Raw genomic sequence first — 57,237 nt, 5'->3', positions numbered from 1 at the left:
GCGAGCAGACCGTGGCAGAGGGAACCGCCGAAGGCGTCACCGGCCCCGAGGCCGTTCAGAACGCTCACCGGCAGCGGCGGTACCTCGGCGGTCTCGCCCTTGCTGTTGACGGCGAGGACGCCCTTGGGGCCCTGTTTGACCACCGCGAGTTCGACGCCGGCGTCCAGCAGCGCCTGCGCCGCCGCCTGGGGTTCGCGCACTCCGGTGGCGACCTCCACCTCGTCGAGGTTGCCCACGGCGACGGTGGCGTGCTTGAGGGCCTCGACATAGAACGGGCGGGCGGTGTCGGGGTTGCTCCAGAACATCGGGCGCCAGTCGAGGTCGAAGACCGTGGTGCCGGCCTTGTCCCGGTGGGCCAGGGCGGCGAGGGTCGCCGTACGGCTGGGCTCCTCGCTCAGACCGGTGCCGGTGACCCAGAAGACGCGGGTCTCGCGGATGGCGTCGAGGTCGAGTTCGTGGGCGTCGATCTCCAGGTCCGGCGCCTTGGGCTGCCGGTAGAAGTACAGCGGGAAGTCGTCCGGCGGGAAGACCTCGCAGAAGGTGACGGGCGTCGGCAACCCGGGCACGGCGGTGACCCAGCGGTCGTCGACGCCGAAACCGCGCAGGGCCTCGTGCAGATAGGTGCCGAAGGGGTCGTCACCGGTGCGGGAGATCACCGCCGTCTCGCGGCCGAGGCGGGCGGCGGCGACCGCGACATTGGTCGCCGATCCCCCCAGGAACTTCCCGAAGGACGTGACCTGCGGGAGTGGGACGCCCGTCTGTAGCGGATAGAGGTCCACCCCTATCCGCCCCATGGTGATCAGGTCGTACGCCATCGAGTTCCCTTCGTATCGGCTCGTCCCCGTGAGACCGCTCGTGGCACGTCCCCGTATCGGCTCTCACGGCTTTGTAGCCCCGGACGGCGGGCCCTGTCAATGTTTTGTCCAGACATTCGGACCAGCCCTTGACACCCCCTTCGGTGAGACAGCACGCTGACGCCCATGACGTCGTTGTCACCTCAGTCACCAGTTTCCGGTGTATCCCGCATCCGTGTCGGTTCAGCCCCCGACAGCTGGGGCGTCTGGTTCCCGGACGATCCCGCCCAGGTCCCCTGGCAGCGCTTCCTCGACGAGGTCGCGCAGTCCGGCTACGAGTGGATCGAGCTCGGCCCCTACGGGTACCTGCCGACCGATCCCGCAGTCCTCACCGAGGAGACGGCCAAGCGTGGCCTGAAGGTGTCGGCGGGCACGGTCTTCACCGGCCTGCACCACGGCGAGGCCGTCTGGGAGAAGACCTGGGCGCACGTCGCGGACAACGCGGTGCTCGCCCAGGCGATGGGCGCGAAGCATCTGGTCGTCATCCCCTCCTTCTGGCGGGACGACAAGACCGGCGACGTGCTGGAGCCGGACACCCTCACCCCCGAGCAGTGGCGCAACCTCACCTCGCTGACCGAACGGCTCGGCAAGGAGGTGCGGGAACGGTACGGCCTCGACATCGTCGTCCACCCGCACGCCGACACCCACATCGACAGCGAGGAGAACGTCGTCCGCTTCCTGGACGGCACCGACTCCGACCTGGTGTCGCTGTGCCTGGACACCGGGCACTACGCCTACTGCGGCGGCGACAGCGTGAAACTGATCGAGACCTACGGCGAGCGGATCGGGTACCTGCACCTCAAGCAGGTCGACCCCGAGATCCTCGCGGACGTGCGGGCCAAACAGGTGCCGTTCGGGCCGGCGGTCGCGCGGGGCGTGATGTGCGAGCCGCCGACCGGCGTGCCCGCGCTGGGGCCTGTGCTGGAAGCGGCGCGGAAGCTGGATGTCGATCTCTTCGCGATCGTCGAGCAGGACATGTATCCGTGCGCGCCCGACGCTCCGCTGCCCATCGCGCAGCGTACGCGGGCGTTCCTCCGGTCGTGCGGGGCGTAGCCCTCCGGCGGGTGGCGGGACGCCTGTCGGGGTGCCGGGTTCTGTTCGTCGGCGAGCACAGGTGATCCGTGCCGGGTCGCGCAGTTCCCCGCGCCCCTAGGTAACCGCGGTGACCGCTCGTAGCATGGGGGCCCATGACTGCGAGCGCGATACGCACCCGGTCTGGACAAGGCCCCGCAGGGTCCTGGGAGTTCGCCCTCGGTGGGCCCCATCCCCGTTTACGGCCCGGCGTGTTGAGCTATCGCGGGATCCGGCTCGCCCTGACGCGGCCCCGGCGACGGCTGGAGGCGCCCATCGGGGCCTCGACCCTGTTGCTGGGGTTCGAGCAGCCCGTGCGGATCTCGCGGGCGGGGCGGGTGCCGGACACGCTGGTGTCCGTGTACTGCGGGCCCACGACCACGCCCGCCGTCGGGGAGCACGGCGGGCGCTTTTCGGGCATCGAGGTGCTCATGGCGCCCTGGGCCGCGTTCCCCCTTTTCGGTACGCCCCAGCACGAGCTCGTCAACCGCACCGTCGACCCCGACGAGCTGCCGCACTCCCTGGGCTCGCCCCTTCGTGAACTCGCCGGCGCGTTGGCCGCGTTGCCCGGCTGGGCGGACCGGTTCGGGCTGCTCGACGAGGTCCTCATCCGGTGGCGGGAGGCGGGGACGCCGAGTTCGGAGCGGGTGGCACGGGCCTGGTCGCTGCTGGTGCGGGCGAGCGGCGCGATACCGGTGCCCCGGCTGGCCGAGGAGGTCGGCTGGAGCGTACGGCACCTGGAGAACCGGTTCCGTGAGCAGATCGGGCTCGGCCCCAAGGCGGCGGCCCGGGTGCTGCGGCTGCAACGGGCCCGTCGTCTGCTGGCGGAGGGACGGAGCGCCGCAGAGACCGCCGCCCTCTGCGGTTTCTACGACCAGGCGCATCTCAGCGGCGAGTTCAAGGCGATGACGGGGTGCACGCCGAGGGAGTTCACGCAGGCCAGGCGTCTTCCGGCACAGGTGTCGCCGGCCGCGGACCGGCTGAGCGGGGAGGCGACGAGCCTGGTTCTGCCGAGCCGCCCGGAGGGTTGGTCCGGACCGGGTGCGCATTTTTCCAAGACCCGCCGCATTGGCTGAATACAGGCTGGGGGTCTGCCAGTTGATCCGGCGATTTCCGGCCGTTCCGGGTGCTTGGAGCGCTCCGGGCACGTGGGCCGTTCGGTCGTTCCGGGGGGATGGCGGGGAGCGGGAACGGGTTCGGGCCCGTCGCAGCGGGCCCGGCCCGGCTCCTGTCGGCGGTCGCGGGATGGCGGCGGTCGCGGGCGGCGTCGCAGGATGGCGGCGGTCGCGGGGCCGTTGTCAACGCGCCCCTCCCGTGGGCCCCATGGATCTCTTTGCTTCACCTCTGTCACAAACTCCCCTTTTCTGTCACGCATGTCGCGTATACGCGGGTCTTGCGTCACACGCCGTCAACAGCCGCTTCCGCACGGTCACCTGGTGTCGTTCACGGGGCACAGGCTTGGTGATCGCCAGCGCAGCGCCGGGCTCCCCCGGGCGGCCTCCCGGCCGCCGACCCCCGCGCGCGCAGGGAGGTGCAACTCATGACCGACCGAAGGCTCTGGTCGTACAAGGAGATCGCGGCGCACATCAAGGTGCAGCCGGACACCGTACGGTCCTACCGCAAGCACGGGCTGCTGCCTCCGCCGGACCACGTCGAGGGCGGCAAGCCCTTCTGGTACGCCGCCACCGTGCACGCCTGGGTCGCCTCCCGCCCGGGCAACCGGGGACGCGCTCTGGACTGACCCGGCGTCGAGGAAAAACGGGCTGTGCCCCATGGCCGCGTGGGGCACAGTGCTGCGGGTGAACTTCTCCGTCAAGCCCTTGCTCCATGGGTCGAAGACCGTCCTGCGGCCCTTCACCGAGGCCGACGCCGACACCATGTGGGAGATCATCGGCGACCCCGAGGTCATCCGCTTCACCTTCCCGCCGAACAGCGACCTCACCCGGGAGCGGGTGCGTTCCTGGTACGGCTCCCGCGCCGAGCAGCCCGACCGGCTGGACCTCGCCGTCACAGACGCCGCGACCGGCGAACTCGTGGGCGAGGTCGTCCTGCACGAGTTCGATCCGGACGCCCGCAGCTGCACCTTCCGCACCCTGATCGGACCCCGGGGCCGGGGCCGCGGGCTCGGCAGCGAGGCGACCCGGCTCATCGTCGGCCACGGCTTCGAGCGACTGGGTCTGCACCGCGTCCAGCTGGAGCTGTACGGCGACAACGAGCGAGCCCGCCGCGTCTACGAGAAGGCCGGGTTCGTGGTCGAGGGGGTGCGGCGGGAGGCCGCGCTGCGCAACGGGGTGTGGGTGGACGAGGTGCTCATGGCGATCCTGGACCGGGAGTGGGCCGCGCTCAGGCCCATGGACGGATGACCGTCACCCCCGCGCCGGGTGCGGTGCCCAGCGCGGACAGGGCGGCCGGGGTCTGGTCCAGGGTGATGGTCGACGTCACCAGGAGGTCGGGACGCACCGCCCCGGTGCGGACCAGCTCCAGCATCTGCGGGTAGGTGTGCGCGGCCATCCCGTGACTGCCCAGGATCTCCAGTTCCAGGGCGATGGCGCGGGCCAGCGGGACGGGGGTCGTGCCGTCCGCCGAGGGGAGCAGGCCGACCTGGACGTGCCGGCCACGGCGGCGCAGCCCGTTCACCGACGCGGCGCTGGTGACGGGGGAACCGAGCGCGTCGAGGGAGAGGTGGGCGCCTCCCCCGGTCAGCTCCAGGACCGCCGCCGCCGTGTCCGGCACTCCTCGCGCGTCCACGCACTCCACCGCGCCGAACTCCCGGGCCAGGTCCAGGGCCTTCGGGGAGACGTCCACCGCCACCACCCGGGCGCCGCTCGCCGCCGCGATCATCACCGCCGAGAGGCCCACGCCTCCGCAGCCGTGCACCGCCACCCACTCCCCCGCCGCGACCCGGCCCTGCTGCACCACCGCCCGGAACGCCGTGGCGAACCGGCAGCCGAGGGAGGCCGCGGTGGCGTACGACAGGTCGTCGGGGATCGCGACCAGGTTCACGTCGGCGTGGTCCAAGGCCACGTACTGGGCGAAGGAGCCCCGGTGCGTGAAGCCGGGCTGGGTCTGCCGCTCGCACACCTGGTGGTCGCCGGCCGCGCAGGACGGGCAGCTGCCGCAGCCGCACACGAAGGGGACGGTGACCCGGTCACCCGCCCGCCACCTGGTGACCCGGTCGCCGGCCTCGTGTACGACACCGGCGAGTTCGTGACCGGGCACGTGCGGCAGGGTGATGTCCGGGTCGTGGCCCATCCAGCCGTGCCAGTCGCTGCGGCACAGGCCGGTGGCCTCGACGCGCACGGTCACTCCGTGCGGGGCCGGCCGGGGATCGGCCACCTCGCGCACCTCGGCCGGCTCCCCGAACCGCTCGAACACCACAGCCCGCATACCCACTCCGTCCGTCGTCCGGGGCGCCCCGGAGATCTCCGCGAAGGTTAGACGGCGGGGGTCAGCCGGGCGTGCCCACCTTGTCCCGTTCCTCCTCCTCTTCCGCCGCCGGTAGCGGTGCGGCGTCGCCCTCGCTCAGTCCGAAGCGACGGTGGAATCCGCGCAGCGGTGCCGGCGCCCACCAGGTGGCCGTGCCGGTGAGGCGCATGATGGCCGGGACCAGGAGGCTGCGCACCACCATCGCGTCCATCAGGACCGCCAGGGCGATGCCCAGGCCGAGCATCTTGGTGTTGGTGACGCGCGAGGTGCCGATCGCGACCATCACCACCGCCAGGATGACCGCCGCCGCCGTGATCAGGCCGCCGGTACGCCGCAGGCCCAGGGCGACCGCCCCCTCGTGGTCGCCGGTGCGGTCGTACTCCTCCTTGATGCGGGAGAGCAGGAACACGCCGTAGTCCATCGAGAGGCCGAAGGCCACGCAGAACATCAGGACCGGGAGGGTGGTCTCTATGGATCCGGGGCTGGTGAAGCCGAGCAGGCCGGAGAGGTGGCCGTCCTGGAAGACCCAGACCACCGCGCCGAACATCGCCGTCAGGCTGAGCGCGTTGAGCAGCACCGCCTGGAGCGGGATCAGCACGCTGCCGGTCAGCAGGAAGACCAGGAGCAGGGTGACGATCGCTATGAAGGCGGCCGCCCAGGGGAGTCGGGCGCCGATCGCGTGCTGGGAGTCGACCAGGACGGCGGCCGTGCCGGTCACCCTGGTCTCGAAGGGGGCGGCTGTGGCGCGCAGGTCGCCCACCAGGTTCTGCGCGTCGTCGCCGACGGCCTCGCCCTTGGGCAGCACCGTGAAGTACGCCGAGTCGCCGTTCACCAACGGGCCCTCGACCCGGGCCACTTCCGGCAGCGCCGCCACGCGCTCCTTGTAGGCGGCGTACTCGGCCTGGGTCGCGCTGCCCTCGGCGAGCACTTCGAGGCCACCGCCGGGGCTGCCCGGGAAGCCGTCCCTGATGTGCTGCTGCACGACGTGGGACTCGGCCGAGGAGGGCAGCTGACGGTCGTCCGCCGTGCCGAACCGCACGCCCAGGAAGGGCAGTCCGAGGAGGACGAGGGCGGCCGTGGTGGCGAGGGCGAAGAAGGGGGCCCGGCGCATGACCAGGTTCGCCATCCGGCCCCAGGCCCTGCCGTCCTCGGCGCCGCTTCGCTCGCCGTGCTCCCCGCCGGACGCCGCCGCGGACCGGCCCCGGCGGAACGGACGGCGCAGGTCGAGGGAGTTGACCCGGTCGCCCAGCAGGACCAGCGCCGCCGGGAGCAGGATCAGGGCGGCCGCGGCGGCCAGCACGACGACGGCCATGCCGGCGTAGGCGAAGGAGCGCAGGAAGTACTGGGGGAAGAGGAGCATCGCCGCCAGGGACACCGCGACGGTGAGCGCGGAGAACAGCACCGTACGACCGGCCGTGCGCAGGGTAGTGCCGATGGCCGTCGTCGGATCCGCGCCGGAGGCGAGTTCCTCACGGAAACGGCGGACGATGAACAGGGCGTAGTCGATGGCGAGGCCCAGGCCCAGGGCCGTGGTGAGGTTCATCGCGAAGATGGAGACGTCGGTGAACCGGGTGAGGCCGCTGAGGACGGCGTTGGTGCCGAGGATCGCGACGATGCCGATGCCGAGCGGCAGCAGGGCGGCGACCGCGCTGCCGAAGACCATCACCAGCAGCACCAGCGTGATCGGCAGCGCGATCACCTCGGCGCGGGTCAGGTCCTCCTGGATGATGGTCTGCATCTCGTGCCGTACGGCGACACCGCCGCCGATCTTGACCCGGACGGGCCCGTGCGTGCCGCGCAGAGCGGGGGCGATGCGGTCGAGGGTCTCTCCCATCGCCTTCTCGTCGCCCGTGATGCGGGCGGCTATCAGCGCCTCGTGGCCGTCCTGCGCGCGCAGGGCGGAGCCCGCCCCCGACGCTTCGGGGCGCCAGTAGGAGCCGACGCCGACGACGCCCTTCTCGGCGGCCAGGCTCGCGGTGAGCCGGTTCGCCTCGGCGACGACCGCCGGGTCGTCCACGGAGGCCTTGCCCGCGTCGACCAGCAGCAGGAGATTGGGCTGGGAGCCGGGGAACTCACGCTCCAGGGCCTTGGTGGCGTACGTGGACTGCGCGGCCGGATCCTCCCAGCCACCGCTGCCCAGCCGCTCGGCGACCCCGCTGCCGGCCAGCACCGCGAGCACGGTGAGGACCAGGGCCGCGAGCAGCGAGAGCCCGGGCCGGGCGGTCACGAAGCGGGTCCAGCCTCCGGGACGGGGTGGGCTGTTGACTTCGGTCATCGTGCGGTGTCCCCTTCACCCTGCAAGCAGTCGCGAAAACCGTAAAATGGCAAACACGAGAGATCGCTCGCGTTCCTGGGCCCAGAATGCGAGCGACCACTCGCGTTTGTCAATGAAGTTCGGGAAAGCTGGGGAAAACGCGTGGCCGAGAGCCAGGAGAAGGAACAGCCGCGCCGCCGTCAGGCGCGTGGCGAGCGGCGCATCGCGCAGCTGCTCGAGGCCGCTGCCAACGTCTTCTGCACGACCGGCTACACCGCCGCGAGCACCAACGCCATCGCCCGCGAGGCGGGCGTCTCACCGGGCACGCTCTACCAGTTCTTCCCCAACAAGGAAGCGATCGCGATCGAGCTGGGCGACCGTCTCATGCACGAGATGCGCGACACCTACGGCGAGGCACTCGCCCCGGTCGACCCCGCGACCCGGCTCGAGGAGGCCGTCGGCGCGGCCGTGGACCGGTTCATCGCCTTCAACTGCGACCATCCGGTGTTCTTCGCCCTGATGCACGGGCCCGACATCCCCGGCCGCATCGCCGAGGAGCACGACGCGCTGCACGCCACCCTGCTCGCCCGCATCGAGGGTCTGCTCTCCTCCCTGCTCCCCGACTCGCCCCCCGCGGACCTCGCCCGCACCGCGCACATGTGCCTGGGCCTGTACAAGGCGGGCCTGGAACTGGTCCTGGGCCACGAGGGCGCCGAGCGCGACGCGTACGTGCGGGAGCTGAAGCACGTACTGATCCGCTATCTGGAGCCGCTGGTGGGCGACCGGCTGGGTCGCGCCGAGCGCGGCGGCGCCGGGACCACTGCGACCCCGTAGCCGGGGTACCCGCCCCCTCCGCAGGAAGCACCCGCACCACCGCCGCGCGGCGGGTCCCCATCTTTGATTCATACCCCCTAGGGGTATAGTCTCGGACAACGGGAGACCTCTCGCGGCCCCGCCCGCCCCACCTGCCTCCACGAGGAGAACGACATGACCGCTCACACCGACACCCCGGGCTCCGTCACCACCGTCTACAAGGTGAGCGGCATGAGCTGCGGCCACTGCGAGGGTGCCGTCTCCGGGGAGCTCTCCGAACTCGCCGGGGTCACCTCGGTGAAGGCCGTCGCCTCCACCGGTGAGGTCACGGTCGTCTCCGCCGCCGCGCTCGACGAGGAGGCCGTACGGGCCGCCGTCGACGAGGCCGGCTTCGAGCTGGCCGGCCAGGCCTGAGGCACCCGCGCGTCATCACCCCTCCTCGACACCTCTCCTCCACTTACCGGGCCGTGCCGACCAGCTGATACTGGTGCCGTACGGCCTGGTCCGCTTCCTGGAGCACGGACATGACCAGCACCACGACGGAAACCCCGATAGCCGAACCGCCCGCGCCGACCGCCGAGACCGAGCTGCTCATCGGCGGGATGACCTGTGCCTCGTGCGCGGCCCGCGTCGAGAAGAAGCTCAACCGCATGGACGGCGTCGTCGCGTCGGTCAACTACGCGACGGAGCGGGCGAAGATCAGCCATCCGGCCGGGACCGAGGTCTCCGAACTGATCGCGACCGTGGTGAAGACCGGGTACACGGCCGAGGAACCCGCGCCCGCGGCGCCGGAGCCGGTTCAGGAGGACGCCGCCCGGGACCCCGAACTCGCGGACCTGCGTCACCGGCTCGCGGTCAGCGTCCTGCTGGCCGCGCCCGTCGTCCTGCTCGCGATGGTCCCCTCGCTCCAGTTCGACAACTGGCAGTGGCTCTCGCTGACGCTCGCCGCGCCCGTGGTCGTCTGGGGCGGCGGCCCGCTGCACAAGGCCGCCTGGACGAACCTGCGGCACGGCGCGGCCACCATGGACACGCTGGTCTCGGTCGGCACGCTGGCCGCGCTCGGCTGGTCGCTGTGGGCGCTGTTCTTCGGTGACGCGGGCATGCCCGGCATGCGGCACCCGTTCGAGCTCACCGTCTCCCGCGCGGACGGCGCCTCCACGATCTACCTGGAGGTCGCCGCCGGCGTCACCGCCTTCATCCTGCTGGGCCGGTACCTGGAGGCCCGCTCCAAGCGGCGGGCGGGGGCGGCGCTGCGGGCGCTGATGGAGCTGGGGGCGAAGGACGTGGCCGTGCTGCGGGACGGCGGGGAGGTGCGGATCCCGGTCGACCTGCTGGCCGTCGGGGACCGGTTCGTCGTACGGCCCGGGGAGAAGGTCGCCACCGACGGGACGGTCGTGCGGGGCACGTCGGCCGTGGACGCCTCGATGCTGACCGGAGAGTCGGTGCCGGTGGACGTGGGACCCGGTGACACCGTCACGGGCGCGACCGTGAACGCCGGCGGCCGGCTGGTCGTGGAGGCCACCCGGATCGGCGCGGACACCCGGCTCGCGCGGATGGCGCAGCTGGTCGAGGCCGCGCAGACCGGCAAGGCCGAGGTGCAGCGGCTGGCCGACCGGATCTCCGGGATCTTCGTGCCGGCCGTACTGCTGATCGCCGTGGCCACCTTCGGCGGCTGGCTCGCCGCGACGGGTGACACCGTCGCCGCGTTCACGGCCGCCGTCGCGGTCCTGATCATCGCCTGCCCGTGCGCGCTCGGGCTCGCCACGCCGACCGCGCTCATGGTCGGCACCGGGCGCGGCGCCCAGCTGGGCATCCTCATCAAGGGCCCCGAGGTCCTGGAGTCCACGCGCCGCGTCGACACCGTCGTCCTCGACAAGACCGGGACCGTCACCACCGGCCGGATGACCCTTCAGGGCGTGTACGTGGCCGACGGGACCGACGAGCGGCAGCTGCTGCGGCTCGCGGGCGCCCTGGAGCACGCCTCCGAGCACCCGGTCGCCAGGGCGGTGGCCGCGGGTGCCGAGGAGCGGGTCGGGGAACTGCCCGCGGCCGAGCGGTTCGAGAACGTGCCCGGCCGTGGAGTGCGCGGGCTGGTGGAGGGCCGTGAGGTGGCCGTGGGGCGGCTCTTCGAGGCGGTTCCCGACGAGGTGGCCCGGGCGAAGGAGGAGGCCGAGCGAGGCGGCCGTACGGCCGTCGTCGTGGGGTGGGACGGCGTGGCGCGCGGGGTGCTCGCCGTGGCGGACGCGGTGAAGGAGACCAGCGCCGAGGCGGTGCGCGAGCTGCGCGCGCTGGGGCTCACGCCGGTGCTGCTGACCGGGGACAACCGGGCCGTCGCGGAGGCGGTCGCGGAATCGGTCGGGATCGACCGGGTGATCGCCGAGGTGCTGCCCGAGGACAAGGTCGACGTCGTACGGCGCCTCCAGGAGGAGGGGCGGGTCGTCGCGATGGTCGGGGACGGTGTCAACGACGCGGCCGCGCTCGCCACCGCCGATCTGGGACTGGCCATGGGGACGGGCACGGACGCGGCGATCGAGGCGAGCGACCTGACGCTGGTGCGCGGGGATCTGCGGGTGGCCGCGGACGCCATCCGGCTGTCCCGGCGGACCCTGACGACGATCAAGGGCAATCTGGTGTGGGCCTTCGGCTACAACGTGGCCGCGCTGCCGCTGGCCGCCGCCGGGCTGCTGAACCCGATGATCGCGGGGGCCGCGATGGCGTTCTCGTCGGTGTTCGTCGTGACGAACAGCCTGCGGCTGCGCGCCTTCAAGTAATACCGCCGAGTAGCACGTTGCCGATCAGCAACACCCCTGGAGTCCTGCGCGAGCCTCACATAAGCTCTTCACAAGGCTCGCGCATCATCCTTACGCTTGGGCCCCGATCGCCGTATCCGGTCTCTTGCGCATCTAACGGACATATGCAAGAGACACAGATCACAGTGATGTGAACGTAACCATCGAAGGGGTTCGAAGGTCTAAGTTGACGATGTCGGGAAACGTCTTGGGGGGCGTGACCCGACATCTGGGGATGTCTTGGGGGACTTCCTCAGAGATGCGTTGCCGGGGCACGTACACCGGGAAGCTTTGAGCGGCCCTCCCAGCGTGCGCTGTCCCGGCAGATCGCACATGACGGCGGTGGGGCGAGTTCTGCTCGTTCTGCTCAACCGCCGTTCGAACAACCGAAGATGGTTACCAACAGCGAATTCAGGCGCTGTTCTCACAACGCCCGGCCGGATCCCGTGGGGGGAATCCGCACCGGGACATGGGAAGGCGCCCTGGTCGTCGGCCCGTGGGGGGACTGGCGCCGGGGCGCCTTCCGTATGCCCGCCCGGCGTCTACGCCCGTCCGCCCCCGTCTACGCCGCCTGCCGCCCGCGCGTATGCCTGCCGGGGCCCGCACACACCACTGCCCGGGACATCGGCCCCGGGCAGTCAGGAAATCCACCAGTGGCGGGACGCCGGTCGCGGCGCCCCCACCGGCAGGTGTCAGCGCTCCTCGACGGGAACGAAGTCGCGCTCGACGACGCCCGTGTAGATCTGGCGCGGGCGGCCGATGCGGGAGCCGGGCTCCTTGATCATCTCGTGCCACTGGGCGATCCAGCCCGGGAGGCGTCCCAGGGCGAACAGGACCGTGAACATCTCGGTCGGGAAGCCCATGGCCCGGTAGATCAGGCCGGTGTAGAAGTCGACGTTCGGGTAGAGGTTGCGCGAGACGAAGTAGTCGTCGGAGAGCGCGTGCTCCTCCAGCTTCAGCGCGATGTCCAGCAGCTCGTCGGACTTGCCGAGGGCCGAGAGGACGTCGTGCGCCGCCGCCTTGATGATCTTCGCGCGCGGGTCGAAGGACTTGTACACCCGGTGGCCGAAGCCCATCAGGCGGACGCCGTCCTCCTTGTTCTTCACCTTGCGGATGAAGGAGTCGACGTCGCCGCCGTTGGCCTGGATGCCCTCGAGCATCTCCAACACGGACTGGTTGGCGCCGCCGTGCAGCGGGCCCCACAGGGCGGAGATGCCGGCCGAGATCGACGCGAACATGTTCGCCTGCGAGGAGCCGACGAGGCGGACCGTGGACGTCGAGCAGTTCTGCTCGTGGTCCGCGTGCAGGATCAGCAGCTTGTCGAGGGCGGAGACGACGACCGGGTCGAGCTCGTACTCCTGCGCCGGCACCGAGAACGTCATGCGCAGGAAGTTCTCGACGTAGCCGAGGTCGTTGCGCGGGTAGACGAACGGGTGACCGATCGACTTCTTGTAGGCGTACGCCGCGATCGTCGGAAGCTTGGCGAGCAGCCGGATCGTGGAGAGGTTGCGCTGCTTCTCGTCGAACGGGTTGTGGCTGTCCTGGTAGAACGTGGACAGCGCGGAGACCACCGACGACAGCATGGCCATCGGGTGGGCGTCGCGCGGGAAGCCGCGGTAGAAGTTCTTGACGTCCTCGTGCAGCAGCGTGTGCTGGGTGATGTCGCTCTTGAAGACGGACAGCTCGTCGACGGTCGGCAGTTCGCCGTTGATGAGCAGGTAGGCGACCTCCAGGAAGGTCGACCGCTCGGCCAGCTGCTCGATCGGGTAGCCCCGGTACCGGAGGATGCCCTGCTCGCCGTCAAGGTAGGTGATGGCGGATTTATAGGCGGCGGTATTGCCGTAGCCGCTGTCCAGGGTCACCAGACCGGTCTGGGCGCGAAGCTTCCCGATGTCGAAGCCCTTGTCGCCGACGGTGCTGTCGATCACCGGGTAGGTGTACTCGCCATCGCCGAACCGCAGTACTACAGCGTTGTTGGTGTGCTCGCTCACGTCATCCCTCACCGACGTTGTGCCTCTTCTTCGAGGTTGCCCTGACTGTCTCTACCATCCCCCATTTGGCGCACGAAAGTGCACTCGGGGTCGACCATTGGGCTTATCGGCGGCACTCAGTGCCGCCAACCAGCTCATCCTGCCGCCTACGTCACGCCGGGGGAAGTGCTCTGTGACCTTCACGACTCATTTGATCGATCATTTTTTGTGATGATCCGGCGATCCGGTGGGAACCGGACGTCAGCGGCCGGCCAACCGGTGGTCCAGGGCCGTGCAACGGCGGCCCGCCGACACCGTGCGCACCGCCTGACCGATCGCCTTGCGGGAACCGACGAGGACGACCAGCCGCTTGGCGCGGGTCACGGCCGTATACAAGAGGTTCCGTTGCAGCATCATCCATGCTCCCGTGGTGACGGGGATCACCACGGCGGGATATTCACTTCCCTGTGAACGGTGGATGGTGACCGCGTACGCGTGGGCCAGTTCGTCCAGTTCGTCGAAGTCGTACGGAACCTCCTCGTCCTCGTCGGTCAGCACCGTGAGGCGCTGGTCGACCGGATCGAGCGAGGTCACGACGCCCACGGTGCCGTTGAAGACACCGTTCTCGCCCTTGTCGTAATTGTTGCGGATCTGGGTGACCTTGTCGCCGACACGGAAGACCCGCCCGCCGAACCGCTTCTCGGGCACGTCGGGGCGGCCCGGGGTGACGGCCTGCTGGAGCAGGCCGTTGAGGGCGCCGGCGCCGGCCGGACCGCGGTGCATGGGCGCCAGCACCTGCACGTCCCGGCGCGGATCCAGGCCGAACTTCGCCGGGATGCGCCGGGCGGCCACGTCCACCGTGAGGCGACCGGCCTCCTCCGTGTCGTCCTCGACGAAGAGGAAGAAGTCCTTCATGCCGTCGGTGAGCGGGTGCTGTCCGGCGTTGATCCGGTGCGCGTTGGTCACCACACCGGACTGCTGGGCCTGACGGAACACGCGCGTGAGGCGGACCGCGGGCACCGGGCTGCCGTCGGCCAGCAGATCGCGCAGCACCTCGCCCGCGCCGACGCTGGGCAACTGGTCGACATCCCCCACGAAGAGCAGGTGCGCGCCCGGGGGCACGGCCTTGACCAGCTTGTTGGCGAGGAGCAGGTCCAGCATCGACGCCTCGTCGACCACCACCAGGTCGGCGTCCAGCGGGCGGTCCCGGTCGTAGGCCGCGTCGCCGCCGGGCTTGAGCTCCAGCAGGCGGTGGACGGTGGAGGCCTCGGCGCCGGTCAGCTCGGCCAGGCGCTTGGCGGCGCGGCCGGTGGGGGCGGCGAGCACCACCTTGGCCTTCCTGGCGCGGGCCAGCTCCACGATGGAGCGGACGGTGAAGGACTTGCCGCAGCCGGGGCCGCCGGTGAGGACGGCGACCTTCTCGGTCAGCGCGAGTCTGACGGCCGCCTCCTGCTCGGGCGCGAGTTCGGCGTCGGTACGGGTCCTCAACCAGGCCAGCGCCTTGTCCCAGGCCACGTCCCGGAAGGCCGGCATCCGGTCCTCGCCGGTGCGCAGCAGGCGCAACAGCTGGGCGGAGAGGGAGAGTTCGGCGCGGTGGAAGGGGACCAGGAAGACGGCCGTGACAGGCTGCCCGGCGCCGTCCGGGCCCGGCACCTTCTCCCGTACGACCCCGGGGTCCTCGCCCTCCTCCGGCGGCTCCGCGAGTTCGGCGAGGCACTCGATGACCAGGCCGGTGTCGACCTGGAGCAGCTTCACCGCGTCGGCGATCAGCCGCTCCTCGGGGAGGTAGCAGTGGCCCTGGTCGGTGGCCTGGGAGAGCGCGTACTGCAGGCCCGCCTTGACCCGCTCAGGGCTGTCGTGCGGGATGCCGACGGACTGGGCGATCTTGTCGGCGGTGAGGAAGCCGATGCCCCAGACGTCCGTGGCGAGCCGGTAGGGCTGGTTCTTCACGACGGAGATGGAGGCGTCGCCGTACTTCTTGTAGATGCGGACCGCGATGGAGGTGGACACCTCCACGGTCTGGAGGAAGAGCATGACCTCCTTGATCGCCTTCTGCTCCTCCCAGGCGTCCGCGATCTTCTTCGTGCGTTTGGGGCCGAGTCCGGGGACCTCGACGAGCCGCTTGGGCTCCTCCTCGATGATCTTCAGGGTGTCCATGCCGAAGTGCCGGGTGATGCGGTCGGCGAAGACCGGCCCGATGCCCTTGACCAGCCCCGAGCCGAGGTAGCGGCGGATGCCCTGGACGGTGGCGGGCAGGACGGTCGTGTAGTTCTCGACGGTGAACTGCTTGCCGTACTGCGGGTGGGAGCCCCAGCGTCCCTCCATCCGCAGGGACTCGCCGACCTGGGCGCCGAGCAGCGCGCCGACGACCGTGAGGAGGTCGCCGCCGCCTCGGCCGGTGTCGACGCGGGCGACCGTGTAGCCGTTCTCCTCGTTCGCGTACGTGATGCGCTCGAGCACGCCTTCCAGCGTGGCCGTACGCCGCTCTCCCGCCTGGGCGGCCCCCGCCTGATCGCTCATGGTCCGACGTTACCGCCCGCCACCGACACTCTCCCGGGTGTCCGCCGGCCACCGACAGTCCCCCGGTGGCGACCGTCGGTCGCCTCCCGGGCGGCGTTCATCACGATCCGGTTTCGGGATGCGGTGGAGGGCTTGATCAACGCCCGTGTAATCGATTCCAATCCTTCCTACACGCCGATGTAATCGATTCCACGACCTCGGCGTCCAGGAACCGAGTCCACAAGGAGGTGGGGCGGCGATGGCGAGCATCAAGGACGTCGCGGCCGAGGCGGGGGTCTCCGTCGCCACGGTGTCGCGCGTCCTGAACGACCATCCGTCGGTCAGCGAGGACGCACGCACACGTGTGCTGGCCGCCGTCGAGACGCTGGGCTACCGCCCGAACGCCGTCGCCCGGTCGCTGCGCACCGACCAGACCCGCACCCTCGGCCTGGTCATCAGCGACGTGCTCAACCCGTACTTCACCGAACTGGCCCGCTCCGTCGAGGAGGAGGCCCGCGCGCTCGGCTACAGCGTCATCATCGGCAACGCCGACGAACGGCCCGACCTCCAGGACCACCACGTACGGACCCTGCTGGACCGCCGGATCGACGGCCTCCTCGTCTCCCCCACCGACGGCGGCTCGCCGCTGATCCTCGACGCCTCGCGCGCGGGGACGCCGATGGTGTTCGTCGACCGGTGGATCCCGGGCGTCGACGTGCCGGTGGTGCGGTCGGACGGACGCGCGGCCGTGCGGGACCTCGTCGCGCATCTGCACGGGCTGGGGCACCGCAGGCTCGCCATCATCGCGGGCCCCGCCGCCACCACCACCGGCAGCGAGCGCGTCGAGGCCTTCCGGGCCGCCATGGCCGAGTACGGGCTTCCCCTCCCGGACGCCTACATCGGCCAGGGCGACTTCCAGGCCGAGAGCGGCCGGCGGGTCACCGAGGGCTTCCTCGACCTGCCCGAACCGCCCGAGGTCGTGTTCGCCGCCGACAACCTGATGGCACTGGGTGCCCTGGACGCCGTACGCGCGCGTGGGCTGCGGGTTCCGCGGGACATCGCGCTGGCCGCGTTCGACGACATCCGGTGGTTCGTGCACACCGATCCGCCGATCACCGCGATCGCCCAGCCGACGGGCGAACTGGGACGGGCCGCCGTGCGGGCGCTGGTCGACCGCATCGAGGGACGCCCCCCGCAGTCCGTCACCCTCCCGGCCCGGCTCGTCGTCCGCCGTTCGTGCGGCGAGCCCGCCCCCCAAGAGCCGCCCGCTCCCGAGGAGTTCCCCGCCCCCGTGGAGCCGTCCCCCGTAACGAACAGGAGCCAGACGTGAGCAACGCGGACGAGTTGCTGCGCATCGAAGGCATACGCAAGACGTTCCCCGGTGTGGTCGCGCTCGACAGCGTCGACTTCGACCTGCGCCGGGGCGAGGTGCATGTGCTGCTCGGTGAGAACGGCGCGGGCAAGAGCACCCTCATCAAGATGCTCTCCGGTGCCTACCGGCCCGACGCCGGGCGGATCCTGGCCGGCGGCGAGGAGGTGCGCATCCATGGCGCGCAGGACTCCGAGCGCCTCGGGATCGCCACCATCTACCAGGAGTTCAACCTCGTTCCCGACCTCACGGTCGCCGAGAACATCTTCCTGGGGCGGCAGCCGCGCCGCTTCGGGATGATCGACCGGAAACGGATGGAGAGCGACGCGGCCGCCCTGCTGAAGCGGGTGGGCGTGAACGTCTCACCCCGCACGCGCGTGCGGGAACTCGGCATCGCGCGCCTTCAGATGGTCGAGATCGCCAAGGCGCTCAGCCTGGACGCGCGCGTGCTGATCATGGACGAGCCGACCGCCGTGCTGACCTCCGAGGAGGTCGAGAAGCTCTTCGCCATCGTGCGCACACTGCGCGAGGACGGCGTCGGCATCGTGTTCATCACGCACCACCTCGACGAGATCGCCGCCCTCGGCGACCGGGTCACCGTCATCCGGGACGGCAGGAGCGTCGGGCAGGTCCCGGCCACCACACCCGAGGACGAACTGGTGCGGCTCATGGTGGGCCGCTCCATCGAGCAGCAGTACCCCAGGGAGCGGCCCGAGAAGGGCGGCGCGCTGCTGTCCGTCGAGGGACTCACCCGGGACGGCGTCTTCCAGGACGTCAGCTTCGAGGTGCACGCCGGTGAGGTCGTCGGTGTCGCCGGGCTCGTCGGCGCCGGTCGTACCGAGGTCGTACGGGCCGTCTTCGGGGCGGACCCCTACGACCGAGGAGCCGTCCGGGTGGCCGGCGCGCATCTCCCCCGCCACGACGTGAACGCCGCGATGGCGGCCGGGATCGGGCTCGTGCCCGAGGACCGCAAGGGCCAGGGGCTGGTGCTCGACCAGTCGGTCGAGGAGAACCTCGGGCTCGTCACCATGCGTTCCGCGACCCGGGGCGGGCTGGTGGACCTCAAAGGCCAGCGCGAGGCGGCGGCACGGATCGCGGGGCAGCTGGGCGTGCGGATGGCGGGCCTCGGCCAGCAGGTGCGCACGCTCTCCGGCGGCAACCAGCAGAAGGTCGTCATCGGCAAATGGCTGCTGGCCGACACCAAGGTGCTGATCCTCGACGAGCCGACGCGCGGGATCGACGTCGGCGCGAAGGTCGAGATCTACCAGCTCGTCAACGAGCTGACGGCCGCCGGTGCCGCCGTCCTGATGATCTCCAGCGATCTGCCCGAGGTGCTCGGCATGAGCGACCGGGTGCTGGTGATGGCCCAGGGCCGGATCGCCGGCGAGCTGTCGGCGGACGAGGCGACCCAGGACTCCGTCATGGCGCTCGCCGTCGGCACCACCACCCCTCATGACGCGAACGACTCACCCGAAGAAACCGAAGAACTGGAGGCCGGCCGTGGCCGCTGAGACGCTCAAGAGCGGAACGGGCGCCGGTGGCGCCGCGGCGGTCCGCCGTCTGCTCCTCGACAACGGCGCGCTGACCGCGCTGATCGTCCTCGTCATCGCCATGTCGGCGCTGTCGGGTGACTTCCTGACCACGGACAACCTGCTCAACGTGGGCGTCCAGGCGGCCGTGACCGCCATTCTCGCCTTCGGCGTGACCTTCGTGATCGTCTCCGCGGGCATCGACCTGTCGGTCGGCTCGGTGGCGGCGCTGTCGGCCACCGTGCTGGCCTGGAGCGCCACGCAGCACGGTGTGCCGGTGGTCCTCGCGGTGGTCCTGGCCGTCGCCACCGGCATCGCGGCCGGTCTGGTGAACGGTTTCCTCATCGCCTACGGCAAGCTGCCGCCGTTCATCGCGACGCTCGCGATGCTGTCCGTGGCGCGCGGTCTGTCGCTGGTGATCTCCGAGGGCTCGCCGATCGCCTTCCCCGACTCGGTCTCGCACCTCGGCGACACGCTCGGCGGCTGGCTGCCGGTGCCGGTGCTCGTGATGGTCGTCATGGGGCTGATCGCCGCGTTCGTGCTCGGCCGGACCTACATCGGCCGTTCCATGTACGCGATCGGCGGCAACGAGGAGGCGGCGCGCCTCTCCGGCCTGCGGGTGAAGAAGCAGAAGCTCGCGATCTACGCGCTGTCCGGTGTGTTCGCGGCCGCGGCGGGCGTCGTGCTCGCCTCCCGGCTGTCCTCCGCGCAGCCGCAGGCCGCCGACGGTTACGAGCTGGACGCGATCGCCGCCGTCGTCATCGGCGGTGCCTCGCTGGCCGGCGGGACGGGCAAGGCCTCGGGCACCCTGATCGGCGCGCTGATCCTGGCGGTGCTGCGCAACGGCCTCAACCTGCTGTCCGTGTCCGCCTTCTGGCAGCAGGTGGTCATCGGTGTCGTCATCGCGCTGGCGGTGCTCCTGGACACCGTGCGCCGCAAGGCGGGGGCGACCCCGGTGGCGGCGGGGACGGGCAGCGGCGGCGGCAAGGGCCGGCAGGCGGCCACGTACGGTCTCGCGGCCGTGGTCACCGTGGCGATCGTCGGCGCGACCTCCTTCCTGCACGGCGGCAACCCGTCGAGCGCGAATCCGAAGGTCGGCCTGGCGCTGTCCACGCTCAACAACCCGTTCTTCGTGCAGATCCAGTCGGGCGCGAAGGCCGAGGCGAAGAAGCTCGGCGTGGACCTGACGGTCACCGACGCGCAGAACGACGCTTCGCAGCAGGCCAACCAGCTCCAGAACTTCACCAGTTCCGGCCTCGACTCGATCATCGTCAACCCGGTGGACTCGGACGCGGCGAGCAACTCGGTGAAGGCCGCCGACAAGGCGAAGATCCCGGTGATCGCCGTGGACCGGGGCGTCAACAAGGCCACGGTGGACGCGCTCGTCGCCTCCGACAACGTCGCCGGCGGTGAGCTGGCCGCCAGGACGGTCGCCGAGAAGCTGGGCGGCACCGGCAAGATCGTGATCCTCCAGGGCCAGGCGGGCACCTCCGCCGCGCGGGAGCGGGCGGAAGGGTTCGCCAAGGGGCTGAAGGCCTACCCCGGCATCCAGGTGCTGGCCCAGCAGCCCGCCGACTTCGATCGCACCAAGGGCCTCGACGTGATGTCGAACCTGCTCCAGGCGCACCCGGACGTCCAGGGCGTCATCGCCGCCAACGACGAGATGGCGCTCGGCGCGATCAAGGCGCTGGGCTCCAAGGCCGGCAAGTCGGTCCAGGTCGTCGGCTTCGACGGCACCCCGGACGGGCTGACCGCCGTCGAGAACGGCACGCTGTACGCGTCCGTGGCGCAGCAGCCTTCCCAGCTGGGCAGGATCGCGGTGGACAACGCGCTGAAGGCGCTTCAGGGCAAGAAGGTCGAGAAGACGGTGAAGGTGCCGGTGAAGGTGGTCACGAAGGAGAACGTGGCCGGGTTCAGCGGCTGACATTCGGCGAGCGGGCGGACGGTCACCCGGGGAACACCTCCGGGACCGTCCGCCCTCCGTCACGTATCAGGGGAGTCACTTCATGTACGACTACGACCTTCTGGTCGTAGGGTCGGCCAACGCCGACCTGGTGATCGACGTCGAACGCAGGCCCGCCGCCGGTGAGACGGTGCTCGGATCCGACCTTGCGGTCCACCCCGGCGGCAAGGGCGCGAACCAGTCGGTCGCGGCCGGCCGGCTCGGGGCCCGTACGGCCCTGCTGGCCCGGGTCGGCGACGACGCGTACGGGAGGCTGCTGCTCGACTCGCAGCGGGCGGCCGGGGTCGACACGGCCGGTGTCCTGGTGGGCGGGGCGCCGACGGGCGTCGCGCTGATCACCGTGGACCCGTCGGGCGACAACAGCATCGTGGTGTCGCCGGGCGCGAACGGCCGCCTGACACCGGCGGACGTCCGCGCGGCCGCCCGCCTCCTCCGCGACTCCCGGGTCGTGTCGACGCAGCTGGAGATCCCGCTGGAGACGGTCGTGGAGGTCGTGCGGAACCTCGCGCCGGGCAGCCGCTTCGTGCTGAACCCGTCGCCCCCGCGCCCGCTGCCGGCCGAGGTGCTGGAAGCCTGCGACCCGCTGATCGTCAACGAGCACGAGGCGAAGGTCATCCTCGGCGAGGCGGGCGGGGCGGGCGGCAGCGAGGAGCCCGAGGACTGGGCGCGGCTGCTGCTCGCGAAGGGACCGAAGTCGGTGGTCGTGACGCTGGGTTCGCAGGGCGCGCTGGTGGCGTCGGCGGAGGGCGTCTCCCGGATCGCTTCCGTGAAGGTGGACGCCGTGGACACGACCGGCGCGGGTGACTCCTTCACGGCGGCGCTGGCCTGGCGGCTGGGCACGGGTTCCGCCCTGGCCGAGGCGGCGGCGTACGCGGCACGGGTCGGGGCGGTGGCCGTGACCCGGCGGGGCGCGCAGGAGTCGTTCCCGACGGCCGAGGAGGTCGAGGCGCTGTGCTCCGGCGACCAGGGGGACGACCCTCGGACCCCCGGCCGGGCGTCGGACAGCGTGCCCGGGGCTGCTCCGCGAGGTGAGTCCCTGTGAAGAAGGCCGGGATCCTCAACCGTCATCTGGCCGGAGCGCTGGCCGAGTTGGGGCACGGGGACGGGGTGCTGGTGTGCGACGCCGGGATGCCGATACCGGACGGGCCCAGGGTGGTCGACCTCGCCTTCCTGGCCGGGGTGCCGTCGTTCGCGGAGGTGGTCGACGGGCTGCTCGCCGAGCTGGTCGTGGAGGGCGCGACGGCGGCGACGGAGGTCCGGGAGGCGAATCCGGCGGCGGCGGGGCTGCTGGACGGGCACTTCGCCGGGCCGCTGCTCACCCTGGTCCCGCACGAGGAGCTGAAGAGGCTGTCGGCGGGGGCGCGGCTGGTGGTGCGCACGGGCGAGGCGCGACCGTACGCGAACGTGCTGCTGCGGTGCGGGGTGTTCTTCTGAGGTCGGTTCACCGACAGGAAAGCTTCGAGGGGGCCCCGTCCGTCGACCGGGCCCCCTCGGCTCTTCCCCTCCGTACCAGAACCCCCGCGATCCCCCCGGATCCCCCTCCAGAAGCCCTGATGCCCCGTAAGACAGGCCGAGGTGGGGAAGGGTTGTACGGTCCCCCGGGGAAATTTTCCGTCTCCGCCTAGGCAGAAGACGCGGGCGCCTCGGGGCCGGGTGGCAGGGGGTCGGAGACGAACCATCCGCGTTGCGGGACGGCGTACACCCAGCTTTCGTCCGCCAGCAGGCCGAGCCCTCGCCGTACGGTCGTCCGCGCGATCCCGTACTTCTGCACAAGCTGAGCCTCGCTCGGCAGCATCCGCCCGGGCTGCCAGTCGCCGCGCCGGATCTGCGCACGCAGAATCTCGGCCAGCTGCCGGTACGGGGTCAAGGGCGCACCGTGATCGATCTCAGCGTCGGGGTTCATGGACACGACGCTAGGCAACGGGAGTAATACTCACACTTTGGGATACGTCTCGCTACGAAGCGATACAAGGCGATACCATGAGGGCCGTCCAACGAAAGACGCCCCGGCGGGAAGGTGAAAGCTTCCATGCCGGGGCTGAGCCGACTTACAAGGAGTCGACCTATGCGCAGCCTACTGGCCGCGGTCCTGAGCCTTTTCCTGCCGCCGCGCGGAACGCGCCGCTGCCTCACACCCCCACCGTTCCCCGGGGTCTCCGCGCCGCGGCCCCTCCACCCGCGTCGGACGCGGTCGCGCCCCGCGGAGGTGGTCCTCGCCGACGGTCTCCCCCTGGTCAGGCCGTACCTCGCCGTGTGGGAACGCGAGCGGGACGCCCTCGCGGAGGTCGCCGCGTGAGCGCGCGGCGGTTCCGCAGCATCGGCGTGGATCCCGCCACCGGCAAGGAGGCCTTCGTGCTCGCGCGTCCCGGCGGCGTGCTGGAGGAACTCGCCGACGCGCACGCCCTGAAGGCCGCCGCCGTCCTGGTGACGGTCGTCGGGGCCGTACTGGACGGAGGCAGGTCGTCGGACACCGAACTCGCCGCCTTCGTACCGTCGCTCCACGCGGCGCTGGAGGAGTGCGTCGGCATCATGGCGGCGGAGAGGGAGCGCTCGGCATAGGGCGCGGCCACACCCGCGGCGGGCACATCGGAATCAGTAGCTGATACCCCGAGAATGCAGGAACGCGGAACGCAGTTCGGCGTCGAGGAGGAGGTCGAGGATCTCCTCCTCTCCCGCGAACAGAGCATCGGCGGCCGGGTGGCCGGACTGGTGGAACATGGCGACCAGGACATCGACGAGGGGGTGGTCCCAGGCGAGCCGGATGATCTCCTTCGCCTCGTCATGCCGCCCTTGGTCCATGGCCATATGACACAGCCGGAGCCAGTACCGTGCCGTCAGGTAAGCATCTACACGTCCCTTGACCAGGACCGCCCTGGTGTTGAGGCCGAACACCTCGATTGAGGCCCGCCCCCGATCGGTCAGGGCCTGGTATTTCCCGGCCGGTAGCACCAGACGGAGGTGGTTCAGGGGATCCTCGACTGTCGGATCCACGAGCAGGGGGCTGCCGTCGGCCGCGAGCGGAAAGGAGTTCCGCTTCTGGTTGCTGTTGCAGACCGAGCAGGCAAGCAGATGGTTGAGCCAGTCGAAGGTACGCAGCGGGGCGCTGCTCTTCGGCTCGAAGTGGTCGATGTCGGTGCCCTGACCGTCACCGCAGTACATGCAGCGTTCGTGGCCGGGAGCCATCTCCACAAGCCCCTTGACGAGAGCCGGGCGGACCTGGCGGCGGTTCACCCAGAGTTCCTTCGCCCTGTCCTTGCGTTCCTGCTCCGTGGGCTGCTGCCGGATGTCGTCGGTGTAGCCCTTCAACAGCTCCGCCGTGTCCGACGACAGGAGCGTACGCCGAAGCCGGATCACCCCTCTTCGTCCTCCGGGCCATCGGTGATCTCCTCCGCGATCCGGTGGAGACGCGCGCCCATCTCGGCCAGACGAGCCGATGGCGAGCTGGCCAGCCGTTCCTTGAGCTCTCGGTAACGGTCGAGCGACTCCCGTGACGAGGCCCCGTCATAGATCTGTGCCTCCAGGTCCACGAACTCGGCCCTTGCCTGTTCGGCGCGCTCCGAGTACGGGGTGTCCAGTCCGAACAGTTCCGACAGGACCGCGTCGTCGCCGCTGCCGTACACCACCCGGTCGTACAGGTCCTGGTCGATGACCTCGGGTGGGCGTGCCTCGTCCACGCCCGGCATCCGGATCAGGCCGCCGGGGTCGGCGGCCTGGCAGATGTACGGGCTGTGCGTCGTGACGATGAACTGGATGCGGGGGAAATGAGCGGTCAGCCACGGGCCGATACGGCGCTGCCAGGAGACGTGCAGATGGGCGTCGATCTCGTCGATGATGACGACGCCGGGCGTCATCATCGCGATCGACCGGTTTCTGGCCTCCCAGAGATCGGACTCCCACAGGCCGTCGCCGAACACGTCGTGCAGTTGCTTGAGGATGTCGACGACCAGCGCCACCACCGTACGGAACCCGTCGCTCATCTCCCGCAGTGGGAAGCGACTGTCGTGCCGCTCCACCCACAAGCCCTCGGAGTCGACGTCGTCGATCCGGTATTCGTCCGGCAGCAGTCCGTCTCCGAGCAGCGCCAGGGCGAACGCCTTCAGCCCCTGGGCACCCCCTCTGCCTTCCAGAGCACGCAAATGCTGCTCGATCAGCCAGGCGACGCCTTCGGCGAGTGAGGCGTCTTCATGGAAGAGACTCGTGTGCCTGGCCACGGGCCCGGACGCCAGCATCAACCGCTGCACGTCTCCCGAGCCGCCGGCCATCCGCCGGAACGGCCCGTAGGCCGCGGAGAACCAGCCCGCCGGGTTGTCCGCCCACGGACCGCGGCGGGCAATACTCGTCGGCGCTTTGGGGTACGTGATCTCTTCGAGCCCGGGCAGCACACCCCGTCGGACCGGAACCCTGCCTGCCATGCCGTCGCGCGGCATCTTCCAACGAAGCCCGGCCCAGAAGGCACCAGCGGGCGGGCGGCCCTGCGAGAACCGGTCGTGCCGCGCGTCCCGGCTGATCTGGACCTCGGCGTGACCCGCCGTACGCCCTTCCGTCACCCAGTTCTCGAACTGCGGCACCAGACTGCGAGCCACCCCCGGCCCACTGAGCGCCAGCGCCATGGCCCGCAGCAGCGTCGTCTTGCCCGAGCCGTTGCGCCCGGCGAGCACCGTCCACCCGGCGTGACTGCCGTCGGGGCGGGTCAGGGTGAGGTCGACTGCGCGGGGGCCGTGGAAGAACTTGATGTCCTCCACGATGATCCGGCTGACGTACATGGGCGTCGGCATCCGTTCGCTCGGGTGTGGCACCCGATCTTAGGGCCGTGGCCTGCCCCTCAGTGCGGGAAGCGGGCAGGCCACGGACCCGTCAGCCAGCCGTGTGCTCCACGAACCGGGCCGCCGTCTCCGCCAGGACCTCGCGGCCGTCCCTCGCCCACAGGGCGTCGTTGAAGAGTTCGACCTCGATCGCGCCGGTGTAGCCGGCCGCCGTCACGTACCCCAGCCACTCGCGCATGTCGATCGCGCCGTCGCCGATCTGGCCCCGACCGTTCAGGACGCCCTCGGGCAACGGCGTCGTCCAGTCGGCCAGCTGGAAGGTGTGGATACGGCCGGACGCGCCCGCCCGGGCGATCTGCGCGGGGGCCTGGTCGTCCCACCAGATGTGGTACGTGTCGACGGTCACGCCGACCTGGTGGGCCGGGAAGCGTTCCGCGATGTCCAGGGCCTGGGTGAGGGTCGAGACCACGCAGCGGTCCGAGGCGTACATGGGGTGCAGGGGCTCGATGGCCAGCTTCACCCCGTGGTCCTCGGCATAGGGGCCGAGGACGGACAGGGCGTCGGCGATGCGTTCCCGCGCGCCGTGCAGGTCCTTCGAGCCGGCCGGGAGGCCGCCGGAGACGAGGACCAGGACCTCGGTGCCCAGGGTCGCCGCCTCGTCGACCGCCCGGCGGTTGTCGGCCAGGGCCGCCGTGCGCTCGTCCGGGTCGATGGCGGTGAAGAAGCCGCCACGGCACAACGTCGTCACCGTCAGGCCCGCGTCACGGACGAGCTTCGCCGTCTCCTCGACCCCGTACGTCTGCACCGGCTCGCGCCAGAGGCCGACGTTGCCGATGCCCAGGTCGCGGCAGGCCGCGACGAGTTCGGGCATCGACAGTTGCTTCACCGTCATCTGGTTGATGCTGAAACGCTCGATACCGGTCACCGGGTCACTCCGTACAGGGCGAGCAGGTTCTTCATCCGTTCCTCGGCGAGCTTCGGGTCGGGGAACAGGCCCAGGCCGTCGGCGAGTTCGTAGGCGCGGGCGAAGTGCGGGAGGGAACGGGCCGACTGCAGACCGCCGACCATCGTGAAGTGCGACTGGTGGCCGGCCAGCCAGGCCAGGAACACCACACCCGTCTTGTAGAAGCGGGTGGGGGTCTGGAACAGGTGGCGGGAGAGCGCGACGGTCGGGTCCAGCAGCTCCCGGAAGCCGCCCGTGTTCCCCGTGTCGAGGACCCGCACCGCCTCCGCCGCCAGCGGGCCCAGCGGGTCGAAGATGCCGAGGAGGGCATGGCTGAAGCCCTTCTCGTCGCCCGCGATCAGCTCGGGGTAGTTGAAGTCGTCGCCCGTGTAGCAGCGCACACCCTGCGGCAGCCTGCGGCGGATGTCGATCTCCCGCCCGGCGTCCAGCAGCGAGACCTTGATGCCCTCCACCTTGTCCGGGTGGGCGGCGATGACCTCCAGGAAGGTGTCGGTGGCCGCGTCGAGGTCGCTCGACCCCCAGTAGCCCTCCAGCGCCGGGTCGAACATCGGGCCCAGCCAGTGCAGGATCACCGGCTCCGCCGACTGGCGCAGGAGGTGTCCGTAGACGTCGAGGTAGTCCTCGGGCCCCGACGCGGCGGCCGCGAGGGCGCGCGATGCCATGAGGATGGACCGGGCGCCGGAGGCCTCGACGAGGGCGAGCTGCTCCTCGTAGGCCGCGCGGACCTCGGCGAGGGTGGCCGGGCCGGTGAGCTGGTCGGTGCCGACGCCGCAGGCGATGAGACCGCCGACGGTCTTCGCCTCGGCGGCCGACCGGCGGATCAGTTCGGCCGCGCCCGGCCAGTCCAGGCCCATGCCGCGCTGGGCGGTGTCCATCGCCTCGGCGACACCGAGCCCGTGGGACCACAGATGGCGGCGGAAGGCGAGGGTGGCGTCCCAGTCGATGGCGGCGGGCGAGTCGGGCGTGGTGTCCGCGAACGGGTCCGCGACGACGTGCGCCGCCGAGAAGACCGTACGGGAGGTGAAGGGCGCGCCGGTGGTGAGGGCGAGCGGCTCGGTGCGGGGCTCGTAGGTCCGCAGGGTGCCGTCGGGGCCCGGGAGCTGGATCGTCACAGCGAGACCTCCGGGACGTCCAGGCGCAGACCCTCCGCGGAGGACTTCAGGCCCAGCTCGGCGAGCTGGACGCCGCGGGCGCCGGCCAGCAGGTCCCAGTGGTAGGGGGCGTCGGCGTAGACGTGCTTGAGGAACAGCTCCCACTGGGCCTTGAAGCCGTTGTCGAACTCGCCGTTGTCGGGCACCTCCTGCCACTGGTCGCGGAAGACCTCGGTGGCGGGGATGTCCGGGTTCCAGACGGGCTTGGGGGTCGCGCTGCGGTGCTGGACGCGGCAGTTGCGCAGGCCGGCGACGGCCGAGCCCTCCGTGCCGTCGACCTGGAACTCCACGAGCTCGTCGCGGTTGACCCGGACCGCCCAGGAGGAGTTGATCTGGGCGATGGCGCCGCCGTCGAGTTCGAAGATGCCGTAGGCGGCGTCGTCGGCGGTGGCGTCGTAGGGCTTGCCGTTCTCGTCCCAGCGCTGCGGGATGTGGGTGGTGGCGACGGCCTGGACGGACTTCACCCGGCCGAACAGCTCGTGCAGGACGTACTCCCAGTGCGGGAACATGTCGACGACGATGCCGCCGCCGTCCTCGGCGCGGTAGTTCCAGGACGGGCGCTGGGCGGCCTGCCAGTCGCCCTCGAAGACCCAGTAGCCGAACTCGCCGCGGATGGACAGGATCCGGCCGAAGAAGCCGCCGTCGATGAGGCGCTTCAGCTTCAGCAGGCCCGGCAGGAACAGCTTGTCCTGGACGACGCCGTGCTTGATGCCCGCGGCGGTGGCCAGCCGGGCGAGTTCGAGGGCCCCGTCGAGGCCGGTGGCGGTCGGCTTCTCGGTGTAGATGTGCTTGCCGGCGGCGATCGCCTTCGTGAGGGCCTCCTCGCGCGCGGAGGTGACCTGGGCGTCGAAGTAGATGTCGACGGTGGGGTCGGCGAGGACCGCGTCGACGTCGGTGGAGACGTTCTCCGGGTCGAGGCCGTGCCGCTCGGCCAGCGCCCTCAGCGCGTGCTCTCGGCGGCCGACGAGGATCGGTTCCGGCCACAACACGGTGCCGTCGCCGAGGTCGAGTCCGCCCTGTTCGCGCAGGGCCAGGATGGAGCGGACGAGGTGCTGGCGGTAGCCCATGCGTCCCGTCACGCCGTTCATGGCGATACGCACCGTCTTGCGTGTCACGTCGATCCCTTCGTAGGCGTCGTGCGCAGTCGCCTGCGCGTTTCGTACGCGGTTTGGCGCGCCGCGTACGCCTCTTCCTGATCAGCGTTACAGCAAGCGCTTTCTATACAAGGAGAAGCTAGCCTCTGACCAGCGGTCCGGACAAGACCGTGTCCATCTCGAGTTGTTCGAGGGGGCGAACAACGGGGGCGCTGGGCCGTAAGGTCTGCTCGACACGCCCGGAACCATGCCCGTGAGGCAGCTGTCTACCTGGGCGTACGACGACGTACGACGACGAGATGCGTGACCGGAGGACAGACGAGATGACGGTGACCCTGGCGGACGTGGCGGCCCGCGCGCAGGTCTCGCCCGCGACGGTGTCGCGCGTGCTGAACGGGAACTACCCCGTCGCCGCAACCACCAGGGAGCGGGTGCTGCGAGCGGTCGACGACCTGGACTACGTGCTGAACGGCCCGGCCAGCGCACTGGCCGCGGCCACGTCCGACCTGGTCGGCATCCTGGTGAACGACATCGCGGACCCCTTCTTCGGGATCATGGCGAGCGCGATCCAGTCCGAGATCGGGGGACCTGGCGGCCGGGCCGGCGGCGAGCGGCTGGCGGTGGTCTGCAACACCGGAGGCTCGCCGGAGCGCGAGCTGACCTATCTGACGCTTCTGCAGCGGCAGCGGGCCGCGGCCGTGGTGCTGACCGGCGGGGCCATGGAGAACGAGCCGCACGCGGCGGCGGTCGCGGCGAAGCTGCGCAGACTCGGCGAGGCCGGGACGCGGATCGTGCTGTGCGGCCGGCCGCCGGCACCGGAGACCACGGCCATCGCCCTGACCTTCGACAACCGCGGAGGCGGGCGGGAACTGACCGAGCATCTGATCGGGCTCGGCCACCGGCGGCTCGGCTACATCGCGGGCCCCGAGGAGCGGACCACCACCCGGCACCGGCTCGAAGGCCACCGGGCGGCACTGGCCGCGGCCGGCATCGAGGAGGACCCCCGCTGGACCGTGCACGGACGGTACGACCGCCGGGCCGGCTACGAGGCGACCCTGGAACTGCTGCGCCGGGACCCCTCCCTCACGGCCGTCGTCGCCGCCAACGACTCCGTCGCCCTGGGCGCCTGCGCGGCGCTGCGCGACACCGGCCTGCGGATCCCGGACGACGTCTCCGTCGCCGGCTTCGACGACCTCCCCTTCAGCATCGACGCGGTGCCCTCCCTCACGACGGTGCGGCTGCCGCTGGCCGAGGCGGGAGCCCGGGCCGGGCGCATCGCGATGGGCCGCGAGGAACCGCCGCCCGGCGGAATCGCCACCGTGCGGGGCGAGTTGATGGTGCGGGGTTCCTCCGGAGCGCCCCGGGAATGAGGCTGCCTCCCGCTCACGACCGGGCCGAGCTGGTCGAGGTCGTCCGGATCGGCGACCCCGCCAGGCATCTCACCTCGCGGGACCTGGCCGGGGACGTCGTCGAGGTCTGGGCGGGGGAAGAGGTACGGCAGCTCCTGCACCTGGTCGGCGAGCTCCCGGACAGCCCGGGATACCGCTGCTTCCTCCCCGGCTGGGGCATCCGCGCCCACGACGCCACCGGCCCCGAGCCGCTCTTCGAGATCGCGTTCTGCTTCCGGTGCAACGGAGCGCGCGTCTGGGGACGCGACGTCCCGGAGGAGCAGCGGCACCAGGACTTCGAGGCGGAGAGCCCGGCCGGGCGGGAGCTGCTGCGCCGGTTCCGTGCCTGTGCACCCGGGTGAGGCCTCGGCGGCCCCCACTGGACCCGCACCCCGTACCGGGGTGAGAGTGGTGACCATGAAGCTCGCCTTCTCCACCCTCGGTGTTCCCGGTGTCCCCCTGTCCGAGGTGCTGCGGCTCGCGGTCGCGCACGGGTATCACGGCGTCGAGTTGCGCGCCCATCCGGAGGAGCCGGTCCATCCGGGGCTCGGTCCGGACGAACGGGCCGACGTCGCCGCCGAGTTCAAGGCGGCGGGCGTCGAGGTCCTGGGGCTCGCGGGCTATCCGCGGGTGGCCGCGCCGGGCGACGACGGGCCCGTCGTCGAGGACATCCGCAGGCTCGTCGACCTCGCCCGCGACCTCGGGGCGCCCTATGTCCGGGTCTTTCCCGGCGGCGAGGACGAGCACGCCGACGCCATCGCCGCCCGGCGGCTGGGCACCGCCGCCGAGTACGCCGCCGACCTCGGCGTCCGCATCCTGCTGGAGACCCACGACTCGCACCGGACCGGCGCGGACGCCATCCGCGTGCTCGGCCCGGTCGGGCACCGGCAGGTGGGTGCGCTGTGGGACGTCATGCACACCTGGCTGGGCGGCGAACAGCCGCAGGAGACCTACGCGGCGCTCTCGCCGTACCTCGGATACGTGCAGGTCAAGGACATCGCGTCGGCCGAGGACACCACCCCGCTGGCGCTCGGCGCCGGGGTGCTGCCACTCGCCGAGTGCGTGGAGGTCCTGACCCGGCACGGCTGGGACGGGTGGCTGTGCTGGGAGTACGAGCAGCGCTGGTACGAGAACGCCGAACCGCTGCCCGGTCTGCTGAACGCCGGGCGCGAACACCTCGCACGGCTCCTGAACGACTCCGCGTGAGCGGACCTCGGGCCCGGCCTGATGCCCGGCCACGTGCGACGGGGCGGGCGGAGGGGTGAATGGGTGAGCCGGATGGCATGGGGGCGGGTCTGCGGTCGGGTCGAGTCCGCGGCCGGGATCGGGTCTACGGCCGGGGTCGGGTCTGCGGTCGGGTCGAGTCCGCGGCCGGGATCGGGTCTACGGCCGGGGTCGGGTCTGCGGCCGGGGTCGGGTCTGCGGCCGGGGTCGGGTCTGCGATCGGGTCCGGGGAGGGCATTCGGCCGGGCATCCGGCAGGGCGGGTGGCCGGGCGGGTGGCCGGGCGGATGGCCGGTCATTCGGCGGGGCGGGTGGCCGGGCCGAGTTGCCGGGCGAGCGGCCCGGGGGCCGGCCGAGCGGCTGTCCGGACGTGTGGCCGGGCGAGTGGCATCGGAGGCCGGCCGGGCGGGTGGCCCAGGGAGGCCGAGCGGGTGGCCGGGCGGGTGGCCGGACTGCTGGCCGGGGCGGGGGGTTCGGGGTAATCGGGTGGCATGCCGCTGGGGGTCCGGGTTAGCCTCCCCGCCGTGAATCAGCAGCCAGCGGTGTCCGACGCCGTCGTTCCGTCATGAGTCTTCTGCCCAGGATCCTGGTCGACGTTCGTCCGCTGCGTTCCTCGCCCGTCTTCCGGCGGCTGCTGATCGGGCGCACGGTGTCCACGCTCGGCAGCTTCATGACCATGGTCACCGTCATGTACCAGGTCTGGGACACGACCCACAGCTCGGTCTGGAGCGGCGCGGTCGGGCTCGCGCAGGCGGTGCCGCTGATCGGCGTCGGTCTGTTCGCGGGCGCCTGGGTGGACCGGGCCGACCGGCGCCGCGCGTATCTGCTGAGCACCGTCGGCGCGGCGGCCTGCTCCGTCCTGCTGGCCGTGCAGGGCTTCACCGGGCAGGTGCCGGTGGCCGTCGTGCTCGCGCTGGTGGCGGTGCAGTCGTCGTTCGCGGCGATCGGCGCACCCGCGGCGGGCGTGTTCGTGCCCCGGCTGCTGCCGAGGGACCAGGTGGCCGCCGGTCTCGCCCTGAACCAGGTCACCGGCCAGGCGATGATGCTGCTCGGCCCGGCCCTCGCCGGTGTCGTGCTCGGCTGGTGGGGCGTCGGCGTGTGCTACCTGATGGACGCCGTCACCTTCGGCATGGCCTTCTACGGCGCCTACGGGCTGCCCGCGCTGCCACCCGAGGGCGAGAAGTCCCGCCCCGGCGTCCAGGGCGTCCTGGACGGCCTCCGGTTCCTGACCGGTCACCGGGTGGTGCGCGGCGCGCTGCTGGTCGACCTGGCCGCCACCGTGCTGGCGATGCCGGCCGGCCTGTTCCCGCTCGTCAACGAGGAACGCTTCGGCGGCGACCCGCGCACGCTCGGTCTGTTCCTGTCCGCGCTCGCCGTGGGTGGCGTGGCGGCGACCGCCCTCTCCGGGCCGGTCACCCGGCTCGCCCGCCCCGGCCCGGTGATGCTCTGCTCCGCGGGCGTGTGGGGCACGGCCCTCGCCCTCTTCGGCCTGACGACCAGCGCCTGGGCGGGCCTCGGCATGCTGGCGGTGGCCGGTGCGGCGGACTCGGTGGCCGTGCTGTCCCGGGCCACGATCGTGCAGACCCGCACCCCGGACGCGCTCCTCGGCCGGGTGACGGCGGCCGAGACGATCGTCGGCCAGGCAGGGCCCAACCTCGGCAACCTGCGCGGCGGTGTGGTGGCCGGCTGGACGTCGGGGACGACCGCGCTGATCACCGGCGGACTGATGTGCCTGGCGGCGGTCACCGCGGTGGGGACGGCGACTCCGGAGCTGCGGGGCGGCCGCCGCACGGGCGGCACGGATCCGCTGGCCGCCGATCCCGCCGCGCCGGCCGTCGCCCCGGCGGCAGGCACGTCCGTCGCCGCGCCGGCGGGTCCACCCGTCGTCCCGCCGGCCGTCGCGCCGCCTACGCCCGCACCGTGAGCTCCGCCTCCCCGTCCAGGCACCACTCCAGCACCGACGGCCAGGCACCGTAACCGGCGTCCAGGTCGAGGTGGCCGGCGCCGGGGAGGAGTTCCGCGGTGAGGCCCAGGGGGTCGCCGTAGGCCGCCTGAACGCCCTCCGGGAGGTAGGGGTCGTCGTCCCCGGCGACGAGCCGCGTCGGGTGCGGGAGCGGCCGGCCGGCCCGCCATCGCCCGAGGGCGTCCTCGGCGAAACCGAACTCCGCGACCTCCGGATACCCCGCGAGGACCGAGCCGGACGGCGGAGACACCAGCAGCACCCGGTCGACGCCCGCGAGCGCCGGCAGGTCGCGGACGACGGCGTGCAGCCAGAGCAGGACCGAGAGGCTGTGGGCGACGACCACCCGCTCCGCACCGGCGGCGAGCCCGTCGAGGTGGCGGGCCAGCTCCGTCAGCCACACCTCCAGGCCGGGATCGTCCGGGTCGGGCAGCTGCGGATAGGTGACCTGGTGGCCGAGTCCGGCGAGGCGGTCCGCGAGCCAGTGCTGCCAGTGGCCCTCGGGGCGGTGGTTCTGCCAGCCGTGGAGGATGAGACAGGAGCGCGTGATCCGGCCTGTGGTCATGGGACCGATGATTTCCCGTCCCGTCACGCGAGGTCCAGTTAATCTTTTCCGGTGGAACCCGTAAGCCAGCCCTTAAGTAAGCCCCTGGGTCAGCCCCACGGTCACCCCCTGAATGAGTCCTGGGGCGCCGCCTTCTCCCTCGATCTACGCCGGCTGACCGTTCTACGCGAGCTGGAGCGCCGGGGCAGCCTGGCGCGGACGGCCGAGGCCCTGCACCTCACCCCCTCGGCGGTCTCCCAGCAGCTCGCCGCTCTCGCCCGTGACGCGGGCGTACCGCTCACGGAACGGGACGGCAGAGGCGTACGCCTCACCGGTCAGGCGCGGGTCCTGCTCGCGCACGCCGAGGTCATCGCCGCCCAACTGGAGAGGGCCCGCGCCGACTTGGCGGCGTACGGGGAGGGCGGGCGGGGGGCGGTGACCGTCGGCTGTTTCTCCAGCGGCATCCTGGGGCTGCTGCCGCCCGCGCTGCGGGCGTTGCGCGACCGGCTTCCGCAACTGCGTGTGGACGTGGTGGAGGCCGAGCCGCCGGATCTGTTCACCGCGCTCGACGGCGGGCAGGTGGACGTGGCGGTCGCCGTCGACTTCGCGGCCGCTCCCCCGCACACCGACCGCCGTTACACCCGCGAGGACCTGCTGACGGACGTCCTGGATGTCGCCCTCCCGCCCGACCATCGTCTCGCGGAGCGCGCCGAGGTGCCGTTGCGGGAACTGGCCACGGACGCCTGGATCGTCGGGAAGTCGCACAGTTGCTGCGGGGCGGTGACCCGTTCGGTCTGCGCGGCGGCCGGGTTCACGCCCGACATCCGGCACGACGTGAACGACTGGGCCGCGCTGGCCGGCCTGGTGGAGGCGGGGCAGGGGGTCGCGCTGGTGCCCCGGCTGGTGCGGTCGCTGTACACCCACCGGGACCTGGCGCTGCGACCCGTGCGGGGCGAGCCGCCGTCCCGCAACGTCTTCGTCGCCGTGCGGGCCGGGGCGGAGCGGGATCCGGTGCTGGCGGCGGTGCGGGAGGAACTGCGGACGGCCGCCGCCCGCGTACCGGCACGGCTGCCGCGGGGGGCGGCTCGGGTCGGGTGACGACCGTGGTGACGGCCGGCGCCACCCGGATCACTCCCCCCGCGGCCCCCGGGCCGGACGCCCGCAGGGTCGGCGGGTGCCGGCCCCGTGCCGTGTTGGAGGGCCGCCACGTGCGAGGCCCCGAGCCGCGTTCCCGGCCGCGCTCACCGGGCGCCCGAGAGGAATTTCGCCACCCGTTCCGCCAACTCCCGCTCGCATCGCGGCCATTCGAGCGCCGTGACGGAGAAGATCGCGGAGTCGCGCAGGCGGTCGTCCTCACCCGGCGCCCAGGAGCGGGACCAGTTGCGCAGGACGCCCTCGAACCGGGCGCCGACGCTCGCGATGGCCGCGCGGGAGCGGGCGTTGCGGGCGTCCGTCTTCAGATCCACCCGGGAGACGCCCCACTGCGCGAAGGCGTGCCGGAAGAGGAGGAGTTTGGCCTCGGCGTTGATGCCCGTGCCCTGGGCGGAACCGGCCAGCCAGGTGAAACCGACCTCGACGGCGTCCAGCTGCTCGTCGGTCCGCCAGGACCGCGGCTCCAGATACGCGGTCGCGCCGACCGCCCGGCCGGAGGCGAGGGAGATCTGCGCGTAGGGCGAGACCCGCCCGGTCGCCGCGCGGGCGAGCTGGGCGTCGACGTAGTCGCCGGCCTCGTGAGCCCTCGGCACCCAGGTGAAGGCGTACGTCCCCCGGTTCTCCTCCGCCGCCACCGCCAGCTCGGCCCCGTGGCGGTGCTCCAGCGGCTCCAGGCGCACCAGCGCACCTTCGAGAACCGGTCCCTCCAGTGTGAAACCCACCCGTCACCCGTCCTTGCGCAGTGCCTTCGCCAGCTCCGCGAACGCCTCGTGGAAACCGGGGAAAGTCTTGCGGACGCAGCCGGGGTCGTCGAACGAGATTCCGGGGACACGCAGTCCCGTCACCGCGAAGGACATGACGATGCGGTGGTCGCCGTAGGTCTTGATGTCGGCACCCTTCAGCGCGCCGGCCTCGCGGGAAGCGCCCGCGTGGGGCCTGATCTCGATCCAGTCGGGGCCGGTCGCCACCTCGGCGCCCAGCCGCCGGAGGTTCTCCGCGCAGGCCTCCAGCCGGTCGCACTCCTTCACCCGCGTGTTCGCCACGTCCTCGATGCGTACGGGGCCCGAGGCGAAGGGGGCGATCGCGGCGAGGGTCGGCATGGTGTCGGAGATGTCCCGCATGTTGACCGTGACACCGCGGAGTTCACCGGTCCCGGACACGGTCGTGCGGTCCGCGCCGACGTCCACCCGGGCGCCCATCCGCCGCAGTACGTCCACGAACCCCAGGTCGCCCTGGAGCGCGCGCTCGCCGAGGCCCGGCACCGTCACCTCGCCGCCGGTCAGCGCGGCCGCCGCGAAGAAGTAGCTCGCGGTGGAGGCGTCGGGCTCGATCGCGTAGGTCGTGGCCCGGTAGCCGCCCGGCGGGACGACGTACGTGTCGCCCTCGCGCCCCACCTCCACCCCGAACGCCCGCATCATCGCGATCGTGATCTCGACGTACGGCACCGAGACCAGGTCCGTGACCGTGACGCGCAGGCCGGTGCGGGTGAGCGGGCCGAGCAGGAGGAGGGCGGTCAGGTACTGGGAGGACTGGCCGGCGTCCAGCACCACGTCCCCGCCCTCGACGCCGGACGCCCGCACGGTCAGCGGGTGGTGGCCCTCCGCCTCCTCGTGCCGCAGATCCACGCCCAGGTCGCGCAGGGCGCGGGTGAGCGGAAGGAGGGGGCGGCGGCGCATCTGCGGGGAGGCGTCGAACCGGTAGGTGCCGTGGCCGGCGGCGGCGAGGGTCGGCAGGAAGCGTGCCGTGGTCGCGCCGTCGCGGCAGTAGACGTCGGCCTCGGCGAGCGCCGGGCCCTGCGGGCGGCCGTCGACCTGCCAGGCGTCCGGTGTCCGTCCCACGCGGTAGCCGAGCCGCGTCAGGCCCTCGGCGAACCCCTCGGTGTCGTCGGAGCGGAGGGGGCGCTGGAGCGTGGTGACGCCGTCGGCTGCCGCCGCCAGGAAGAGGGCGCGGGCGGTGAGGGACTTGGAACCGGGGATGTCGACGAGGGCCATGCCCCTCATGATCCCGCGCCGCTCCGCTCCGGCGCCGGTACGTCCACGGGATGGACGAGTGTCGAGGCGGTGTCCCGCGGCCGGACGGCGGGCCCGACGGCCGTCCTCGCCGGGGCCAGGGAGGTCAGTGCCACGCCGCCCACCAGCAGTGCCGCCGCGCACCAGCGCAGGCCGCTCACCGGTTCGCCGAGGAACAGGGCGGCCGACGTCACGCCGAAGACGGGGACCAGGAGGGAGAAGGGGGCCACCGTGGACGCCGGGTAGCGGCGCAGCAGCAAGCCCCAGGCGCCGAACCCGAAGAGGGTGGTGACCCAGGCGACGTAGCCGACCGTGCCGACGCCCTGCCAGTCCAGCCCGCGCAGCGCGGTCAGGTCCCGCGACGGGCCCTCGGTCAGCACGGAGAGGGCGAGCAGCGGCAGCACCGGAACCGTGCTCACCCACACCATGAAGTTCAGCGCGTCCGGCGGTGAGGCCCGGCGGGTGAGCACGTTGGACGCGCCCCAGCAGACCGCCGCCCCGACGACCAGCGCGAACGCGCCGAGCGAACCGGAGGCGCCCTCGTCGGCCGCGGCCACCCCGATCCCGGCGAGGGCCACGGCCATGCCCAGCAGCCGGACCCGGGTCGGGCGTTCGCCGAGCACCGCGAAGGCGATGACGGCGGTGAACACCGACTGGATCTGGAGGACCAGCGACGACAGGCCGGCCGGCATGCCCGCGTCCATGCCGACGAACAGCAGCCCGAACTTCGCCACCCCCAGCACCAGGCCCACCGCCACGATCCACTTCCAGGCCACCTTCGGGCGGCCCACGAAGAACACCGCGGGCAGGGCCGCCAGCAGGAAACGCAGGGCCGAGAAGAGCAGCGGCGGGAAGTGACCGAGACCGATCTCGACGACGGTGAAGTTCACCCCCCAGACGGCGGCGACGAGGACGGCGAGGGCGAGGTGGGCGGGGCGCATACGCCGAGAATCACCCGGCCGAACCGTGAAGCACCAGCGATGATTGCTGCATGGTGGGATGAAGGAACGCTACCGATTGGACTCACGGTGCTCGATCTCCAGCGGCTGCGCGCCCTGCACGCCGTCTCCGTCCACGGCACGGTCGGCGCCGCGGCCGCCGCTCTCGGCTACACCCCGTCGGCGGTCTCCCAGCAGATCACCAAGCTGGAACGGGAGACCCGTACGGTGCTGCTCGAGCGGGCCGGGCGCGGCATCCGGCTCACCGACGAGGCACTCCAACTCGTCGCCACGGCCGAGCAGTTGCTGGCGATCGTCGAGCGAGCCGAGACGGGGCTCGAGGAGCGGCGCGGGGTGCCGGCCGGGCGGCTGACCATCGCCGCGTTCGCCTCGGCCGCGCGCGGGCTGCTGCCCGGCGTCCTCGCCGACCTGGCCCGCCGGCACCCGGCTCTGGACGCCCGGCTCACCGAGGTCGACCCGCATCTCTCCGTGGACCTGGTGGCGAAGGGGGCCGTCGATCTCGCCGTCGCGCACGACTGGGACATCGCGCCGCTGCCCGCCCCTGCCGGTGTCGAGCACGCGGTGATCGGCGACGACGCGTGCGATCTGCTGGTGCCCGAGGACCACCCCTTCGCGGGGCGGACCGGCGTACGGCGGGAGGAGCTGGGCGGGGAGCGATGGATCTGCCAGCCGCCGGGCCGGGTCTGTCACGACTGGCTGGTGCGCACGCTGCGGGCGGCGGGGCACGAGCCCGACCTCGTGCACACGGCCGAGGAGAATCCGACCCTCGTCGCCCTGGTGGCCGCCGGCCTCGGGGTCGCGCTCATCCCCCGCCTGGGGCGCGGCCCGCTGCCGGCCGGGGTCGTGGAGGTCCCGCTCGACCCGACGCCCGTCCGGCGGCTCTACGCGTTGTGGCGCACGGGGGCGGCCCGGCGTCCGGCCATCGCGGAGGCGGTACGGGTACTGCGCGAACAGTGGCCGAGGGCGTCGGCCCACTAGACGCCCCGGCACGGAGAGCGGGGAGCGGGGGCCCGGGGCCCCGGGGGGCGCGGGAGCCGGAGCCCGGGAGGCCCGGAGCCCGGGAGGCCCGGAGCCCGGGAGGCCCGGAGCCCGGGAGGCCCGGAGCCCGGGAGGCCCGGAGCCCGGGAGGCCCGGAGCCCGGGAGGCCCGGAGCCCGGGAGGCCCGGAGCCCGGGAGGCCCGGAGCCCGGGAGGCCCGGAGCCCGGGAGGCCCGGAGCCCGGGAGGCCCGGAGCCCGGGAGGCCCGGAGGCGGGCAGGCCCAGAGGCGGGGAGGCCCGGAAGCCCGGAGGCGGGGAGGCCCGGAGGCGGGGAGGCCCGGAAGCCCGGAGGCCCGGAAGCCCGGAGGCGGGGAGGCCCGGAGGCGGAAAATAGTAGCCATGTACATAATGTCTATGTACCGTGTCTCGCATGCCCACCACACGCGTGCTCGACTCGTTCATGCACCATGAGGAGCTCGGGGAGCCCGGGGACGGTCCGGTCTTCGTGTTCCTGCACGGCAACCCCTCCTCCTCGCACACCTGGCGGCACGTCCTGCCGGGCATCGGCTCGGGGCGGCTCCTCGCACCCGACCTCATCGGGATGGGCCGCTCCGGCAAGCCCGCCCACCTCGACCACCGGTTCGAGGACCACGCCCGTCACCTCGACGCCTGGTTCGACGCGCTCGGTCTGGACGACGTCGTCCTGGTCGGCCACGACTGGGGCGGCGCGCTCGCCTTCGACCGGGCCGCGCGGCACCCCGGGCACGTGCGCGGGATCGCCTTCTTCGAGTCCATCGTCAAGCCGCTGGCCTGGGAGGAGCTGACGCCCCAGGCGCGCAGCCGGTCGGAGACGATCCGCTCGGCGGCCGGGGAGACGATGCTCGACGAGAACCTCTTCGTACGGCAGGCGTACACCGGGGGCGTCCTCGACCCGGTGTCCGAAGCCGACCTCGCGGCCTACCTCGCGCCCTACCCGACCCGCGAGAGCCGCCGCCCGCTGCTCGCCTGGGCCCGCCAGCTGCCGCTGGGCGGGGAACCGGCCGAGCTCGTCGCCCGCATCGAGGCCTACGACGCCTGGCTCGCGAAGAGCGACGACGTGCCGAAGCTGCTGCTGACCTTCGAGGGCTCCCCCACGCTGCTCATCGGCCCGGAGACGGCGGCCTGGTGCGCCACGCACATCGCCGCCCTGGAGACCGTCCCGTGCGGCGCCGCCGGCCATCACGCCACCGAGGACCGGCCGACCGAGATCGCCACCGAGATCGCCGCCTGGGCCGACCGGCACGGTCTGCGCGCCGGGTGACGGCGCGCCGGACGGCCGCCCCACCGGACTCTCCTGTCGCACCCGCACCGACTTGCGGAAAACGGGGCACGACCGGGAACCCCGCCCGAGCGCCGCTCGTCCAACTCCCAAGCTGTCGGACGAGTCACCTCGGTGCGGTGTCGGCCCTCGCTGCTGGCTGCGATCGCTGACCCACCCTCTCCGCCGCACCGCGGCCCGGCAGTCGAGCCGTCATCGGCGCGCCCCCCTCCCATGCGCCGATGACGGCGCCGTCCGCGGGTAGCGTGCGCCACCGGTCCCCCCACCGGAAGGAGCGCACATGCCCTCCAGACGCACCGTCCTCGCCGCCGGCGCGGGCGTCACCGCAGCCCTGGCCGTCGACGGTCCGGCGTACGCGGACGACCCCCGTCCCGGCGAACTCCTCGCCCGTATGACCTTGGAGGAGAAGGTCGGCCAGGTCTTCGTGTCGCGGGTGTACGGCCACTCGGCGACCGCGCCCGACCAGGCCGACATCGACGCCAACCTCCGCGAACTCGGCGTCCGCACGGCAGCCGAGCTGCTCGCCCGCTACCGGCTCGGCGGCATCATCTACTTCGCCTGGGCGCACAACACCCGCGACCCGGGCCAGATCGCCGAACTCTCCAACGGCATCCAGCGGGCCTCCCTCGGGCAGCCGCACGGTCTGCCGGTGCTGATCTCCACCGACCAGGAGCACGGTGCCGTCTGCCGGGTGGGCCGCCCGGCCACCCTCTTCCCGGGCGCCATGGCGATCGGCGCCGGGGGGAGCCGCACCGACGCCCGTACCCTCGGCCGCCTCGCCGGCCGTGAGCTGCGGGCGATGGGCATCCGGCAGGACTACTCCCCCGTCGCCGACGTCAACGTGAACCCGGCCAACCCGGTCATCGGCGTCCGCTCCTTCGGAGCCGACCCGGCCGCGGTGGGGGCCCTGGTCGCGGCGGAGGCCGAGGGCTACCGGGCGTCGGGAGTGGCGGCGACCGCCAAGCACTTCCCCGGGCACGGCGACACGACCGTCGACAGCCACACCGGCTTCCCCGTCATCACCCACTCGCGCGAGGAGTGGGAGACGCTGGACGCGGTGCCCTTCCGGGCGGCGATCGCGGCCGGCATCGACTCCCTCATGACCGCGCACATCCTGGTCCCCTCCCTCGACGACTCCGGTGACCCCGCCACCCTCTCCCGTCCGATCGTCACCGGTCTCCTGCGCGAGACCCTCGGCTACGACGGGGTCGTGGTCACCGACGCCCTCGACATGGCGGGCGTCCGCACGAAGTACGGCGACGCCCGGGTGCCGGTGCTCGCGCTGAAGGCCGGCGTCGACCAGCTCCTCAACGCGCCGGACCTGGACGTGGCGTGGAACGCCGTCCTGAAGGCCGTACGGGACGGGGAGCTCACCGAGCGGCGGCTCGACGTGTCGGTCCTGCGGATCCTGCGGCTGAAGGCACGGCTGGGGCTCTTCGACGACCCGTACGTCGGCACGGCCGAGGTCGGACGGACGGTCGGGGCGCCGGAACACCTCGCCGCGGCCGACCGGATGGCCGAGCGGACCACGACGCTGCTGGTCGACGAAGGGTCACTGCTGCCGCTCTCGCCCCGGACCCACCCCCGGCTCCTGGTCGTCGGCGCCGATCCGGCCTCCCCCACCGGCACCACGGGCCCGCCCACCGGCGTCCTGGCCGCCGCCCTCACCGCACTGGGGTTCCGGGCGACCGCCCTGTCCACGGGCACGGCCCCCTCCGCCGAGACGATCGCCGGGGCGGTGACGGCCGCGGCCGGGGCGGACGCCGTGGTGGTCACGACCTACAACGTCACGGCGGCCGACTCGCAGCGGACGCTGGTGGAACAACTGGCCGCGACCGGGCGCCCGGTGGTGGCGGTGGCCGTCCGCAACCCGTACGACGTGGCACGACTCCCGTCCGCCCGGGCCTGCTTGGCGACCTACTGCTGGACCGACGTCGAACTGCGGGCCGCCGCCCGGGTGATCGCCGGGACGGTCGCGCCGCGCGGGAAGCTGCCGGTGCCCGTGCGGCGGGCGGACGACCCGACGCAGGTGCTGTATCCGATCGGGCACGGCCTGACGTACTAGGCGTACGCGCACGGCGGGCCGTGGACGCCGGGCATCTCGCCCGGTCGTCCACGGCCCGCATCACCTCGCCCCGCGGCCCCCGGTGGGGTGCGCGGGGCCGGTGTGCGTCACGCTCACGGACGCAGCGCGGGCTCCCGCTCCACGTCGCGGACGTCCAGCTTCGCGTCGAACTTCGCCAGCGGCTCGGCCCGGGACACGGCGGTGGGCGCGACCCCCGCCCAGGCCAGGATGCGGGCCGTGGCCAGCGCCTTCTGGTCGGCGACCAGACCGGCGACGTTCGCGCCGTGGTTCAGGCCGGGGGCCGTGAAGACGTAGCTGTCCTTCGCTCCGCTGCCGAGCCGGAAGCGTTCCGCGCCCCACGGGTCGTTCTGGCCGTAGACGAAGAGCATGTGGTGGGCGTGGTGCTCGACCCACGTGTCGACGTCACGCATCGCCCGCGGCTGGAACCTCATGGTGATGTCGCGGGGGACGAAGTTGCGCGGGGGCTGGTAGCCGTAGCGGATGTACTTCTTCTCGATGGACGGGAAGTGGATGGTGGGGGCGCCCAGTTGGGTGCCCGCCTGGTAGTAGTACGGGGTGTACGGGGCCAGGCCCTGGTCCGTGTAGAACGAGAAGCCCGAGATCGTGTCGACGGACGTCCAGATCTCGTCGTCCGTCGCCGTGGCCGCGTCCGCCGGGATCGACTCGCAGTCGGACAGCAGGCTGTACTGCCAGAAGCCCCAGACGTAGTCGAGGACGACCGCCTCGTAGGCGCGGTCCAGGCCGCCGATGGTGTCGAAGGTGAAGCCCTCCGCCGCCGCGTAGTCCGCGTACTTCTTCTCCAGCGGCTCCCGGCGCACCAGCGCCTCGCGCTGTACGGCGTTCAGGCGGTCGCGGCACTCCTTGGTGCCGACGCTCGCGAAGAAGCGGTCGTAGGCGGAGTCCTCGTCGTTGACGACGTCGTTCGGGGCCACGTAGGCCACCACGCCGTCCATGTCCTTGGGGTAGAAGCGCTCGTAGTAGGTCGCCGTCATGCCGCCCTTGGAGCCGCCCGTGGAGATCCAGTTCTTGGAGTAGATCTTCTTCAGCGCCTTGAAGACGCGGTGCTGGTCGCTCGCCGCCTGCCAGATGTCCAGCTTGGACCAGTCGGCCGGGTCGGGGCGGGAGGGCGTGAAGAAGCGGTACTCCAGGGAGACCTGGTTGCCGTCCACGATCTGGGTGGGCTCGCGGCGGCTGGGGGTGGTGGAGACGTTGTAGCCGCCGGTGTAGAAGACCGTGGGGCGCGCGGTGTCCTTGTGCAGCACGGTGATCCGCTGCTGGAACGTCCCCTTGGCGGGGTGCCGGTGATCCACCGGCTGGGTGTAGTTCAGGACGAAGTAGCGGTAGCCGGGGTACGGCTTCTCCTCGACCAGGCTCATACCCGGTACGGCGAGGAGCTGGTCCTTGATGTCCGTACCGGCGGTGGCCTTGGGCTCGGCGGCGGTGGCCGCCCCTGCCGTGGCCGCCGTACCCAAGGTGCCTATGAGCACCGTGAGTGCCAGCAGCCATCTGAGCGCCTTGCGCATGCGCGTGCACCCTCCCTGTGAGACAGATGTGCGTCGCCGGAAGCTATCGGAGCAACACCCGTCACACCAGAGGGGATTGACGCGGCGTCGGCCCACCGCGGTGAATCCGGCCGAGGACTTTCCCCCGGCCGGGTTCGGCAAGGTCTCAGCAGAGGATCCAGCCCGACCGGTACGAACCGCCGGCCACCGCGCCCGTCACCCGCACGCACCGGTGCCCCGCGTAGACCCTGGCCGGCGGTGAACTACGCGTGTGCTTCCTCGACTTCGACACGGCGACATGACCACGCGCCTGCACACTCACCGAGATCAGCCGCTTGGTGCCGGGGTTCTTCTGGACGGTGACGGCGCAGACGTAACCGCCGCCCTTGTAGACCAGCACGGAGCCGGTGGAGAAGGGCAGGGTCCGCACCTTGCGGCCCGGGCAGGACGAGGCGGAGGTCGCCGCCTGGGCGCTGCCCGGCGCGACGACGGCGAGCAACCCCGACACGACCAGCAGGACCAGCCCGAGCACCAGCCGCCTGACCGTCCCGCTTCTCGCACCTGTGCCCACGGTTCCCGCCCCTCCCACGTCCGCCGTACACCCGATCGCCGTACTGATGTACGGACGCACGACGGCCGCAGAATGGTTGCCCTCACACCGCCGCGGGCTCGTCCTCGCCGACGAAGGTGCGCCACAGACGGGCGTAGCGGCCGTCCAGGGCGAGGAGCTCGTCGTGGGTGCCGTCCTCGACGACCCTTCCGTGGGCTGAACCTCCCCCTGTCGCCCTCACACCGCTCGGCCCTGGCGGGCCTCCCGGGCTTCGGGACGACGGCCGGACTCCGCCCGGCTCGCCGACCTCGGCCACGAGATACCGGCGCCTCACACCGCCGCGGGCTCGTCCTCGCCGACGAAGGTGCGCCACAGACGGGCGTAGCGGCCGTCCAGGGCGAGGAGCTCGTCGTGGGTGCCGTCCTCGACGACCCTTCCGTGGTCCATGACCACGACGCGGTCCGCTCGGGCGGCGGTGGTGAGGCGGTGGGCCACGACCAGGGTGGTGCGGCGGCCGGCCAGGCGGTCCGTGGCCTGGTTGACCTGGGCTTCCGTGGCCAGGTCGAGGGCGGCTGTCGCCTCGTCGAGGAGCAGGACGTCCGGGTCGACCAGTTCGGCGCGGGCCAGCGCGATCAGCTGGCGCTGGCCGGCCGAGAGGTTGCGGCCGCGTTCGGCGACCTCGTGGAGGTAGCCCCCGTCGAGGGTGGCGATCATCTCGTGCGCGCCGACCGCCCTGGCCGCCGCCTCCACCTCGGCGTCGGTGGCGTCGGGCCGGCCGTAGGCGATGGCGTCACGGACGGTGCCGGGGAAGAGGTACGCCTCCTGCGGGACGACGCCCAGGCGGTGGCGGTACGAGGTGAGGTCGAGGGAGCGGAGGTCCGTGCCGTCGACGGTGACCCGGCCGCCGGTGGGGTCGTAGAACCGGGCCACCAGCTTGACCAGGGTCGACTTGCCCGCGCCGGTCTCGCCGACGAAGGCGACGGTCTGGCCGGCCGGGATGCGCAGGTCGATACCGGTCAGGGCGTCTTCGGGTTCGTCGGCGGAGCCGTACCTGAAGTGCACGTCCTCGAAGGCGATCTCGCCGCGCAGGGAGAGGACCTCCTCCGGCTCGTCGGCGGACTTCGTGGACGTCGGCTCCCGGAGCAGTTCCTGGATCCGGCCCAGGGAGACGGTCGCCTGCTGGTAGCCGTCGAAGACCTGGGAGAGCTGCTGGACGGGGGCGAAGAACAGGTCGATGTAGAGGAGGTACGCGACCAGCGCGCCGGTGGTGAGGCTCGCCGCGTCCACCCGGCCGGCGCCCACGATCAGGACCGCCGCCGCCGCGACGGACGACAGCATCTGCACGAACGGGAAGTAGATCGAGATCAGCCACTGGCCGCGGATGCGCGCCTCGCGGTAGTCGGCGCTGCGCCGCGCGAACCGAGCGGCGCCGTCCCGCTCGCGGCGGAAGGCCTGCACGATCCTCAGCCCGGACACCGACTCCTGGAGGTCGGCGTTGACCGTCGACACCCGCTCGCGGGCGAGCTCGTACGCCTTCACGCTCGCCCGGCGGAAGAAGTACGTGGCGACGATCAGGGGCGGGAGCGTCGCGAAGACGACCAGCGCGAGCTCCACGTCGATGACCAGCAGGGCGCCCATGATCCCGAAGAAGGTGACGACCGAGACGAAGGCGGTGACCAGGCCGGTCTGGAGGAAGGTGGAGAGGGCGTCGACGTCCGTCGTCATCCTCGTCATGATCCGGCCGGTGAGCTCCCGCTCGTAGTAGTCGAGTCCGAGCCGCTGGAGCTGGGCGAAGATCTTCAGCCGGAGGCTGTAGAGGACGCGTTCGCCGGTGCGGCCGGTCATCCGGATCTCGCCGGTCTGCGCGACCCACTGCACCAGCACGGCGAGCAGCGCCAGCAGCGAGGCCGCCCAGACGGCGCCCAGCGCCGCCCGGGTCACGCCCTGGTCGATGCCGTGCCGGATCATCACCGGCAGCAACAGGCTCGTCCCGGCGTCGACGGCGACCAGGCCGAGGCTGACGAGGAGGGGCGCGCCGAAGCCGTGCAGCAGCCTGCGCAGGCCGTAGGACTTCTCCGGCCGGACCGCCTGGCGCTCGTCGATGCCGGGGGTGTCGGCGGCCGGCGGCAGGGCGTCGATCTGGGCGAGCAGCTCGGGGGTGGCCGGCATCCCGGACAGGGTGGTGTCCTTCGGCTCCCGGTCGCCGGTCCACAGCCGGGGGGTCACCCCGCGCTCGGCGTCGAACTCGGCGTCCAGTTCGTCGCGGACGGAGGTGTCCTCGCCGGGCGAGGGGGATCCTCCCGCTCGAGCGAAGCCGAGACTCGGGGAGGGCAGGGTGTGGCCGGGCGAGACCCCGCCGAGCTCGTCGGGGTCGGTGAGCAGGCGGCGGTAGAGCGCGGAGCGTTTCTGGAGCTCCTCGTGGGTGCCGAGGTCGGCGAGGCGGCCGGCGTCCAGGACGGCGATGCGGTCGGCGAGGTTGAGGGTGGAGCGGCGGTGCGCGATGAGCAGGGTCGTGCGGCCGCGCATGACCTGCTGGAGGGCCTCGTGGATCTCGTGCTCGACCGCCGCGTCCACGGCGGAGGTCGCGTCGTCGAGGACCAGCAGGCGCGGGTCGGTGAGGATCGCCCGGGCGAGCGCGACGCGCTGGCGCTGGCCGCCGGAGAGGGTGAGCCCGTGCTCGCCGACCGTCGTGTCGTAGCCCAGGGGCAGCTCGGCGATGAACCGGTCGGCCTGGGCGGTGCGGGCGGCCGCCTCGATCTGCTCCTGGGTGGCGTCGGGACGTCCGTAGGCGATGTTGGCGCGGACGGTGTCGGAGAAGAGGAACGAGTCCTCGGGGACCAGGCCGATCGCGGCCCGCAGCGAGTCGAGGGTGAGCTCGCGGACGTCCTGGCCGCCGATGAGGACGGCGCCCCGGCCGACGTCGTAGAAGCGGGGCAGCAGGAGGGAGACGGTGGACTTCCCGGAGCCGGAGGAGCCGACCACCGCGAGGGTCTCGCCGGGGCGGATCTCGAAGCTGAGGCCGTCGAGGACGGGCCGGCCGGGGTCGTAGCCGAAGGTCACGTCGTCGAACTCGACGGTGGCGGGGGCGTCGGCGGGCAGCGCCTTGGTGCCGTCCTTCATCGACGGCTCGGTGTCGATCAGCTCCAGGACACGTTCGGTGCCCGCGCGGGCCTGCTGGCCGACCGTGAGGACCACGGCGAGCATCCGCACCGGGCCGACGAGCTGCGCGAGGTAGGTGGAGAAGGCGACGAAGGTGCCGAGGGTGATGTGGCCGCCCACGGCCAGCCAGCCGCCGAGCGCCAGCATGGCGACCTGGCCGAGGGCGGGGACGGCCTGGAGGGCGGGGGTGTAGGCCGAGTTCAGGCGGATCGTGCGCAGCCGGCCGGCGAAGAGCCGGCGGCCGACCTCGCGCAGCTTGCCCGTCTCCTGGTCCTCCTGGCCGAAGCCCTTGACGACGCGTACGCCGCTGACGGCTCCGTCGACCACGCCCGCGACGGCCGCCGCCTGGGCCTGGGCGTACCAGGTGGCGGGGTGGAGCTTGGTGCGGCTGCGGCGCGCGATGTAGGCGAGGGCGGGCGCCACGGCGAGGGCGACCAGGGTGAGCGGGAGGGACAGCCAGGCCATGATGACCAGGGAGATCAGGAAGAGGAGCAGGTTCCCGATCGTCATCGGGAGCATGAAGAGCAGACCCTGGATGAGCTGGAGGTCGCTGGTGGCGCGGCCCACGACCTGGCCGGTGGACAGCTCGTCCTGACGCCGGCCGTCGAGGCGGGTGATCGTGTCGAACATCTCGGTCCGCAGGTCGTGCTGGACGTCGAGGGCGAGCCGTCCGCCGTAGTAGCGGCGGACGTACGTGAGGACGTAGACGAGGACGGCGGCGGCGAGCAGGGCTCCGGCCCAGGGCGCCATGCCCCGGGTGTGGTCGCCGATCACGTCGTCGATGATCACCTTGGTGACCAGCGGGACCAGCGCCATGACGGCCATGCCCCCGAGCGAGGAGCCCAGCGCCAGCAGGACGTCCTTCGGGTGCCGCCAGGCGTATCCGGCCAGTCTGCGCGCCCAGCCCGGCCGCCGCTCCCCCTGCTGTACCGCCACGCCGGTGCCTTCCTGTCGTCCAGTCGTCCAGTCGTCCTGGGCTGCCGGAAGGCACCAACGCCGAAACAAGCGGATTTCATCCCTCCGCAACAATCGGGAACACACGGTCACAGCCGGTCAGCGGCGGCCGGACACGGTCAGACGCGTACGCGCAACCGGTAGAAGCGGGTCGTCTGTGCCGCGTTCTGGTTGTCGTCGCTGACCAGGAGCACCTCCACGCGGCCCTTGGTCCGGCCCGTGATCACCATGCCCTCGATGTTGTCGAGCAGCGGGTTCGGCTGGGGCTGCTCGGCGGTCGCTCCCAGTGACGGGCAGTTCACGATGTCGGCGAGGAGCTTCTTCCTCACCGGGCGCACGCCGTCCTGGCCCGTGAGGTTCGCGACGCCGGCGGTGTCCGTGGCGTGGCGGGGGTCGGCCAGGTAGAGGCGGACCGTGTTGCCGACGCCGGTGGTGAAGCCGCGCTCCAGGACCAGGAGCCGGCCGTCGGGCAGGGCCTGGACCTCGGGGACGCCGAGGCCGGCGTCGGCGCGGTAGGCGTACTGGGCGGCGAGCCGGAAGTGGTCGCCCCTGGTCCTGGTCCAGGTCTGGAAGCGGACGATGCCCGCGCTGTCGCCGGAGATCGCGTACTCCATCGACGCCAGGAGGGTGCGTCCGCCGGGCAGCAGCGTCAGCCCCTCGAAGGTCTGGTTGGCCGTGGCGCGGCCGGCCGGGGCGACGAGCAGCGAGGCGGGCACCGGGAGGCGGTCGAGGATCTCGCCCTCGGCGCGGTAGCGGCGGACGGACGGCTCGGTCTCGGAGGTGACGAGCCGGGTGCCGTCCCGGTCGACGGCGAGACCCTCACTGTCGAGTGCGGCGCCGCTCTCGTCGGCGAGCGGGACGACCGACCGCGGGGCGAGGGTCTTCGCTTCCAGGCCGAACAGCGAGGAGCGGTCGGAGAGGGCCGCGAGGGAGCCGTCCCGGTCCAGGGCGAGTGCGGAGAAGTTGCCGACGAAGGTGCCGTCGAACGTCGTCTTGTCGAGGGCGTCGGAGAAGCCGGCCAGGGAGACGGCGGGTGAGCATGCGTGGCCCGTGGCCGTGTCGGCGGCCGTGGTCGTGGCCGGGCGGGCGTCGGCGGGCCCGGCGGCGGCGAGAGTGGTGGCCGCCGCCAGGCCGGCGGTGAGGGTGGCGAGTACGGTTCGCAGGCGCATGGGCGCCACCGTAGGCCGGGTCGGTGACGGGCGGTGGGACACCGTGTAAAGGCTCGATCAGGAGGGGCTCGATCAGGACGCGGCCAGGTCCTTGTGGATGACCTTGGCGACGCCCTGGATGGTCGAGATGCCGTAGTTCATCGTGCTGTTGCCGTGGGTGAGGATGGTCATGACGTAGTCGTGGCCGCCGCCCTGGAACGTGCCGACGCTGTGCACCCGCCAGCCGTGCGTGCTGCGCGACAGCCACCCGTTCTTGACATGCCAGCTCACCCCGGCCGGCCTGCCGTAGGGGGTGCCCCAGCGCTGCGTCGAGACGACCTTGCCCATCAGCGTGTTGACGTAGCCGCGCGAGGCGTCGGTGAGGACCGTATTCCTGGCGGTGAGCAGCTTCAGCAGCTTCTGCTCGTCGGTGACGGTGATCTGGGTCAGGCCCCAGTAGCCGTTGGCGCCCGGCTTGGTCTGGGTCATCTTCGCGGCCGTCAGGAAGTTCTTGATCCTCGTCGGGCCGAGCTGCTTCCACAGGGTGGAGGTGGAGGCGTTGTCCGACTTGGTGATCATGGCCGTGGCGAGGGTCTTCTCCCGGCTGGTCAGCGCCCGGCCGGTCTTCTGCGCGTCCCACAGCAGCGCGGAGAGGACGGTGACCTTGACGACGCTGGCCGAGTCGAATGCGGTGGAGGCACGCAGGGTGCACGTGGTGCCGGTGGTGCGGTCGTAGAGGCCGACGGCGACCGTGCCCTTGCGGTTCGCGAGGGCGGCGGTGATGTCCTTCTTCAGCTTGGCCGCGAGGCCGGCCTTGGCCGAGGTACAGCTCACGGTGGGGGTGGCGGCCGCGGCGGGTGCGGCGGCGGCCACGCCGGCCATGAGGACGCCGGCGGTGAGCCCGGCGCCGAGCAGCCTGCTGCTTCTTCGTGTCCGGTGAGTCATGACCTGTTGACTCACACACATGAGCGAAAGTTGTACTCACGTTCCCTACACGGAAGTTCGTAACTCCCGGGAGCGCGGGGCATGCATGAGGGATGCCGACCGAGACAACGAACGGACACCGTACGGCCGGGAAGTTGCGCGCCGCCCTGTGGGTGCTGCGCCACCTCGGAACGCCCGAGGCGAAGGCACCCGACGTGCAGAGGTTCCGCCGGAAGAAGGTGCCCGTCGAGCTCGTCGGCGACGGCCTGAGGACCCTGGCGAGGGACCTGCTGCTCGCGCGGAGCCGGGGCGGAGAACGATGGCGGGCGGCCGTCGAAGTGTTCCGTGAGATACCGGACTTCCTGCAGGCCGCCCTACCCGGCAGCACGATGGACCCCGCCGAGGAGGCGGCTTTCATCGCCGGATTCCAGGAGCAACTCACGCACTACAAGGAGAGGTTCGACGTACTTCCGCGCTGAGGCGGCCACGCGTGCGGTGATGTCCGCACCGGCGGACGGATGCCCGGGGGCACCGGGCGACGAGTGAGGCGCGCCCTTCCGGACAGCCGCAGGGAGGATCGCCGGGTGGCCCCGGCTCCTCTCTTACCCACCTCTCACCCACCCACAGGCTGCCCCAAGGCTGACCACAGCTCGCACTCATCGGCCGTCTGCACGGTGCACTGGTGACATCTGCCACCGATCCACTCCCCCACCCGAACGCGCCCACCGCCGTGTCCCCGGACTGGGCGCCTCCGTCGACCTCCGAGAGGGCCCCCGCGCCACCTCCGCCGGACAAGGCGCCGCGCTGGTCGCTCCCCGCGCTGATCGTGATCATGATCCTGGCGGGCGTGCTGTACTCCTGGAACCTGTCCGGATCCAGCCTCAACAGCTTCTACAGCGCCGCGGTCTACAGCGGTACGCAGAGCTGGAAGGCGTGGTTCTTCGGTTCGCTGGACGCCGGCAACTTCATCACCGTCGACAAGCCGCCGTTCGCGCTCATGATCATGGGCCTGTCCTGCCGGATCCTCGGGTTCGGCACCTGGCAGATGATGCTGCCGGAGGTGGCGGCGGCGCTGGGCACGATCTGGATCCTGCACTCCTCCGTGAAGCGGGTCTTCGGACCCGCGGCGGCCGCCGTCGCGGCCCTCGTGCTCGCGCTGACGCCGATCACCGTCGCCATCAACCGCGACAACAACCCGGACACCGTTCTCGTCCTGCTGATGGTGGCCGGTGCGGCCCTCGCCCTGCGCGCCACCCGCGACGACCGGCTGCTGCCGCTCCTCGGCTCCGCGGTCTGCTTCGGGCTCGCCTTCAACACCAAGATGCTCCAGGGCTACATCGCCCTGCCCGCCGTCTTCGCCGTCTACCTGTACGCGTCGAGGCTCGGCTGGAGGAAGAAGGCCGTGAACCTGGCGCTGGCCGCCGTGGCGCTGGCCGTGGCCAGCTTCTGGTGGGCGACGGCGGTGTCCCTGGTGCCCGCCGACGACCGCCCGTACATCGGCGGTTCGACCGACGGCAGCGCCTGGGACCTGATCATGGGCTACAACGGCCTGGGCCGGGTCCTCGGCGGCGAGGGCAACGGCGGGGGCGGCGGAGGCGGCGGCTCCTTCGCCGGGACCGCCGGCATCGGCCGCATGTTCAACGACGTGCTCGGCGGCCAGATCTCCTGGCTGATCCCCTTCGCGGGTATCGCGCTCGTCGCCGGCCTGGTGCTGCGCGGCCGCGCCCCGCGCACCGACCTCACCCGCGCCGCGCTGGTGCTGTGGGGCGGCTGGCTGGTGCTGCACTACCTGACCTTCGCCATGGCCGAGGGCACCATGCACCCGTACTACACGACGGCGCTCGCCCCGGGCATCGCGGCGCTGTGCGGAGGCGGCGGCGTCATGCTGTGGCGCGCCCTGCGCGGCGGCGACGCCCGCTGGTCGTGGGTGCTGCCCGCCGGGCTCGCGGTCACCGGCGTCTGGGCGATCGTGCTGCTGCGGCGCGCCACCGGCTGGAACACCTGGCTGTGGCCGGTCGTCGGCGTGCTCATGGTCCTCGCGATCACGGGCCTGTTCGTCCTGCGGTCCGCGAGCTCCGGCACCAGGGTCCGGCTGCTCGGCGTGTCCGTCGCCGCGGCGATCGTGGCGGCTCTCGCCGGCCCGACGGCGTACGCCGCCTCGCCGGCCTTCGACTCCTCCACCGGCGGCGGCATGGGCGGCAGCAACCCCACCGCGGGCCCGTCCACGGGCGGCGGCATGGGTGGTCCCGGCGGCGGTGGCCGCGGCGGCTTCGGCGGCGGTCCCGGCGGCCAGGCCCAGGGTGACGGCACCCGGCAGGGCGGCCAGGCGAACGGCGAGTTCCCCGGCGGCGGCAACGGCCAGATGACACCGGGCGGCGGCACCGGCGAAATCCCCCAGGGCGGCGGTGCTCCCGGCGGCGCGCCGAGCGGCGGCCAACAGGGCGGCGCGAACGGTGAGTTCCCCGGCGGCGGCGAGAACGGCGGCGAGAACGGCACGGCTCCGGGCGGCGGCACCGGTGGTGGCCCCGGCGGGGCAACCGGCGGCGGGACGGGCGGAGCCGACAGCGAGCTGATCTCGTACCTGGAGAAGCACCAGGACGGCGCCACCTGGCTGATCGCGGTCTCCAACTCGCAGAGCGCGGGCCAGATGATCCTCAGCAGCGGCAAGCCCGTCATCTCGATGTGGGGCTTCACCGGCAGCGACCAGGCGATGACCCTCGCCAAACTCGAGGAACTGGTGAAGAAGGGCGAGCTGCACTACATCCAGCTCGGCGGCGGCGGCATGGGCGGCAACAGCGCCCTGAACCAGGAGATCACCGCCTGGGTGCAGAAGAACGGCACGGCGGTGCCGACGAGCGCCTACAGCTCGACGTCGGGCTCCACGGCCGGTTCGGGCACCGCGTCCGGGTCCGGCTCCGAGTCCTCCGGGGCGGACGCCTCGGGCACGGACACCTCGACGCAGAGCGGCCAGTCGGCGATCTACCGACTGGACGCCTCGGACGTGAGCTGACCGCCCCGGCCCAACGCCGGCGAGCGGCCCCCGACTTCACGGTCGGGGGCCGCTTCCGTGTAACAACTCGCGTTCAACTCGCGTAGACAAGGGGCAGTTTGCCGGTTCCCTTCACCTGATGGACACGTCGGATTCATTGCCATGACCGCATGTGCATGTCACTCTCCCGATTGCCGCCTCCAATCAACCCGCGTAGATCGGACACCCCACATGCTGGCGACACGCATACGCCGATGGAAGTCGGTGGCCCTTGCCACCACTGCCGTCCTGGTCGGTCTCACCGCGCCCGCGCTCACCGCGACCCCCGCCGCGGCGACCACGACGGCATACGACTCGACGTACTACAAGAACGCGGTCGGCAAGACGGGTACGAGTCTGAAGTCCTCGCTGCACACGATCATCAGCAGCCAGACGAAGATCTCGTACTCCGCGGTCTGGGACGCTCTGAAGGCCACCGACCAGGACCCGAACAACAGCAGCAACGTGATCCTGCTGTACAGCGGTGTCTCGCGCAGCAAGTCCCTCAACGGCGGTGACGTCGGCGACTGGAACCGCGAGCACACCTGGGCCAAGTCCCACGGCGACTTCGGCGAGGTGACCGGTCCGGGCACCGACCTGCACCACCTGCGTCCCGCGGACGTCCAGGTCAACAGCATCCGCGGCAACCTGGACTTCGACAACGGCGGCAGCGCGGTCACCAACGGCGGCGGCAGCACCGTCGACTCCGACTCCTTCGCGCCGCGCGCCGCGGACCGGGGCGACGTGGCCCGCATGATCCTCTACATGGCCGTGCGCTACGAGGGTGACGACGGCTTCGCCAACCTGGAGCCCAACGAGAAGGTCGGCAACGGCAGCAACCCGTACATGGGCAAGCTCTCCGTCCTCAAGGCGTGGAACGAGGCGGACCCGCCGAGCGCCTTCGAGGAGAAGCGCAACCAGGTCATCTACGACACCTACCAGCACAACCGCAACCCGTTCATCGACCACCCGGAGTGGGTCGAGGCGATCTGGTAGGACCCGCGGCGCGACCGCGGAGGGGCTGAACTTCCCGTCCCCCACCGGGAGGTTCGGCCCCTCTCGGCGTGTCCGGGCCCACCCGGCGGAGGAATCGGTGTGATGGAACGACCAGTTCCCTCACACCGGTGAAGTCAATCTTCGACCCGGGCATGTCGGACCGCCCGGACGCGAGGCTGGGCGCGCCTCGGCAGATCCGCCGGAGCGATCCCGACTCCCTTTCCCGGAGACGTTCATGAAGCTTCGCGCCTGGTCCTTCGCCGCCGCTCTCGCCCTCACCGCCCTCGCCCTGCCCGCCCAGAGCGCCTCGGCGGCCGCCGCGCCCTCCTGTCCCGACGGATCGATCTGCTTCTACAGCGGCGAGAACTTCGGCGGCAGCAGCTGGGAGTGGACCGCCCGCAGCGGCTACCGCGACATGCCGCCCGCCCTGCACGACCACGTGGGTTCGTTCGTCGCCAGTACCCGCGCCTGCTTCATCAACTGGGGCCCGGTGGAGAAGCGGAACGTCTTCAACGCCGACTACCGCACCCGCTACCTGGGCGACTTCGGCGGCCGGATCGACGCGGTGGGTCCGGGCGCCTGCTGAGCCCTACCGCTCGCCGTCGCCGCGAGGGACGCCGTACCAGCGCCACCGCGTGCGGCTCGCGTGCCCCGGGAGCTCTCCCCGGCCGGTGGCCCACAGCAGGGTGGGCCACCGGTCGGTGCCGGTCGGGGCGTCCGGGAAGAGCCTCACCAGCACCCGGTCGCACAGTGCGGCGTCCGGTTCCCACGGGACTCCGAGCCCCTCGGCGACGTCGTGCAGATGCACCAGCGTCTCGACGACACCCATGGCGGCGAACCCCTCGGGGTCGGAGGCCCCGAAGACGTGATGCGACCTGACGCTCGCCGGCGTAGTCCGCACCATGGCGGTCAGCAGCGCCCCGCAGGTCTCCAGCACCTGCGCGAGTCCGGCCGGCCCGGCACTCCGGTCCGCGAAGACGACGTTCGCCGGCCCGCCGGGCCGCTCCGCGCGCCACACGAAGGGCACCTCGGTGTCCGACGGCCCGCCCCGCGCGCCCAGTTGGGCGGCGTAGGCGAACAGGTCGTCGGCCAGATGCTCGACCGTCTCCCGGCAACTCCATTCCAGGGAACCGGCCTTGGCGTCCCAGTCGGCCGCCTCGGCCCCGCGCAGGGCCGCCACCGCCAGCCGGACGGCCTCCCGCACGTCGTCGGCGGTGACGGGGCCGGGTGATCCGTGTGGTGCAGACATGGCGGGACCGTATCAACCCGGCGATCGCCTACGACGGGGAGAGATGCGTCGGCGCGAACATCCGCAGCACCGCCGGGAGGAGGACCACCGAAGGTCCGGGCGTGGACAACGCCTTCGCCAGATCCGCCTCCAGGGTCTCGGGAGACGTCCGCACCCCCGGCACCCCGAAGGACTCCGCCAGGGCCACGTAGTCCGGGCGGGTCAGTTCGGTGGCGGTGGGCTCGCCGAAGGCGTCGGTCATGTACTCGCGAAGGATGCCGTAACCGCCGTCGTCGATGATCAGCCAGGTGACGTCGAAGCCGTACTGCTTGGCCGTCGCCAGCTCCGCGATCGAGTACAGGGCGCCGCCGTCGCCCGACACCGCCAGCACCGGTCGGGTCGGGTCGGCCGCCGCCGCGCCCAGCGCCGCCGGGAAGCCGTAGCCGAGGCCGCCCGAACCCTGCGCCGAGTGCATGTGGTTGGGGCCCTTCGCGTCGAAGGCGGACCAGGCCCAGTACGCGAGAATCGTCATGTCCCAGAACGACGGGGAGTCGGCCGGCAGCGCCTTGCGGACCGACGCCAGCACCTCCTGTTCCAGGGTGAGTTCCTGGGCGGCGATACGGTCGGCGACCTTCGCGAGGACCTCCCGGACGCGTTCGGCGGCTCCCGCCCGCGTCCGGTCCGTCACCGTCACCGTTTCCAGCAGCGCCTGCAACGCCAGTCGCGCGTCCGCGTGGATGCCGAGCGCTGGATGGTTCGACTCCAGCTTCCCCAGGTCCGCCTCGATCTGGACGACCCGGCCCCGCGGCGCGAACGTGTGGTAGTTCGAGGAGAGTTCGCCGAGCCCCGAGCCGACGACCAGGAGGACGTCCGCGTCCTCGAGGAAGTCCGTGGTGTGGCGGTCCTCGATCCAGGACTGGAGCGAGAGGGGGTGCGTCCAGGGGAACGCGCCCTTGCCGCCCGGCGTGGTGACGACCGGCGCCTGCAGAAGCTCCGCCAGCTGCCTGAGCTTGCCCGAGGCGTCCGCCCGTACGACTCCGCCGCCCGCGATGATCGCCGGACGGGCCGCCTTCGACAGCAGGTCGGCCGCCACGGCGGTCAGTTCGGGGCGCGGCGGCAGCTCTTCGGGGAAGGCGTCGCCGCCCGTGACGACCGGGATCGTCGTCGGAGCGAGCAGCACGTCCTGGGGGATCTCCACCCACACCGGGCCGTGCGGCACGGTCAGCGCGGACTTCCAGGCCGCCTCGATCGCGGACGGGATCTGCGACTGGGCGCGGACGGTGTGGACCGACTTCACCACGCCTCGGAACGAGGCCGCCTGGTCGGGCAGTTCGTGCAGATAGCCGTGGCGGCCGCCGCCGAGGCCGGCCGTCGGGACCTGGCTGCTGATCGCCAGCACCGGCGCCGAGGCGGCCGCCGCCTCCTGGAGCGCCGCGAGCGAGGTCAGCGCGCCCGGGCCGGTCGACAGCAGCAGCGGGGCCGCCTCACCGGTGATCCGGCCGTACGCGTCCGCCGCGAACCCCGCGTTGTTCTCCACCCGCAGGCCGATGTACCGCAGCGAGGAGCGGCGCAGCGCGTCGAACATGCCGAGCGCGTGCTGGCCGGGCAGCCCGAAGACGGTGG

Annotated in this window: 49 protein-coding genes (2 of these 49 cut by a window edge); 26 read left to right on the top strand and 23 right to left on the bottom strand. The window is 72.0% G+C overall.

Translation table 11 applies throughout. The features are described from left to right. Positions 1–815: the 5' portion of a 5-dehydro-2-deoxygluconokinase gene (iolC, locus tag OG440_RS23920; RefSeq protein ID WP_406008832.1), read on the bottom strand. It extends 136 nt beyond the left edge of the window; 815 of the gene's 951 nt are visible here — the first part of the coding sequence; its start codon is at positions 813–815; the stop codon falls past the left edge of the window. A 165-nt stretch (positions 816–980) separates the two neighbouring features. On the opposite strand from iolC, the gene OG440_RS23915 reads away from it, so the two are divergent. The 4 genes from OG440_RS23915 to OG440_RS23900 all read left to right on the top strand — a co-directional run bounded on the left by OG440_RS23915 (position 981) and on the right by OG440_RS23900 (position 4,288). Then, on the top strand, positions 981–1,907 hold the full coding sequence (locus tag OG440_RS23915) for a sugar phosphate isomerase/epimerase family protein (RefSeq protein ID WP_406008831.1): 927 nt from the start codon (positions 981–983) through the stop codon (positions 1,905–1,907). Between the two features lie 260 nt (positions 1,908–2,167). Next, positions 2,168–3,001, top strand: coding sequence for a helix-turn-helix domain-containing protein (locus OG440_RS23910; protein ID WP_406011438.1), 834 nt, complete (start codon positions 2,168–2,170; stop codon positions 2,999–3,001). A gap of 464 nt (positions 3,002–3,465) precedes the next feature. Next, on the top strand, positions 3,466–3,666 hold the full coding sequence (locus OG440_RS23905; protein WP_406008830.1) for a helix-turn-helix transcriptional regulator: 201 nt from the start codon (positions 3,466–3,468) through the stop codon (positions 3,664–3,666). 58 nt (positions 3,667–3,724) lie between these two features. After that, positions 3,725–4,288, top strand: coding sequence for a GNAT family N-acetyltransferase (locus OG440_RS23900; protein ID WP_406008829.1), 564 nt, complete (start codon positions 3,725–3,727; stop codon positions 4,286–4,288). Here OG440_RS23900 and OG440_RS23895 read toward each other — a convergent pair. Further along, a complete protein-coding gene (locus tag OG440_RS23895; protein ID WP_406008828.1) occupies positions 4,269–5,312 on the bottom strand; it encodes a zinc-dependent alcohol dehydrogenase family protein in 1,044 nt (347 codons plus the stop codon). The genes OG440_RS23900 and OG440_RS23895 overlap by 20 nt on opposite strands. 61 nt (positions 5,313–5,373) lie before the next feature. Then, positions 5,374–7,626 carry an MMPL family transporter gene (locus OG440_RS23890; protein WP_406008827.1) on the bottom strand — a complete coding sequence of 751 codons (2,253 nt, stop codon included), beginning with the start codon at positions 7,624–7,626 and terminating at the stop codon, positions 5,374–5,376. 141 nt (positions 7,627–7,767) lie between these two features. On the opposite strand from OG440_RS23890, the gene OG440_RS23885 reads away from it, so the two are divergent. The 3 genes from OG440_RS23885 (at position 7,768) to OG440_RS23875 (ending at position 11,189) form a co-directional block, all read left to right on the top strand. Then, the gene (locus OG440_RS23885; RefSeq protein ID WP_406008826.1) at positions 7,768–8,439 is read left to right on the top strand and encodes a TetR/AcrR family transcriptional regulator; all 672 of its coding nucleotides are present in this window, start codon (positions 7,768–7,770) and stop codon (positions 8,437–8,439) included. Positions 8,440–8,592: 153 nt separating this feature from the next. Further along, positions 8,593–8,832 (top strand): heavy-metal-associated domain-containing protein, encoded by a 240-nt coding sequence (locus tag OG440_RS23880; RefSeq protein WP_406008825.1) that lies wholly within the window; start codon positions 8,593–8,595, stop codon positions 8,830–8,832. A 110-nt stretch (positions 8,833–8,942) separates the two neighbouring features. Continuing rightward, positions 8,943–11,189 carry a heavy metal translocating P-type ATPase gene (locus tag OG440_RS23875; protein WP_406008824.1) on the top strand — a complete coding sequence of 749 codons (2,247 nt, stop codon included), beginning with the start codon at positions 8,943–8,945 and terminating at the stop codon, positions 11,187–11,189. 710 nt (positions 11,190–11,899) lie between these two features. Here the strand turns inward: OG440_RS23875 and OG440_RS23870 are convergent. Together OG440_RS23870 and OG440_RS23865 are read right to left on the bottom strand one after the other, a co-directional pair. Continuing rightward, positions 11,900–13,198: a citrate synthase gene (locus tag OG440_RS23870; RefSeq protein WP_020131734.1), complete on the bottom strand. Its 1,299-nt coding sequence runs from the start codon at positions 13,196–13,198 to the stop codon at positions 11,900–11,902. A 240-nt stretch (positions 13,199–13,438) separates the two neighbouring features. After that, the gene (locus tag OG440_RS23865; protein WP_406008823.1) at positions 13,439–15,697 is read right to left on the bottom strand and encodes an ATP-dependent RecD-like DNA helicase; all 2,259 of its coding nucleotides are present in this window, start codon (positions 15,695–15,697) and stop codon (positions 13,439–13,441) included. A gap of 238 nt (positions 15,698–15,935) precedes the next feature. Between OG440_RS23865 and OG440_RS23860 the strand changes: the two genes are divergently transcribed. The 5 genes from OG440_RS23860 to rbsD all read left to right on the top strand — a co-directional run bounded on the left by OG440_RS23860 (position 15,936) and on the right by rbsD (position 21,971). Then, a complete protein-coding gene (locus tag OG440_RS23860) occupies positions 15,936–17,006 on the top strand; it encodes a LacI family DNA-binding transcriptional regulator (RefSeq protein ID WP_406008822.1) in 1,071 nt (356 codons plus the stop codon). Beyond that, a complete protein-coding gene (locus tag OG440_RS23855; protein ID WP_406008821.1) occupies positions 17,003–18,556 on the top strand; it encodes a sugar ABC transporter ATP-binding protein in 1,554 nt (517 codons plus the stop codon). Before OG440_RS23860 ends, OG440_RS23855 begins: the two co-directional genes overlap by 4 nt. Next, entirely contained in the window at positions 18,546–20,498 is a 1,953-nt protein-coding gene (locus OG440_RS23850; protein WP_406008820.1) for a substrate-binding domain-containing protein, read from the top strand. The genes OG440_RS23855 and OG440_RS23850 overlap by 11 nt, the downstream gene beginning before the upstream one ends. A gap of 82 nt (positions 20,499–20,580) precedes the next feature. Next, positions 20,581–21,579, top strand: a complete 999-nt coding sequence (locus OG440_RS23845; RefSeq protein WP_406008819.1) for a ribokinase — start codon at positions 20,581–20,583, stop codon at positions 21,577–21,579. Further along, the gene (gene rbsD / locus OG440_RS23840) at positions 21,576–21,971 is read left to right on the top strand and encodes a D-ribose pyranase (protein ID WP_406008818.1); all 396 of its coding nucleotides are present in this window, start codon (positions 21,576–21,578) and stop codon (positions 21,969–21,971) included. Before OG440_RS23845 ends, rbsD begins: the two co-directional genes overlap by 4 nt. Before the next feature lie 187 nt (positions 21,972–22,158). Here the strand turns inward: rbsD and OG440_RS23835 are convergent, their stop codons facing one another. Continuing rightward, positions 22,159–22,440: a GntR family transcriptional regulator gene (locus OG440_RS23835; RefSeq protein WP_406008817.1), complete on the bottom strand. Its 282-nt coding sequence runs from the start codon at positions 22,438–22,440 to the stop codon at positions 22,159–22,161. Between the two features lie 162 nt (positions 22,441–22,602). Here OG440_RS23835 and OG440_RS23830 point away from each other — a divergent pair, with 162 nt between their 5' ends. Next, positions 22,603–22,833 carry a hypothetical protein gene (locus OG440_RS23830; protein WP_406008816.1) on the top strand — a complete coding sequence of 77 codons (231 nt, stop codon included), beginning with the start codon at positions 22,603–22,605 and terminating at the stop codon, positions 22,831–22,833. Continuing rightward, a complete protein-coding gene (locus OG440_RS23825; RefSeq protein ID WP_406008815.1) occupies positions 22,830–23,096 on the top strand; it encodes a hypothetical protein in 267 nt (88 codons plus the stop codon). The genes OG440_RS23830 and OG440_RS23825 overlap by 4 nt, the downstream gene beginning before the upstream one ends. Before the next feature lie 33 nt (positions 23,097–23,129). On the opposite strand, the gene OG440_RS23820 is transcribed toward OG440_RS23825, so the two are convergent. The 5 genes from OG440_RS23820 to OG440_RS23800 form a co-directional block, all read right to left on the bottom strand. Continuing rightward, the gene (locus OG440_RS23820) at positions 23,130–23,891 is read right to left on the bottom strand and encodes an HNH endonuclease (protein ID WP_406008814.1); all 762 of its coding nucleotides are present in this window, start codon (positions 23,889–23,891) and stop codon (positions 23,130–23,132) included. After that, a complete protein-coding gene (locus tag OG440_RS23815) occupies positions 23,888–25,300 on the bottom strand; it encodes an AAA family ATPase (RefSeq protein ID WP_406008813.1) in 1,413 nt (470 codons plus the stop codon). Before OG440_RS23815 ends, OG440_RS23820 begins: the two co-directional genes overlap by 4 nt. 91 nt (positions 25,301–25,391) lie before the next feature. Further along, the gene (locus OG440_RS23810; protein ID WP_406008812.1) at positions 25,392–26,225 is read right to left on the bottom strand and encodes a sugar phosphate isomerase/epimerase family protein; all 834 of its coding nucleotides are present in this window, start codon (positions 26,223–26,225) and stop codon (positions 25,392–25,394) included. Next, positions 26,222–27,376, bottom strand: a complete 1,155-nt coding sequence (locus OG440_RS23805) for a dihydrodipicolinate synthase family protein (RefSeq protein WP_406008811.1) — start codon at positions 27,374–27,376, stop codon at positions 26,222–26,224. Before OG440_RS23805 ends, OG440_RS23810 begins: the two co-directional genes overlap by 4 nt. Beyond that, entirely contained in the window at positions 27,373–28,530 is a 1,158-nt protein-coding gene (locus OG440_RS23800; RefSeq protein WP_406008810.1) for a Gfo/Idh/MocA family protein, read from the bottom strand. Before OG440_RS23800 ends, OG440_RS23805 begins: the two co-directional genes overlap by 4 nt. A 302-nt stretch (positions 28,531–28,832) precedes the next feature. Between OG440_RS23800 and OG440_RS23795 the strand changes: the two genes are divergently transcribed. The 4 genes from OG440_RS23795 to OG440_RS23780 all read left to right on the top strand — a co-directional run bounded on the left by OG440_RS23795 (position 28,833) and on the right by OG440_RS23780 (position 33,044). Further along, positions 28,833–29,879: a LacI family DNA-binding transcriptional regulator gene (locus OG440_RS23795; RefSeq protein WP_406008809.1), complete on the top strand. Its 1,047-nt coding sequence runs from the start codon at positions 28,833–28,835 to the stop codon at positions 29,877–29,879. Further along, the gene (locus OG440_RS23790) at positions 29,876–30,259 is read left to right on the top strand and encodes a hypothetical protein (RefSeq protein WP_406008808.1); all 384 of its coding nucleotides are present in this window, start codon (positions 29,876–29,878) and stop codon (positions 30,257–30,259) included. Before OG440_RS23795 ends, OG440_RS23790 begins: the two co-directional genes overlap by 4 nt. A 55-nt stretch (positions 30,260–30,314) precedes the next feature. Further along, positions 30,315–31,103: a sugar phosphate isomerase/epimerase family protein gene (locus OG440_RS23785; protein WP_406008807.1), complete on the top strand. Its 789-nt coding sequence runs from the start codon at positions 30,315–30,317 to the stop codon at positions 31,101–31,103. A gap of 582 nt (positions 31,104–31,685) precedes the next feature. Then, positions 31,686–33,044, top strand: a complete 1,359-nt coding sequence (locus tag OG440_RS23780; RefSeq protein ID WP_406008806.1) for an MFS transporter — start codon at positions 31,686–31,688, stop codon at positions 33,042–33,044. Here OG440_RS23780 and OG440_RS23775 read toward each other — a convergent pair. Then, positions 33,028–33,645, bottom strand: coding sequence for an RBBP9/YdeN family alpha/beta hydrolase (locus OG440_RS23775; protein ID WP_406008805.1), 618 nt, complete (start codon positions 33,643–33,645; stop codon positions 33,028–33,030). The genes OG440_RS23780 and OG440_RS23775 overlap by 17 nt on opposite strands. Positions 33,646–33,696: 51 nt before the next feature. On the opposite strand from OG440_RS23775, the gene OG440_RS23770 reads away from it, so the two are divergent. Continuing rightward, positions 33,697–34,722 carry a LysR family transcriptional regulator gene (locus OG440_RS23770; RefSeq protein WP_406008804.1) on the top strand — a complete coding sequence of 342 codons (1,026 nt, stop codon included), beginning with the start codon at positions 33,697–33,699 and terminating at the stop codon, positions 34,720–34,722. Between the two features lie 143 nt (positions 34,723–34,865). On the opposite strand, the gene OG440_RS23765 is transcribed toward OG440_RS23770, so the two are convergent. Genes OG440_RS23765 through OG440_RS23755 form a run of 3 tightly spaced genes read right to left on the bottom strand, consistent with a single transcriptional unit; the run spans position 34,866 to position 37,726 of the window. After that, a complete protein-coding gene (locus OG440_RS23765; protein WP_406008803.1) occupies positions 34,866–35,498 on the bottom strand; it encodes a GNAT family N-acetyltransferase in 633 nt (210 codons plus the stop codon). A 3-nt stretch (positions 35,499–35,501) separates the two neighbouring features. Next, positions 35,502–36,767, bottom strand: coding sequence for a 3-phosphoshikimate 1-carboxyvinyltransferase (aroA, locus tag OG440_RS23760; RefSeq protein WP_406008802.1), 1,266 nt, complete (start codon positions 36,765–36,767; stop codon positions 35,502–35,504). A gap of 5 nt (positions 36,768–36,772) precedes the next feature. Further along, the gene (locus OG440_RS23755; RefSeq protein ID WP_406008801.1) at positions 36,773–37,726 is read right to left on the bottom strand and encodes an EamA family transporter; all 954 of its coding nucleotides are present in this window, start codon (positions 37,724–37,726) and stop codon (positions 36,773–36,775) included. 87 nt (positions 37,727–37,813) lie between these two features. On the opposite strand from OG440_RS23755, the gene OG440_RS23750 reads away from it, so the two are divergent. The 3 genes from OG440_RS23750 (at position 37,814) to OG440_RS23740 (ending at position 42,104) form a co-directional block, all read left to right on the top strand. Beyond that, on the top strand, positions 37,814–38,722 hold the full coding sequence (locus OG440_RS23750) for a LysR family transcriptional regulator (protein WP_406008800.1): 909 nt from the start codon (positions 37,814–37,816) through the stop codon (positions 38,720–38,722). A 429-nt stretch (positions 38,723–39,151) separates the two neighbouring features. Beyond that, positions 39,152–40,021 (top strand): haloalkane dehalogenase, encoded by an 870-nt coding sequence (locus tag OG440_RS23745; RefSeq protein ID WP_406008799.1) that lies wholly within the window; start codon positions 39,152–39,154, stop codon positions 40,019–40,021. 298 nt (positions 40,022–40,319) lie between these two features. Continuing rightward, on the top strand, positions 40,320–42,104 hold the full coding sequence (locus OG440_RS23740) for a glycoside hydrolase family 3 protein (protein WP_406008798.1): 1,785 nt from the start codon (positions 40,320–40,322) through the stop codon (positions 42,102–42,104). Positions 42,105–42,217: 113 nt separating this feature from the next. Here OG440_RS23740 and OG440_RS23735 read toward each other — a convergent pair whose 3' ends face one another. From OG440_RS23735 to OG440_RS23710, 6 genes are all read right to left on the bottom strand, one after another. Next, complete coding sequence (locus OG440_RS23735; protein WP_406008797.1) at positions 42,218–43,648, bottom strand: S28 family serine protease; 1,431 nt, start codon at positions 43,646–43,648, stop codon at positions 42,218–42,220. Positions 43,649–43,793: 145 nt separating this feature from the next. Beyond that, a complete protein-coding gene (locus OG440_RS23730; RefSeq protein ID WP_406008796.1) occupies positions 43,794–44,198 on the bottom strand; it encodes a hypothetical protein in 405 nt (134 codons plus the stop codon). Between the two features lie 82 nt (positions 44,199–44,280). Then, the gene (locus tag OG440_RS23725; RefSeq protein WP_406011575.1) at positions 44,281–44,418 is read right to left on the bottom strand and encodes a hypothetical protein; all 138 of its coding nucleotides are present in this window, start codon (positions 44,416–44,418) and stop codon (positions 44,281–44,283) included. A gap of 89 nt (positions 44,419–44,507) precedes the next feature. Next, positions 44,508–48,272, bottom strand: coding sequence for an ABC transporter ATP-binding protein (locus OG440_RS23720; protein WP_406008795.1), 3,765 nt, complete (start codon positions 48,270–48,272; stop codon positions 44,508–44,510). A gap of 137 nt (positions 48,273–48,409) precedes the next feature. Then, entirely contained in the window at positions 48,410–49,459 is a 1,050-nt protein-coding gene (locus OG440_RS23715) for an esterase-like activity of phytase family protein (RefSeq protein WP_406008794.1), read from the bottom strand. A 72-nt stretch (positions 49,460–49,531) separates the two neighbouring features. Further along, complete coding sequence (locus OG440_RS23710) at positions 49,532–50,383, bottom strand: serine hydrolase (protein ID WP_406008793.1); 852 nt, start codon at positions 50,381–50,383, stop codon at positions 49,532–49,534. Positions 50,384–50,475: 92 nt separating this feature from the next. Between OG440_RS23710 and OG440_RS23705 the strand changes: the two genes are divergently transcribed. The 4 genes from OG440_RS23705 (at position 50,476) to OG440_RS23690 (ending at position 54,972) form a co-directional block, all read left to right on the top strand. Continuing rightward, positions 50,476–50,841 (top strand): hypothetical protein, encoded by a 366-nt coding sequence (locus tag OG440_RS23705; protein WP_406008792.1) that lies wholly within the window; start codon positions 50,476–50,478, stop codon positions 50,839–50,841. A 203-nt stretch (positions 50,842–51,044) separates the two neighbouring features. Further along, the gene (locus tag OG440_RS23700) at positions 51,045–53,372 is read left to right on the top strand and encodes a glycosyltransferase family 39 protein (protein WP_406008791.1); all 2,328 of its coding nucleotides are present in this window, start codon (positions 51,045–51,047) and stop codon (positions 53,370–53,372) included. Between the two features lie 210 nt (positions 53,373–53,582). Next, a complete protein-coding gene (locus OG440_RS23695) occupies positions 53,583–54,386 on the top strand; it encodes an endonuclease (RefSeq protein ID WP_351766374.1) in 804 nt (267 codons plus the stop codon). 235 nt (positions 54,387–54,621) lie between these two features. Continuing rightward, positions 54,622–54,972 carry a peptidase inhibitor family I36 protein gene (locus tag OG440_RS23690; protein WP_406008790.1) on the top strand — a complete coding sequence of 117 codons (351 nt, stop codon included), beginning with the start codon at positions 54,622–54,624 and terminating at the stop codon, positions 54,970–54,972. A gap of 3 nt (positions 54,973–54,975) precedes the next feature. Here OG440_RS23690 and OG440_RS23685 read toward each other — a convergent pair whose 3' ends face one another. Then, entirely contained in the window at positions 54,976–55,635 is a 660-nt protein-coding gene (locus OG440_RS23685; RefSeq protein ID WP_406008789.1) for a maleylpyruvate isomerase N-terminal domain-containing protein, read from the bottom strand. Between the two features lie 28 nt (positions 55,636–55,663). Beyond that, positions 55,664–57,237 carry the 3' portion of a thiamine pyrophosphate-binding protein gene (locus OG440_RS23680; RefSeq protein WP_406008788.1) on the bottom strand. Its footprint extends 124 nt past the window's final position, so the window shows 1,574 of its 1,698 coding nt (coding positions 125–1,698); its start codon lies off the right edge, out of view; it ends in the stop codon at positions 55,664–55,666.

The sequence above is a fragment of the Streptomyces sp. NBC_00637 genome, assembly GCF_045161545.1.
Taxonomy (GTDB): Bacteria; Actinomycetota; Actinomycetes; order Streptomycetales; family Streptomycetaceae; genus Streptomyces.
This window is presented reverse-complemented; position numbering and strand designations above follow the sequence as displayed.

What these genes read in the sequence shown, in the direction of transcription:
- OG440_RS23915 (WP_406008831.1), top strand. Translation starts at nt 981, where the DNA reads ATGACGTCGTTGTCACCTCAGTCACCAGTTTCCGGTGTATCCCGCATC.
- OG440_RS23905 (WP_406008830.1), top strand. Translation starts at nt 3,466, where the DNA reads ATGACCGACCGAAGGCTCTGGTCGTACAAGGAGATCGCGGCGCACATC.
- OG440_RS23895 (WP_406008828.1), bottom strand. Translation starts at nt 5,312, where the DNA reads ATGCGGGCTGTGGTGTTCGAGCGGTTCGGGGAGCCGGCCGAGGTGCGC.
- OG440_RS23890 (WP_406008827.1), bottom strand. Translation starts at nt 7,626, where the DNA reads ATGACCGAAGTCAACAGCCCACCCCGTCCCGGAGGCTGGACCCGCTTC.
- OG440_RS23880 (WP_406008825.1), top strand. Translation starts at nt 8,593, where the DNA reads ATGACCGCTCACACCGACACCCCGGGCTCCGTCACCACCGTCTACAAG.
- OG440_RS23875 (WP_406008824.1), top strand. Translation starts at nt 8,943, where the DNA reads ATGACCAGCACCACGACGGAAACCCCGATAGCCGAACCGCCCGCGCCG.
- OG440_RS23865 (WP_406008823.1), bottom strand. Translation starts at nt 15,697, where the DNA reads ATGAGCGATCAGGCGGGGGCCGCCCAGGCGGGAGAGCGGCGTACGGCC.
- OG440_RS23860 (WP_406008822.1), top strand. Translation starts at nt 15,936, where the DNA reads ATGGCGAGCATCAAGGACGTCGCGGCCGAGGCGGGGGTCTCCGTCGCC.
- OG440_RS23845 (WP_406008819.1), top strand. Translation starts at nt 20,581, where the DNA reads ATGTACGACTACGACCTTCTGGTCGTAGGGTCGGCCAACGCCGACCTG.
- OG440_RS23835 (WP_406008817.1), bottom strand. Translation starts at nt 22,440, where the DNA reads ATGAACCCCGACGCTGAGATCGATCACGGTGCGCCCTTGACCCCGTAC.
- OG440_RS23830 (WP_406008816.1), top strand. Translation starts at nt 22,603, where the DNA reads ATGCGCAGCCTACTGGCCGCGGTCCTGAGCCTTTTCCTGCCGCCGCGC.
- OG440_RS23815 (WP_406008813.1), bottom strand. Translation starts at nt 25,300, where the DNA reads ATGTACGTCAGCCGGATCATCGTGGAGGACATCAAGTTCTTCCACGGC.
- OG440_RS23795 (WP_406008809.1), top strand. Translation starts at nt 28,833, where the DNA reads ATGACGGTGACCCTGGCGGACGTGGCGGCCCGCGCGCAGGTCTCGCCC.
- OG440_RS23790 (WP_406008808.1), top strand. Translation starts at nt 29,876, where the DNA reads ATGAGGCTGCCTCCCGCTCACGACCGGGCCGAGCTGGTCGAGGTCGTC.
- OG440_RS23785 (WP_406008807.1), top strand. Translation starts at nt 30,315, where the DNA reads ATGAAGCTCGCCTTCTCCACCCTCGGTGTTCCCGGTGTCCCCCTGTCC.
- OG440_RS23780 (WP_406008806.1), top strand. Translation starts at nt 31,686, where the DNA reads ATGAGTCTTCTGCCCAGGATCCTGGTCGACGTTCGTCCGCTGCGTTCC.
- OG440_RS23775 (WP_406008805.1), bottom strand. Translation starts at nt 33,645, where the DNA reads ATGACCACAGGCCGGATCACGCGCTCCTGTCTCATCCTCCACGGCTGG.
- aroA (WP_406008802.1), bottom strand. Translation starts at nt 36,767, where the DNA reads ATGGCCCTCGTCGACATCCCCGGTTCCAAGTCCCTCACCGCCCGCGCC.
- OG440_RS23755 (WP_406008801.1), bottom strand. Translation starts at nt 37,726, where the DNA reads ATGCGCCCCGCCCACCTCGCCCTCGCCGTCCTCGTCGCCGCCGTCTGG.
- OG440_RS23745 (WP_406008799.1), top strand. Translation starts at nt 39,152, where the DNA reads ATGCCCACCACACGCGTGCTCGACTCGTTCATGCACCATGAGGAGCTC.
- OG440_RS23740 (WP_406008798.1), top strand. Translation starts at nt 40,320, where the DNA reads ATGCCCTCCAGACGCACCGTCCTCGCCGCCGGCGCGGGCGTCACCGCA.
- OG440_RS23735 (WP_406008797.1), bottom strand. Translation starts at nt 43,648, where the DNA reads ATGCGCAAGGCGCTCAGATGGCTGCTGGCACTCACGGTGCTCATAGGC.
- OG440_RS23715 (WP_406008794.1), bottom strand. Translation starts at nt 49,459, where the DNA reads ATGCGCCTGCGAACCGTACTCGCCACCCTCACCGCCGGCCTGGCGGCG.
- OG440_RS23710 (WP_406008793.1), bottom strand. Translation starts at nt 50,383, where the DNA reads ATGACTCACCGGACACGAAGAAGCAGCAGGCTGCTCGGCGCCGGGCTC.
- OG440_RS23705 (WP_406008792.1), top strand. Translation starts at nt 50,476, where the DNA reads ATGCCGACCGAGACAACGAACGGACACCGTACGGCCGGGAAGTTGCGC.
- OG440_RS23695 (WP_351766374.1), top strand. Translation starts at nt 53,583, where the DNA reads ATGCTGGCGACACGCATACGCCGATGGAAGTCGGTGGCCCTTGCCACC.
- OG440_RS23690 (WP_406008790.1), top strand. Translation starts at nt 54,622, where the DNA reads ATGAAGCTTCGCGCCTGGTCCTTCGCCGCCGCTCTCGCCCTCACCGCC.
- OG440_RS23685 (WP_406008789.1), bottom strand. Translation starts at nt 55,635, where the DNA reads ATGTCTGCACCACACGGATCACCCGGCCCCGTCACCGCCGACGACGTG.